Raw genomic sequence first — 45,474 nt, forward strand, 5'->3', positions numbered from 1 at the left:
CTCGCCTCGGTCGCGGGCATCGGTCTGCTGGGCGGCCTGGTCGGCGTACCGGCCGGATTCGCGCTGCACGCCTATGTGGTGCCGGTGATGGGGCACGCGGCGGGGACCAACCTGCCGCCGAGCATCCTCGAGGTGTACGACGCGTGGCAACTGGTCCTGCTCGGTCTCGCGGGCGTGCTGATCGCGGTCCTGGGCGCGGCCCTGCCCGCGAGTTGGGCGGCCAAGGCGCGCACGGCGACGGCGCTGCGGACGGAGTAGGGCGCGCCGCCGATCCGGGCGGGCGGAGCCGGGCGGGCGGGCGGGCCGAGCGAGCCGGGCGGGGCTGGGGCCGCCCCCGGGTTTCGCCGCGGCGTGCGGCTCAGGCCTGGGACCTGACCTCCCACAGGTCGGGGAAGACCGGCGAGAACAACGTCGCGCGCAGGTACTCGGCGCCGGCGGAGCCGCCCGTGCCGATCTTGGCACCGATGGTGCGCTCGACCATCTTCATGTGCCGGTAGCGCCATTCCTGGAGGCCCTCGTCGATGTCGACGAGGGCCTCGCAGACCTGTGCCGCGTGCGCGGTCTCGTCGCGGTACACGGCCGTGAGGACCTCCTGGACCTCCGGGTCCGGTCGCCACGCCAGGCTCGTGTCCCGTTCCAGGGCCCGTTCGGGGACCGCGTAGCCCAGGCCGGCGAGGTGGCGCAGCAGCGAGTCGAACACCGACGGGCGGTGCGCGGCGGCCTTGAGCCGCTCTTCGTGACCGGTCTCGAAGGACCCGAACTCCCGGCGTCCGAGCACGGCTTCCAACTCGCGGAACTGCGCCGACTGGAACCCGCTGGAGGTGCCGAGCGCGTCGCGGAAGGACGCGAACTGCCGCGGCGTCATGGTCTCGAGGATGTCGAGTTGGCCGACGACCGTCTTCAGGATCTTGGCGACCCGACGTGCGGTGTGCAGGGCGCCGGCGCTGTTGCCGCCCTCCAACTGGCGCTGGAGCAGCGCGACCTCGTGCAGGATCTGCTTGAACCACAGTTCGTAGACCTGGTGGATGACCACGAACAACATCTCGTCGTGCGCTTCGGTCCGCGGCTCCTGACAGGACAGCAGCGCGTCCAGGCGCAGATAGCTTCCGTACGTGACGACCGGGGCGTCGCTCATCGTCGTTTCCTCTCCTTGCGGGCTTTTCCACCGTTCCGACCAGCCGGAAACGACGGGCACCATCCTGTGCCGGTCGAGGCCTTTCGGGAATGGTCGACACACGGAAGCAGGCCGGGTGGATGTGATGATCGCAAGGCGTTTTTGATGATGAGTTTATGGTCGTAAACCCCGACCGGGTGACCGCCTCGGGCCCGTCGTCCGTGGTGCGCTACGCGCCGGGCGGGGGAGCGTCGGGAGGCATGCCCGGGAGGTCGTCCGGATCCGGGTCGAGGTCGGGAACGACGTCGCCGGCCGATCCACCCGACTGCCTGCGCAGGCCGACCCGGACCGCGCCCAGGATGACTCGTGCGATCACGCCCAGCGCGACCAGGTCCACCAGCATCTGGATCGTCGCCACCACCCGCGCGGTCTCGGTCTGCGGCGCGATGTCGCCGAAGCCGACGGTCGAGAAGACGGTGACGGTGAAGTACAGCGCGTCGGTACGGGTCATCGGCTCGGTGAAGGAGTCCGCCTGGTCCGAGTCGATCAGGAAGTACGTCGCGGCGAAGAGCACCAGCAGGAAGGGCAGCGAGACGGCGACGGCCTCGAAGGCACGCAGGCGCGGCCGCTCGGAGCGCGCGATGGCGTCGACCTGCCAGACCACGATCGCGACGAACGCGACGAGTCCGACGACGAGTCCGATGGCGGCCTCGATGTCGAGCCGACGATCCAGGGGGATGAAGTAGTACATCACCAGCATCAGGGCCGACATCAGCGCGCCGCGGAGCAGGCCCCACAACACCATCCGCCGACCGGCCGGGTCCGTGCCGACCGACAGCGTGGGCTTCATGGCGTGTCCGACGTCAAGATCCGCCTCCTCGGAGGTCAATGTAGCCGAGGGTGCGACATGTCGGGATGAATCAGTCGGCGTGGCGCGTGGGTTCACACCCGCGCGGGTCCCGATGCCTTCGCGCACAGGCACGTCGCCGCCCGGACCGCCGATCGCCCGCCCGCGGTCCCGACGGTTGCCTCGATCCGGCCCGGGCACTAACGTCGGTCGGGTGACTGCCGGGTCGGCCATGGGCCATACACGAGTAGGGCACCCGGCCTCGGCGTGAGTCCGAGGCGGGCCAGAGCCCCGCCTTCTCCTCTCCTTCTCTTCCCCTCCGGTGCCCGCGCGGCGCCGAATCCCAGCGGAAATCGAGACCTGGAGAGGCTCCACGGATGTCGCACGACCGGCAGCGAGAGCAGCAAGTAGAGCAACAGCCGCAGCAACGGGAACACGGACAGGACCGGGACGGACTTCCGGTGGACACGGTCCTGTTGAACCACACCGCCGTCTACGCCAAGGATCGGCAACAGGCGGCCGAGTTCCTCGCCTCGATCCTGGGCCTGGAAGTCGGTACCCCCCTCGGGCCGTTCCTGCCCGTCGACCTCGGCAACGGCGTGACGCTCGACTACTACGAGAAGAACGACGAACCGATCCAGTCCCAGCACTACGCGTTCCTGGTCCCCGACGACCGGTTCGACGCCATGATCGCGCGGCTGGAGGCACTCGGGGTCACCTACTACGCCGACCCCAGTCACACCCGACCCGGCGGAACCAACGACTGGTTCGGCGGGCGCGGCGCGTACTTCGCGGACCCGAACGGCCACAACATGGAGATCCTGACCCGGCCGTACACCCGTCCGTAACCGGCAGCCGGGGGCGGGTTTCGCACCCGCCCCCGGCTGTCCGTCACCTCCGGAGCGTCCGCTCCCCGGCACCCGCGCCCCGCTGCGCGCGCTCCCGTGTTCGCGTTTCGGCATTCGGTTTCGGGTCTCCGCGTCTCGGCGCTCGGCCTGCGGCGTCCGTTCCCCGGCGTTCCTTGCCCGGCGTTCGCGTTTCGGCGTTCGCGTTTCGGCTACAGGACCTTCAGCAGCCCGCCGTCGATGACGTAGTCGCTACCGGTGACGTAGGAGGCGGCCGGGGAGCTCAGGAAGGCGATCACGTTGGCGACCTCCTGCGGGGTGCCCCAACGTCCCAGCGTGACGTTGATCTTGTCGGGCAGGTCCGTCATCAGTTCCCGGTAGTCGCCGCCGGCGGCCACGCGCGGACCGTACTCGTCCCACAGCGGGGTACGGATGAGCGCCGGCGAGACCGTGTTGACGCGGATCCCGCGAGGGCCCAGCTCGTCGGCGAGACCCTTGCCGAAGGCCGTCAACGCGGCCTTGGACGACGCGTACCAATACGGTCCCGACGCGGGCCAATGCGCCACGCTCGTGGAGATGTTGACCACCGACTCCCGCAACATCGGCGCCAGCGCCCGGGTGATCCGCACCGTCCCGAAGAAGTTCAACTCGAACGCCCGGTACCAGGTCTCGTCGTCGAGATCCGGCAGCCCGCCCAGATCCAGACCCGCCAGCCCGCCCACACCGTTCACGAGCAGGTCCACACCGCCGAGTTCGCTCTCCGCGACCCGGCGCAGTTCCTCGACACCCTCGGGGGTGAGCAGATCCGCCTCCACCGTGACGGCACCCGTCTCCTTCAGCGCGGCCGACACCGTTCGGTCCGCGCCGAGTACGGTGACCCCCTCGGCGAGCAGGGTACGCACCACCGCGCCCCCGATCCCGCCACTGGCGGCCGTCACGACAGCGGTCCTGCCCGCAAGCTGCAGATCCATGATCTCTCCTCGTATTCTCTGAAATCGGTGTATCGACATGGCGATGGCCATGGCGAGGTAGGGGACGCCGGACCGGACCTCACCGAGGCAGGTCGCGTGGCGAATCGGGCGGTACCGGCCGCCAGGGAATGCTCACGGGCCGCTCCGGACCCGGGACGTCGGACACTCGACTGTTCGCGTGTCGGGGTGCTCGGGACCTCGGGACCTCCGGGTTCCGGTACTTCGGGACCCCGTCCCATGGGCCGCAGCCCTCGGACGCGCTCAAGCGGCGGCGTCGAGCGTCGGGTAATCGGTGTAGCCGCGGTGGTCGCCGCCGAGGAAGGTGGCCTTGTCGAGCACGTTGTACGGACCGCCCGCGCGGATGCGCGCCGGCAAGTCCGGGTTGGCCACCCACAGTTCCCCGAACGCGACCGCGTCGGCGACTCCCTCGCGCAGCGCCTCCGCCGCGACCTCCGGCGTGCTCGGGAAGGACTCCGGCGTGGGATGCGCACACAGGATCAGCGTCCCCGGCCACTCGGCGCGAATCAGCCGGGTCGTCCCGCGCGTCAGGATCTCCAGCACGTGCAGATACGCCAACGGCAACGGCGCGAGCCCGCGCACGAGTTCCCGGTACAGGTCGGCCGTGTCGGTCTCCGCGATCCCGTTGTACGTGGTTCCCGGCGAGATCCTGACGCCCACCCGCCGCGGCCCGATCGCCTCGGCCACCGCCTCGACGACCTCCAGGGTGAAGCGGATCCGCCGCGCGATGGACCCGCCGTAGGCGTCGGTCCGACGATTGGCGCCGTCCGCGAGGAACTGGTGCAGCAGGAGCCCGTTGGCCGCGTGCACCTCCACGCCGTCGAACCCCGCCTCGACCGCGTTCCGTGCGGCGGTCGCGAACTGCGCGACCGTCTCGCGGATGTCGTCCAGGGTCATCTCCCGGGGCGTCGGATGCTCGAACACTCCTTCGGAGGCCACAAGTTGCCCGCCGGACGCGATCGCCGACGGCGCCATCGGCAGGGCACCGTCCGCGTTCAGCAACGGATGGCCGACCCGGCCGCCGTGCGCCAACTGCGCGACGATGCGCCCACCGGCCGCGTGCACCGCGTCGGTCACCCTTCGCCAGGCCGCCACCTGCTCCGCCGTGTGCAGACCCGGCGTCAGGGCGTACCCCCGCCCGAGCTCGCTGACCTGCGCCGCCTCGCCGATGAGCAGGCCCGCCCCGGCCCGCTGCGCGTAGAACTCGGCGGCCGGCTCCGAGAGCACGCCCGCGGGGTCGGCGCGGCTGCGCATCATCGGCGCCATGACCAGACGATTCGGCACGTCCAGGGCACCGATGGTCATGGGTTCGAAGAATTCGGTCACGTGTCACTCCTCCGTGGGGACCCCACCCCGCGAGCGCGAGGGAGGCACCACCAACACTCGTCCAACGGCAGAGCCGGAACAACGACGGATTCGGCGAGGATCGTGCACCACCACTAAACGATCCGAACCCCGTGGCCGGCGTCCCGACGCCGTCGGGGCACGAAGTCGGGTTCACCGGATCGAGTGAACTCACCTACCGGATGGTTGCCATCGGAGAGGTGCGTCGTTGTACTCGTCGTGCGTCGCAATCGGGTGACGCGGGTGGGTGATACGGAGAATGCAGTGAACACGTTCAAGAAGGCCGGCGTGATGGTCGCGGGCAGTGCCGCACTCGTGATGGCCGGAGCCGGCGCGGCGAGCGCGGGCTCCGAGGCGGACGGCGCCGCGGTCGGTTCCCCCGGCGTCCTGTCCGGCAACAACCTCCAGGTGCCGATCCACATCCCGGTGAACCTGTGCGGAAACAGCCTCGACATCGTCGGCATCCTGAACCCCACGTTCGGGAACTTCTGCGCCAACATCGACGGTGACGACGACAAGCACGGTGGCGCGCACCACGAGGCGCCCCAGCACCAGGCTCCGCAGCACGGTGGTGGCGGCCACAACGGCTGACCGAACACGCTCACCGATCTCGGCCGCTCCTCCGCGTCCGACACCCGGGGCCCCGCGAGTGCACCTGCACTCACGGGGCCCCGGCCTTTGCCCGCCGGGTCCCGCCGACGGGCGCTTCGCGGCCGAGGCACCCTTGGGCGGTCGGTGCCCGCGGACGATGCCCACCGAGCAGTCGGCAACGGTGGGTGTTCGCGCGGTGACCAATGGTGTGCGCGCCGGGTGAACCCGTGGTTGCGGAAGGTCGGCACCGGCCGGCGGACCGGGACACCGGCGCCGATCCCGGGCGCCGCTCGGCGTGCCGCGCGTCGTCGGGTCCGGGGACACGATCGGCGGACTTAGGGCCGTTCGGCCCTGTTTCCGATCGTGCCCGGATTCCAGGGTTGAGCAATGAGCGAACACGCCGGGACGCGACGTCCCCTCGGCCGCCGCGAGGCGCTGGAGCTGATGGCGAGTGCGCCCCTGGGGCGCGTCGTCGTCAGCGAGGGCGCCCTTCCCGCCGTCTACCTCGTGCCCTTCGCGCTGGACCGCGACCACGTCGTCTTCCGGGCCCCGCTCGACTCGCGGCTGGCCAAGGCGGCGCGCGACGCCGTGGTCGCGTTCCAGGCCGACCGCGTGGACCCGTCCGCCCGAACCGGCTGGACCGCGACCGTCACCGGTCAGGCCTCCCTGGTCCGCGACCCGGCGGCCGTCGCCCGCTTGGACGGCCTGGTGCCGACCAGCGGTGCGCGGGAGGAGGGGCAGGCGTGGTTCCGCGTCACCACCGAGCTGGTCACCGGGCACCTCATCCCGGAGCCCCCGGGCCCGCGTACCCACGCGGAGGCCGACGCGGCGCCGCGGTCGGCCCCGCCGTCGGCCCGGTCATCGCCTCCGCCGCCGCGACGCGAAGCGTGACCCGTACGCCCCATCCCCTTCGCGACCCCGCGCACCCTGTCGGCGGCCGGCGGGCGTACGCCCGCGGCAACCCGCGTCACCCGCTCGGCGGCACCGATGCCTCCGCGACCCGTCGGTGGCCTCGTGCCCGGCTCGCGCCGGCGCGCCGCCCGATGGATCGTGGCACTTGGCGCGCCCGGCGGACGACCACCCGCCGCCGAGCGGCGTCCGCAGGGCCCACCGGCTCACCCGAGACGGGACCTCCGGCCCTGTGTTCCATCCCCTCGACACCCGAGACTGGGCCCAGGTCGGCCCACCCGGGCCCACCCGCGCGTACCGAAGGGATCCGCCGTGAACCAGGCTCCGACATCAACCGGTTCGACTTCCGCCGCCACTCCCTTGCACGGGCATGTCGTCGTCGGCTTCGACGGCTCGCCCGGCGCGGAACGCGCCGTCGACCTGGCTGCCGACGAGGCCGTCCGCCGGAACACCACCCTGGAAGTGCTGTACGCGCTCGAATGGGTCGAACTCGGCGGCGCCGACGACCACTTCGGGCAGCAGTTGCGCGCGGACGCCCGCGCCGTCGTCGACCGGGGCGCGGAACGCGCCCGCCTGCGCCGGCCCGGCCTGTCCGTCCTGGCCACCGTGGAACTCGCCAACGCCATCGACGCGTTGGAGGCCGCGAGCGACCGGGCCGCCCTGCTCGCCGTCGGCAGCCGGGGCCTGGGCGGCTTCGCCGGCCTGCTGATGGGCTCGGTCAGCCTCCCGGTGTCCGCCACCACCCGCTGCCCGCTCCTGGTCGTGCACCCCGACCAGGACACGGCCGGCGGCGATACCCCCAAGCCCGTCCTGGTCGGCGTCTCCGACGTCGACTGCGCCCCCGCCCTGGATGCCGCCTTCCGCCAGGCGCAGGCCCGGGCCCTCCCGCTGCACGCCCTGCACGTGTGGCGCTACCCGGCGATGGCGGCCGGCAGCGCGGGCTACGCCCCGGCCATGTACGACTGGCGCGAGGTCGCGCAGACCACCCTGACCGCCGCGCTGGAGCCCGTGCGCGCGAAGTACCCCGACGTCGTCGTGACCGAGGAGGTCGTGATCGACAGCCCCGCGCACGCCCTGACCAAGGCGAGCTCCGACGCCGAGCTGGTGGTACTGGCCGCCCATCGCAACACCGGCCGCTTCGGCCCCAACCTGGGCCGGGTCACCCACGCCGTGCTCCACCACGCCAAGGCCCCCGTTCTCCTGGTGCCCGTCGGCAAGTAGCCGCTCCGTCGGCCCGCCCCCGCGCCCGCCGGGCGAAGGCGCGGTGGGCGAACCCCGGACGCGCCGAGCCGTGCCGCCGGCGCGCGTGGGCGATGCCGAGGTCGACGCCGTGGGCGTGTCAGGCCGGTTCCGCCCACGGGCTCGGCGGTCCCGAGGCGAAGAAGCGCAGGAGGCCCAGCAGCCGACCGGCCGGAGGCACGGTCCAGTGGCGTCGACCCGGTTGTGGTGTGCGATCCGGCACGCGGTACAGGGCCCAGGTGAGGTGCACCGGGAGCACCCGAGCCTCCCAGGACCGCGAGCCGGAGTCCGCCGGCGTCTCCTCGCCGGTCTCCTCGTCCATGACCGAGCATCATGACATCGCCGCGCGTGGACGTCCGCTGCTTTCGACCTGCCCCGCTGCGGCGCGCGGACCAGGGTGAATGCCGCGAAGACAGTTTTCCGAAGCCGTCCCGGCTGTGTGCGGAACCGGTAACAGCGAGACGGATGACGGCCGATGACGGCTAGCTTCCAGTGACGACGGGCCGCCACAGGGCGTTTCGTACGTGGACCGCTCCGGGGGGACGGGGTCCGCGGCTCGTCTTCGCCACGACACCGAATCCGGGGGGAACACGGTGCGAAACTCCGTCATGTCCAAGCACGCGGTGCGTCGACGCGTTCGTCGGGCCGCACTGCCGCTGTCCGCGCTCGTCTTGGTCGCGGGCCTCAGCGCCTGCGAGTTCGGGTCCGAGGACGCCAAGACAGCCGAGCCGAAAGCGACTTCGGCACAGCCGGGCAAGCCCGGCGACACCACACCCAGTGCCGGCGGCTCCTCCGATCCCAAGCCGGTCGACGACAAGTCCACCGCTCCGAAGCCACCGCGGTCCGGGACACCCGCGGGCGATACGCCGGCGACCAAGGCCCAACTGGCGGCCGCGCTCCTGACCGCCCAGGAGCTCCCGGCGGGCATGAGCGTCAAGGACACGACCGAACCGCGGAACCGCGACGTGCCGACCGTCTCGGACCCCAAGTGCCAACCGCTGCTGGGCCAGGGCAAGACCAGCGTCGCCACGATCGAACACAAGCTCATCGGTGGCACCGGTCCGCGGGGAGTCGTGTACCCCGACACCGACATCGTGCTGAGCAGCTACCCGACCGAGCAGCTCGACCGTCAGTGGTCCGCCTACCTCACCGCCGCCAAGACCTGTAAGCGGTTCACCTTCCGGGTCGACGGCGGCACGGCCGAGTACTCGGTGCTCGGCGCGCGGCCGGACGCCTACGGCCCGGGCAGCATCGAGATCTCCTCGATGTTGCGGCTCGGGCAGGACACCGCGCCGATGACCCAGGCCGTCGCCCGGGTCGGCACGACCGTGGTGCAACTGCGCGCGACCGGCGAGGACAACACCACGACCGTGCCGACGTTCGCCGATCACCTCGTCCAGGGCCAGATCGACAAGGTCCGGTCCGAACTCCGCGGCTGATCCGCCCGCGGCCACGCCGTACGACCACCTCCCGCGTCACCGCGCCCGCACGGCCGACGCGCGGGGGTGGTCGTACGCGCGCCCGTCGCCCGCTCCCACCGGCGCCCAACCTGCTCTCCCAGGCGCCTGATTCGACGACCGACCAGGGACGGCACCACCCACCCGCGGCCCTCGAACATCTGCCCCATCCGTCGCACCAAAGAGTGACCGAGGCTGGGCCGTTCGAGTGACCCACGACCGAATGGCTGGTTGACGGCCGGATCGGCGGTGGGAGGCTGGGCCATCAAGGGCGGCGGTCCGTGCCGGATCGACGAAAGCCCTTCCGTGGCAGCCCGATCGAGAGCTGGTGGAAGCCCGTGGGGTCGAGGGTCAACAGGCATCTGGGTTCCGTACTGCCGGAACTCTTCACCGCGGAACCGCCCGCCACGATCGCCCTGTCGGTGGCCGGGACACTGCCTCTGGGCGAACGCGCGGAAGGCGGTGTCGAGTACGCGGCGGGCGGACGGCCGGTGCTGCCACCCGAGTTCAATTGGCGCGACTACACCGTCATGCTCCTGCACACGGCCGCCGAGATCGAGCACTCGCTCATGGTCCAGTACCTGTTCGCCGCCTACTCGCTCGGCGGACCCGATGTGCCGACGAACCTGCGTGAACCGGTGCGGCGTTGGCAGGAGATCATCCTGGGCATCGCGAAGGAGGAGATGGGCCACCTCGTCACCGTGCAGAACCTGCTGACCGCACTCGGCGCGCCGCTGAACCTCGACCGCGAGGACTACCCGTGGGGTTCGGCGTTCTACCCCTTCCCGTTCGCCCTGCGCCGCCTCACCGCGGGATCCCTGGCCGGCTACATCTGCGCGGAGAGCCCGGCCGACTGGGCGGGCGAGGAGGCCGACGCGATCCGCGAGGCGGCCGCCGCCCAGTCCCCCGACGGCACCCCGGTGAACCGGGTCGGCGCGCTCTACGAACGACTGGACGCGATCCTGGCCGACCGGGACCGGATGCCGGACGCCCTCTTCCAGGAGCGGACGTTGCCGTACCAGGCGTCCTGGGACGAGTGGGGCCGCGGCTACACCCGCGGCGAACGCGGTCGGGACGCGGGCAACGTACCCGCCGTCGCGTCGCCGCAACTGCTCGTGCGCGGCGTCTTCTCCCGCGACTCGGCCCGCAAGGCCCTGCACGACATCGGCGAACAGGGCGAGGCGTTCGGGGTCGGACCGCTCGACACCACCTCCCTGATCCCCACCCCGCACGACGTCTCGCACTTCGAGCGCTTCCTGGCCGTCTACCGGGAGTTGCGCACGCTCACCGGCGGCGACACCACCCGGGTGGTGCGCCCGGTGGCCGACAATCCCCGATCCGGCCTGCATCTGAACGAGAACGAAGCCGCGACCCTGGGCATGACGGGCACCCAAGCGAACGTGATCACCCACCCCGTGGCATCGCTGTGGGGCCACCTGTTCAACCTGCGCTACCGCATGCTCCTGGTCGACCTGGCACACGCCTTCCGGCTGGCCGGCCCGCTCGACGACGGCACCACCCTCACCGCCCGCGGCGCGCTCATCCACCGCGCCTTCGCCGAGATGTACAACCTGCGCGCCGTCGCCGGAAAACTGGTCGGCCTCCCGTTGACCGCGGACGACCCGACCGGCCCGGAACGCACGCACGCGGGACCGCCGTTCGAGATGCCGTACACGCTCGACCTGCCGGCCCGCGAGTACGACCGATGGCTGCTGCAACGCGACCTCGTGGAGGCCTCGCAACTGCTCGTGGCCCAACTGCGGCACAGCGGCGCCGTCCCCACCGATCCCTATCTGGTGGCACTGGAACAGACCGACGAGCTGGCCCTCGATCTGATCCAGGGCATCCTGTCGACCAACCGGGAGTGAGCATGGAGATCCGAGAACTGCGCATCCTGCCACCGCTCGCCATCGGGCGCCTGGGTGCCGCCGCCTCGCCGATGGACAACTACTCGATCTCTATCGACCCGCAACACCCGCTCGCACCACGCACGTTGCGGCCCGCACCGACCGTGGCCGTGGACCCGGGCAGCGGCGAACTCGTCGACGCCGGCACACCGGACACGCTGCACTTCACCCACGACGGCAGCGTGCGTCCGGTCGCACCCTTCCTGGAGGTCTGGGCGCTGACGGACAACGGCCTCGAACCGCTGACCCCCGCGCTGCTCAGCCGAAACGGCGGCCGCACCCCCACGGACGTGCATTGGCGGGTCCGGGTGGCCAACCACAAGATCTACCGGCGCACCGGCGACGTGAAGGACCGGATCGAGGCCGACACGGGCACCGTCTTCGACCACCGACCGGTCACCCTCGACGGCGAATGCGAACACTTCTGGCCGGGCAAACTGCTGCCCCTGGGCACCGTGCGCTACATCCGGCCGAACGCCGCCTACCCCGGGATCAGGCTGCGCTTCACCCCGGCGGCGGGCCACGTGTACGGGTCCGGCGACACGCTGACCCCCACCCGGCCGGACGAGAACATCCGCGAGATCCTCTACGACGCGCGCGTGGGCAGTTGGCAGGGGTACGTCGACCGGCCCGGCCCCAGACTGACCGTGCCCGCCGAGATCTACGCCGGTCGGCAAGCCCCGGACGGCAGTTGGGTCAGCCTCGGCTACCTCGACGACGAGTGCGACGGCCTCGTGTACGTGGACCTGGCCCTACCCGACCGCCACCTCTCCGCCTACGCCCGGATCGGCGCCGGGCCGCCCACATACGCACCCGACAGCTTCCCGGTCCGCACCGTCGCCGACGAACTCGAACAGGCCATGTTCGGCCCGCGCCCGCGGCCCGGCGAGGGCACCATGGAGCACGCGGAGGAGATCGTCCGCCGGGCCGCGGAATCGGTACGCCTGATGAACACGGCCGTGATGAACGGCAATACCACCGACGGCCGGATCGACGCGGCGAGCACGATGGTGCGCCAGGACACCGCCGACACCGGCCGCCTGTTCGAGCCGATCATGGCGCCGTCCCTGGTGGACCGCACCGCGCTGTTGCACCTGCACCAGAACGTGCTGACCGCGCTGCGCGGGGGCACCGCGCCGTGGTTCGCGGACGTGTTGCGCGACCACGACGAGATCGGCGACCTCTCCGCGAAGGGACGCCGCAAGATGCCGGCGCTGATGCGCGGGGCGGACAGCCGGGCCCTGGCGCTGACCCGCCGTCAGGTGGCCCTGCTGCGGCAGGTCGCGCAACGGGACATCTTCGCCCCGGACGAACCACCGCCCGCGGAGGGCGTGATCGGCGACGGCACCGGATCCGGCGACGCCGACACCGCTCCCCGGCACGAGCGACAGGAGCAGGAATGAGCAGCGGCTCGGAGTACATCGACCCGATGAACCTCTCCGCCCAGTTGCGCCACCAGGCCGTGGGCAATCCGCCCAGTACACTGCCGGATTCGGCCAGTTCCAATTCCGCGCCCGGGCTGGAATTCGACATCCGGAACCTGTGGCGGCGGCTGTTCGAGGGCATCGAACTGCACGAGGCGGACAACTACGTGACCGGCGCCGACGCCGAACACCGGGAGTTGATCGGTCACCGCCTGTTGAAGGTGGCCGGCGCACCCGTGATCACGTCGCTGATCGGTCCGCAGCGACCGGGCGCCAAGCCCACGCTGTTGACCACCGGCGCCAATCCGGACGGCGTGACCATGCTGGAGTGGTCCAACTCCCTGGCCGACGTGCTGGACCGCCATGCCGGGTCGCCCGTGGAGTGCGTCTTCACCGCGGCCGAGGCGCCCAACCCCGTGGGCCTTCCCGCGGACCCGATCGACCCGAGCCAGGTCAAGATCGTGTTGCTGACCGTACGGCCGCTGTTCGCCAAGCACCCGGAGTCCGGCGTCCGGCTTCCGGTGATCGAGGAATCCATGGTGGAGCCGGGCGAGTTGACGTGGGGCCTGTGCTCGCCCTGGCAGAACGACTACCGCGAATGCGCGTGCTACTACTGGGCCGCCAGCCGTCCGGACTACGTCAACGTCGAAGAGGACGAACGCGGCGTCAGCACGGGCAACCACTGGTTCGCCGTGCGCCGCGAACCGAGGGAGTACGTCCTGGACGACCGCGACGACAGCCGACTGCTCTCCTACACCGACCTGTTCCGCGACTGGCAGGGCACCCTGCGCTTCGTCGTCGGCGGCAACGACTACGAGCCCCGGTGACCCCGGGCACCGGCGCGGGTCCGCGGACCACCGATTCCCCGGGCGGCTGCGCTCCGACCGGTCGGGCCGAGCGCCTCTTCGAACTGTCCGCGCCCGTACACCCCGACATCCACCTCCTGGAGACCTCCGCCGGCCGGCACGTCCTGCTGGTCAACGGGAACCGCATGTTCACCGTCGGCCCCGAGACGCACCGTCGACTCGATCTGGCCCGGCGTGCCGCCGACCCCACCGCGCTGCGCGAACTCCTGGACGGACTGCATCTGTCGGCCCCGCCGTTCGTCGACGACACCCCACTGGAGGCGCCCCCGGTCCGGGCCCTGTCGCTGGCCGTGGCACAAAAGTGCAACCTCGGCTGTACCTACTGCTACGCGCAGCAGGGCAGTTTCGGCGGGCTCGCCAAGAACATGCCCGCGGACACCGCCCTGGCCGCCGTGGATCTGCTCTTTCGCGAGGCAGCGCCCGGCGAGCGGGTGAACCTGTCCTTCCTCGGCGGCGAGCCGCTGATGAACCGGCCGGTCATCCACGCCGCCACCGAACGGGCCGTGGAGTTGTCGGCGCGCGAGGGCGTACCGGTCACCTTCTCCATCACCACCAACGGCACCATGGTCACCCCCGACGACGGCGCGTTCTTCGAGCGGCACGGATTCGCGGTCACCGTCAGCCTCGACGGCGAACAGGAGACACACGACCTGCTGCGGCCCTACCGAAGCGGGCGGGGCAGCTTCGCGAAGGTGCTCGCCAACGTGACACCGCTGCTGGCCGCACAACGTGCGATGCAGGTGTCCGCGCGGGTGACCGTCACCCCGAACAACCTCGACCTCAGGGCCACCCTGGACGCCTTCGTCGACCTCGGGTTCCACGGTGTCGGCTTCTCGCCGCTGCTCAACTCCCCCACCGGGAAAGGCGAGATGGCCGCCGCCGACCTGGAGCTGATGCTCGACCGCATGGTCGCGTGCGGGGCCGAGTTCGAGCGCCGGGTCGCAACCGGTGGGCGCTACCCGTTCACCAACCTGGTCAACTCGCTGCGCGAGATCCACAAGGGCACCCATCGGCCCTACCCGTGCGGCGCCGGCGCCGGCTACCTCGGCGTCTCCGCCGACGGCGAACTCGCCGCGTGCCACCGCTTCGTGGGCGACGACGAGGGCGCCATGGGCGACCTGACCCGCGGCATCGACCCCGCGCGTCGGCTGCGATGGTTGTCCGACCGGCACGTGCACCGCCAGGAGCCGTGCCGGGACTGCTGGGCGCGCTACATGTGCGCCGGCGGCTGCCACCACGAGGTGATCGAACGCGGCCGACCGGCCTGCGGCTACATCCGGGGCTGGCTGCACTACTGTCTGGGCGCCTACGCCCGGCTGCTCGCCGAACGACCGGACTGGTTCGGTGCCGTACCGGCCGCCCGGGGTCGCACGTGAACGGCGCCACCCTCGACACCGAGGTCTGCGTCGTGGGCGGCGGGCCGGCGGGAGCGGTGTGTGCCAAGCGGCTCGCCGAACTCGGCCACGACGTCCTGGTCGTCGAGCGCGACGTGTTCCCGCGCCCGCACGTGGGCGAGGCGCTCACCCCCGCCGTGTGGCCACTGCTCGACGCCCTCGGAATGCGCGAGGCGGTCGAGGCGGCGGGCTTCCCGCAGCCCGTCGAGGCCCGGGTGCGCTGGATCGACGCGCGGGAGAACCGGGTCCGGCTGCGGCCGGAGGCACCCGGACTGACGGTCGACCGGGGGCACTTCGACCACCTGCTCCTGGCCGCGGCCCGGATCGCCGGCGCGCGCGTGTTGCAACCCGCCCGGGCCGGCCGACCCAGGCGGACCGCGCCGGGATGGGAGATCCCGCTCACCGACGCCGGACTGCCCGGACGCCGCGCCGAACGCGTTCGGGCCCGGTTCGTGGTCGACGCCGGCGGCCGCGCCTCCGCCTCGGGCGGGCGCAAGATGCCCACCGGTGCCCGCACCCTGGCACTGCACGCCACCTGGCGGGCGGCATCGCCCCTCGACCCGAACCCACGCGTGGAGGCGGGACCCGACGGCTGGTTCTGGGGCGCGCCGCTGGCCGACGGCACGTTCCGCGCGATGGCGTTCATCGACCCCGACCTGCTGCGCCGACACGCGGTGCGGCGGGCCGGGCTGGGCCGCTTCTACCGCGAGCTCCTGGCCGCGTCGACCCTGTCGACGCACCTCGCGGACGCCCGCCTCACCGGCGAGGTCGCGGTGTGCGACGCGGGCAGCTACGCCGATCCGCTGCCGGTCGCCGAGGATCTGATCAGGCTCGGCGAGGCCGCCTTCGCGATCGATCCGCTCTCCTCCTGCGGTGTGGACACCGCGATGCAGACCGCCATGGCCGGCGCCGTCACCGTGCACACCCTGTTGTCCGCACATGGTGATCGCACGGCGGCGCTCGCGTTCTACCGGGACAACCAACAGCGCGCCGTGGACCGGCACGCCACCTGGGCGGCCAACCACTACCACGACCACCGCACACATCGCGAGCGCCCGTTCTGGCAGCGCCGTGCGCGACCCACGGTCTCGGTCCCGGCCCCGCGGACCGGCCCCGACCTGTCCGAACTCCTGACCCGCCGGGTCCGGTTGAGCACCGACGCCGCACTGGTGGAGACGCCGTGCGTGGTCGGCGACCGGGTGGAACCGCGTCGCGCGCTGGCCCACCCCGACCTGCCGCGCCCGGCGGTGTACGTGGGCGACGTCGAACTCGCCCCGCTGCTGGACGTCCTGGCCACCCCGGACCGGGGCTGCCTGGTGGACGTCGTCCGGACCTGGAGCCGACACCTCCCGAGCGACCACGCCCGCGCGGTCGCCGCCTGGCTGCATCGCCGGGGGCTCCTGGAGTTCGACTGAAGGATCGGCCCGGGCCCGGGCCCGGGCCTCCCGGTCGGGGGCGATCGTCGGCGGTGGCCTTGTCCGCCCCCGTGGTGGACAGGGCCACCGCCGACGTCGCGTACGCGGACGGGCTATCGCTCGTCCCGTTCCGCCGTCTCGGCGATCCGCTTGATGGTCGCCAGGCGCCGATCCCAGTCGGCCGCGAGCGAGGCCATCCAGCGCGCCGTCGCGTCCAACGCCTGGGGCCGTACCGCGTACCGCACCTCGCGGCCCACTCGGCCGCCGGAGACCAGCCCGGCCGCGTCCAGCACGGCCAGGTGCTTGACCACCGCCTGCCGCGAAACGGGCAGTCCTTCGGCGAGCGTGGTCGCGGTGGCCTCGCCCCGCGCCGCGAGCAGGTCGAGCAACAGGCGGCGGGTCGGATCGGCCAGCGCGACCAGGACGCCGTCCACCGCCCGGTCGTCGCCGTGCCGTTCCTCGGTCACGCGGATGGCTGTTCGGCGCGCGTCTTGAGGGCGTCGAGCTCCTGGGGCCAGCCGCCGCTGTTGTCCCGCAGCGCCTTGCCGCGCAGTTCCTCGGAACCGCCCAGGGACGCGAACCCGCTCTCGACCACGCGCAGCCGCGTCTTGTCGCCCTCCGTGCTCAGCGTGAACTCCACGAGGGTGCTGTTGTCCTCGCGCAGTTCCTCGCCGGGGAAGGCACTTGCCCACCGATACGCAAGATAGGTCGGCGGGCGGACCTTCTCCACCCGCACCGGGAAGTCGCCGTACTCGGGGTTCTTCGCCACCATCGACTCGCCCTCCCTGGCCACCGTCCCGGGCAGACTCGCCTTGTCCGCCACCCAGAACCCGGGCTCGGCCACCAGCGCCCAGACCCGCTCCAGGGACGCCTCGATCAGGGTCTCGCGCTCGATCCGGTCCTCGCTCATGAGGTACTCCTTCATCGTTGATCACCGCAGTTCAATGCAACCCCAGAGTTGCACCTCATCGTACGAGACGCAACCCGTGAATTGCACATCGCGTCCACGAGGAGACGACACCGAGACCGCCCCGGCGGGGCTCGGCCCGCCGTTGCCGATCCGGTTGGGGTGTCGCATCGGGCCGATGGCGCGGGCCCGGTTCCCGCGCACTCGTCGGTCATCGTCGGTGAGAGCCGCGTCCCCGTCGGGCGTCGTCGGGCCGGCAGGGCATTCGATGCGCCTATCCCCGTGGGCGCGCGCGCATCGCGCGGGCGTGGGCCTGTTCGAAGTAGACGCGGCCTCCGCCGTAGGACCATGGCAGGTGGGAGCCCTGATGGGCGGTTGCCTCGAAGCGCACGCCCAGTTCGGACCAGCGTTGCGCCTTGTCCAGGGCATAGGCGAGCGCGCTGTGGTCGGAGAGGGCGCTCGGATGGCGCGGCGAGGCGTCGACGGGGTAGCGGTCCAGGGCGGTGTCCAGGTCCGTCTGCTGTGCGGCGGCGAGCCAGAAGGCGGTGTCCTCGGTGTCGCCGGTCCAATTCATCCGCAGCGCGTACTCGATGTGCGCCTCGACGACCAACACCACCAGCGGTGAGCCGTCCGGAGCGTCGGCCGCCGCCTTGCGGGCGAAGGCGTACATGTCGTCGTGTGATCCGTGCCATTTCTCGCACAGGTACTGCAAGGCCGCGTCGTGCCCGGCGCGGTGTTGCGGGTCGCGCTCGCACAGCGCCTGCCAACGGGCCTCGAACACGTCCCGGGGAACGCCGAGTCCACGGCACACGCGCAGCCAGGACACCCATGGGGTGGGATCGTCCCGAGCGGCCTCGGTCGCGAGCAGACACGCGTGGTCCGCCTCGACCAGCAGCTCCCGGAAGTCGGCGAACTGTTGGCCACTCGTGAGAGTGGCCCGGGCCGCGCCGCGCGCGTCCCACGCGGCGCGCACCATCGCCGCGGCCGTGACCACCAGCGGGTCCGCCGACTCGGGTTGTTCGGCCTGCCAGGTCCGCAACCACTCGGGCCGCGCGGCGGCGACGTCCCCCAGCGCGGTCACCGCGACCGCGCGCCGGGCCCAGTCCGGCCCTATTCGACTCAGCAATTCCGCCGCGGGTGCGAAGTCACCGCCGAGGGTGAGGTTTTGCCCGATCTCGCGAATCTCGACGTCGTCGAGCGCGGCATCGGTCACGAGCACGGGCGTGGGCAAGCGCGAAGACGTGAAACGACCCCAAAGCGACATGGTCCACGATCCTAGAGCCTGGGCTTCGAGTCGTCTCGGCTCGCCGGGTGGGCAGCCGCCGAGGCGTCGGCGGACCGACCGGCCGGGCGAGCCGAATCCGCCGGCTCGCCCCACGACCGGCCCGGCCCGCGCTTCCGTCCGCCGTGCGGCCGGGCCGCCGCACCGCCGTCGCCGCGCGGCCGGGCCGTCGGCCGGTCCGTGCTACGGCTTCGAGGGGCGGCGCGGTCGCGCGCGGCCGGAGCGTTTGATGTCCAGGGCCAGGAAGGAACTCAACGGCGTGCCCTTCTGCCAGAACCCCAGCAGGTCGCGGTCGATCAGGGTCAGCGCGTGCTTCGCGGCGAACTCGCGGGCGGGCGTGGTGAACACGGTCGCGGTCACGATCACCGGCACGTCGGCGCCGTGTTCGAGACGGGCGGTGCCGTTGAAGCGCTGCACGTCGCCGCTGCCGACGGATCGATGCGTCGCGTACCGCTTGCACTGGATCACCAGGCGGCGGCCGTCCGGCAGACGGCCCACCACATCGGCGCCCAAGTCCCCGCCGCCGCCCACCCGGGCCACCTCGGTACAACCGTCGCGCCGACACAGGGCCGCGACGTGGTCCTCGAACCCGGTCCCGCTCATCGCGTCCACCGACGTCAACGACCGCTCCCGGTCCAGCCGTTGCTCGTCGGCCACCCGCGCCCGTTCGCCGTCGCGCTCGCGGCGTCCGGCCTTGACCACCGCGGCTCCCACCACGCCCAGCGCCACCACCGACACCACGAGCGCCGCCACGATCAACCCCGTACCCATCCCGTCACCCCCGTCCGCCCGACCGCCACGCCCGAACCGTTCCCCACCACGCGCCGCGCCATCGATTCCCTTCCGCGACGGTCCGCCCCGAACGGACCATCCGGCCAGTGTGGGAAACCCGCTCCGGGCCCGGCAACCCGAACGCCGATTCCGACCCGAAATCGCCCCTGGAACGCACCGACCGGCCACCGCCGCCGTACCCGCCCCCGACTCGAACTCGCCCGATCCACCGCCCTGTTACCCCGCCTGGCAGTGGGTTTCGACGAGCCGACCACCGGCTTCGCCGCGCGCGCGAAAGCCCCGGCCGTCGCCTCCGCCGCGCCCGAACGCGCCGGGCCCGACACCTCGACGACCCCCGCGCCGGGCCCGATGGGCCGGATCCGGACCGGCCGGTGATCGCCGCGCAGGTCACCGAACGACGCGACCACGGCCTCGACCTCGATCGATTCCATGCAATCGCAAGTCGGCGCGGGTACAGTCGCAACCCACGCGTCGGCCGACCGAATCACTCGTGGGATGGGTTCGGGGGTACGACGGGCGGCAGAGTCGCATGCGACGATCCGGTGCCGACGGAAAGAGGTGCGGGTGAGCGGGAGAGTGGATGGCGGACGCGGCCGGAGACATGTGCGTCGACGCAGCTCGGCGCCGGCCGCGGGCACTCGCACCCGCGCCACCCGCGATCAGCTCAACTGGCTCAACGAGGCGGGACTTCGGATCGGTACCACGCTGGACCTGAAGACCACCGCCCAGGAGTTCGCCGACTTCGCCGTCCCCCGATTGGCCGACGGTGCCGCCGTGGATCTCCTGGAATCGGTGATCCAGGGTGAGGAGGGACTCCGCCCCAGCGGGCGAGGCCGACCTGTCCGGCGGGCGATGGCCGTGGCGGCGATAGACCGACTGGCCGATCTGGAACCCGACGAAGTGGGCGAGTTGTCCACGTCCTCCCCGGACCGGGACTCGCGCTTCACCCGGGCCCTGGCCGACGGCCGGCCGCTGCTGATCTCCAGCTTCGGGCCGGACGACTACGAGGAGTTGGCGCCCACCCCCAGCGCCGCCGCCAAGCTCCGCCAGGCGGGCGTGCACACCTACATGATGGTGCCGCTGATCGCCCGCGGCGTGCTTTTGGGCTCGGCCGACTTCATCCGCGCGGGCGGTCGGCCCGGCTTCTCCGAGGCCGACCTCGCGCTGGCCCTGCAACTCGCCTCCAAGGCCGCGGTGGACGTGGACAACGCGCGGCTGTACAGCCGCGAGCGCGAGCACGTGGCCCGACTCCAGCGCAACCTGCTCCCCCGAGTCACCCCGCGCACCCCTGGACTGGCGGCGACCTCCCGGTACATCCCGACCGCCGACCCGCTCGGCGTCGGCGGCGACTGGTACGACGTGGCCCCGCTGCCGGGCGGGCGCACCGCCCTCGTGGTCGGCGACGTGATGAGCCACGGCCTGTCCGCCGCGGCCACCACCGGTGTGCTGCGCGCCGTCGCCCGCACCCTGATGGCCCTGGACCTGACGCCGGAGCGCATGCTCGCCCGGCTGGACCTGGCCGCCCGCGACCTGGAGGACGACCAGGTCGCCACCTGCCTGTGTGCCGTCTACGATCCGGCCGAATCGACCTACACCCTGGTCAGCGCCGGACACCCGCCACCTCTGCTGGTCGCCCCGGACGGCAAGGCGTCCTTCGTGGACGTGCCGATCGGCGCGCCGATCGGCTCCGGGGTGATCCCGTACGACCCGCTCCGGCTGACCGTCCCGCCGGGCAGTCGGCTGGTGCTCTACACCGACGGGCTGGTCAAGTCCCGCACCGAGGACATCGACGTGCAACTGGCCCGGCTGCGGACCCGGGCCGCCTCGATGAGCCCGGCCGAACTGGACTCGGGCGCGCTCGGCGACCTCACCACCGGCGGCGCCCGCTTCGACGAGGCCGTCGTCCTCGTCGCGGCGACCCAACCGCCGCTGCTGGGCACGGACTTGTACACGTGGGACCTGCCCGGCAACGGCTCGGCCGCGGGTGTGGCCCGCAAGCTGGTCCGGGAGAAGCTCGCGGCCTGGCGGCTCGACGACCTCTCGGACGTCACCGAGTTGGTGGTCAGCGAGCTGGTCGGCAACGCCCTGCGCTACGGGATCGCCCCGGGCCAACTACGGCTGCTGCGCCACGATCGGCTGGTGGTGGAGGTGTCCGACACCGGGCCGGACCTGCCGCAGATCCAGCACTCCTCGCTCAGCGACGAGGGAGGCCGGGGCCTGCAACTGATCAACATGCTCTGCCGAGGCTGGGGTTCGTGTCGGACCCCGGAGGGCAAGATCGTCTGGGCCGAGCAGGACATCCCGTAGCGCCTCGACCGTCGGCGCACCGCCCGACGGTCGAGACCCGCGTCCTCCCCTCCGCGCGATCAGGCGGAGTCCGCCGCGGCCCCCCGCTCGGCGCCGGTGTCCCGGACCCGGCGCATCGCCCGGCCGACGTGCAGGAACTCGGCCTGGGCGCCGTCCCCGAGGAAGACGTACATCGGGTGTCGGCCGCCTTCGCACTCGGCCGTGACCAGGGTGCGCGCGTCCGCGGCCACCACTCGCGAGGTGCCGGAATCCTCGCCGACGATCTCGGCGATGGGCCCGTGCGCGCGCGAGGTCACGGTCAGGCCGTCCTCGGTCTCGGCGACGTCGACGATCAGCGCCGGCGACGCGTAGGTGCCGACGACGTAGCCGGCGTCGATCGGCACCGGTTCGGCGGGCGGCGTGGGCAGGTCCGGCACCTCGACGCCGCCGAGCGAACCGAGCAGTTCGCGGACCAGGTCGTAGGCGAGATACAGGGCACCGCCGTTGGTCAGCAACGCGATGGAGAACTCGCGCGAGGGCACCACCCGCAACATCGCGCCGTGGCCGATCGTGCCGCCGTCGTGGCCGACGACCGCCTCGCCCGGCCAGTCGTAGAGGTTCCAGCCCAGCCCCCACGACCTGCCGAGCCGGCCGTCGCCGATGATCTCGACCTGCGGCTCGCGCATCGCCAGCGCGGACGCCTCCGACAGCAGGCGCGTCCCGTCCGGGAGCAGCCCTCGGCGGATGTGCGCGGCGGCGAACTCCAACAGGTCGCTCGCGCTCATCGCGAGCATGCCCCCGGAGGGGCCGCCGGAGCGGGACATGTGGTGGATCGGCGCCTTGACCGGGCCGTCGGGTCCGCCCAGGTGGCCGATCGCGGTACGGTGCAGGATCGATTCGGCCGCGTCGTTGGCCACCTGGGCGAGTCCCAGCGGTGCCACGACGCGCTCGCGCAGCGCCGTCTCCCAGGTTCGGCCCGTCAGCACCTCGACGACCCGACCGAGCAGGTCGAAACCGCTGTTGCAGTAGGAGAACGTCGAACCCGGCGGGAACAACTGGTCGGCCCGGGTCGCCAGGCCGGCGGCCATCAGTTCGAGCGCGTCGTGGCCGGGACCGAAGTCGTCGTACAGCTCCCCCTCGAAACCGCCGGTGTGACACAGGAGATGACGGATCGTCACCAGAGCGCTCGCCTCCTCGTCGACCAGGCGCAGGTCGGGGAGGTAGGTGCGCACGGGCGCGTCCAGGTCGATCAGTCCCTCGTCGACGAGCTGCATCACCAGGGTCGTGGTCCACACCTTGGTGATCGAGCCGACCTGGAACAGCGAGTCGGTGGTCGCGGGCCGGCCGAACTCGGTGTCGAGCACGCCCACCGCCGCCGCTACGGTCCGATCGCCCACCCGAACGGCGATGCTCGCGCCGGGAATTCCCGCCTTCTCGGCGAGTTCCGCGAGGCGGGCCCGGAGGTATTCGGGTGTCGGCATGGAATCGGGCGGGCTCGGTACGTCCGACCGGCCGGACGCCGGGGTCGCGGCGGCCTGCGGCGGGGTGGATCGTGCCATGAACGGGCACCTCCTCGAGGGGCGGCGGGTGTACCGCGGTGGTCGATCACGGTAGGCAGCGGCCGAGACCCCTGACTCGTCGTCGTCGACGAAGAACCGTGGCCGACCCTGTTCGAATCGCCAACGACCGGCGGGGGGACCGTGCGTGATGCTCGGCAGGGCATCGCACGCCGCGCGGGACCGGCCGAACAGGGCGACGAACGGGAGCACACCCATGGACGTATACATCTCGATCGACCTGGAAGGTGTGGCGGGCATCGCCACCATCGACCAGATCGTGCCCGGAGGCGGCGGCTACGCCAACGCGCAGGAGATGATGACCGGCGAGGCAAACGCGGCCATCGAAGGCGCGTTCGCGGCGGGTGCGGACAACGTCCTGATCAACGACAGTCACGGCACCATGGACAACCTGCTCGCGCGCAGCCTGGACCGGCGCGCACGGGTGATCCAGGGCAGCCCCAAGGCGCAGTGCATGGCGCACGGGCTCGGCCCGAACCACGGCGTCGCGCTGTTCGTCGGCTACCACGCGGCGGCGGCCACCCCGGGCGTGCTCGCGCACACCTTCTCGTCCGACTTCGCGACGGTACGGCTCAACGGCAGCCCCGTGACCGAGGCTGAGGTCAACGGGCTGCTCGCGGCTCAACACGGGGTCCCGGTGGGGCTGGTCACCGGCGACAACGAGGTCTGCTCCGCGACGGCCGCGGCGTTTCCGGGCGTGATCACGGTCCCGGTCAAGACGGCCGAGGGCATCACCGCGGCGAACAGCGTGCACCCCTCCGTGGCCCAGGACCTGATCCGGGCCGGCGCGGCGGCGGCCGTGGAGAAGGCCGGGAATCTGGCGCCGTTGCCCCTGCCGGACACGTTCGTCTTCGAGGTCGGCTTCCAGATCCCGCTGGCCGCCGAGGTCGCGGCGGCGGTGCCGGGCGCGGAGCGGGTGGACCAGCTCACCGTGCGCTGCGAGGTGGCCGACCCGGGCCGGGTCGTGGACCTGGTCCAGATCTGGTACACCATCGCCGCGCACTCGGCCCGCTCGCGCCTGCCGATGCTGAGCCGTCGCTGACCCGGACGCCCGCCCGGCTCCCGGTGCCCGAAGCCGGGCACCGGGAGCCGCCGTCCGGTAGCCGGTGCCGGCCCGGGACGCCGGCGGGCGTCGCTCGGTTCAGGGGCAGAGCGGCTCGCCCGCCGCGGGTGGGACGGTGACCGCGTCCCAGGCGGCCTTGGTCTTCCTGAAGACGTCGCAGGTGGGGTCCAGGGCCTTGGCCGCGTACAGGGTCTGGCGGCGTTCCTGGCGGTAGTCGGTGCCGCCGGCGCGGGACATCAGGGCGTAGTAGACGACCTTGGCGGCCGTCTTGATGCCCACGCCGGTGACCGGCGTCGGGACGCAGGTCGGGCTGGCGGGTTTGCCGCCGCCCGGGTTGGAGCCCTCGGCGAGCAGATAGAACCAGTGGTTGAACACGCCCGCCGCCCGGTAGGGGTCCATGCTCGGGATCGCCGACGTGTAGCAGTTCGCGTCACCGCGGATCGACGGGTTGTACATGAACCGCAGCGGGCCGCCGCCGAACGGGTTGGCCATCTCGCCGATCGTGTAGTCCGGGGTGTCGAACGGCGCCGGCTCGTTGGCGTACGCCTCGGTCAGCGTGCCCATGATGTCCGCGAGTCCCTCGGCCAGGCCCGGTTCGGCGAACGGGAAGCCCTGGGTCATCCGATCGATGGCGTGCCCGTATTCGTGGCCCACCAGGTCCATCGCCGACATCCACTGGTTCTGGGTGTTGCGACCGATCACGACCTTGCTTCCGTCCCAGTACAGGTTGTAGTCGTTCAGGCCGACCTGGAGCGGCCAGGCCCCGCCGTTGCCGTTGTGCCCGTTGCGGCTCAGCCAGTTCCGGAACATGTCGAACTGCTTCTGCGCCGCCCACAGGGCGTCCACGCACCCGGTCTCGATGGTGGCGGGGTTGCCGTTGCCCCACTCGTCGACGGGCTTGGCGAACACCGCGCCGCCGTACTTCGCGCAGCTCAGATTGGCCCGGATCGGGTCGCGCAGCGTGTACGTGCTGCCGGCGCGCGTCGTGTCGATGGTGATCGGGTCCGGGCCGTTCCACTGGCTGTGGCCGATCCCGGCGCGCACCTCGTCGACGGAGTCGAGCACCGTGCCGGTCCCGGCGTCGACGAAGACGTGCAACCTGCTCGGCGCGGTGTCGGTCCGGCCGACCACGATGGTTTCCCAGGCCAGGTGCGCGGCGCCCGCGCCCACCCGCACCACCAGGCGGCTCGTGTCGACCCGGTCCACCACCGGCAGTCGGGTGCGCGCGGTGTCCTCGGCCGTCGGCCGGCCCACGCTCGGCGTGGTCGCGACGTCGATGCGCACGTCGCCGGCCGTCTGCACGGCGTGCACCCGTCCCCGGCCGTCCGCCAGCACGGCGGCGTCCGCGCCGACCACGGGCAGGCCGCGGTAGGTGCGTCCGTACGAGATCGAGTAGATGTCGCCGACCCAGGGCAGCACCGACCGGCGCAGGTAGCGCTCGCCGGGCGTCCCGGTCGAGGCACCGGTGTCGGCCATCGCCCGGTCGGCCGCGGCGATCGCCGCGGCCCGGGCGTCGGGGGCGAGAACGGGCCGTGCTCGTTCCGTGGTCGACTGCGCCGTCGTGCCGACCACCAGGCCGACCGCCAGGGCCAGGACCGACCCGAACGTCAACGTGCTGCGATGCATCGAGGCTCCTCGGGTAGAAGGCACGCCCCGACCACGAATCCGACCGCCGCCGCCCCCGCTTCCGCTTCCGCTTCCGCTTCCGCTTCCGCTTCCAGGACGAACGGACCACCCCACGCGCCGGGTTCGTCGCCCGAGCGAACAAAACGCTCACAGCGCGCCCGAACCGCCGTCAACACTCGCCCGACCATCGGCACACTCCGGCAAAGTCCCGCGCCGCGCGCGCCGTCCATGCCGCGCCGCCCGTCCCCACGCGGCGGACTCGCGGGGGGTGTGGTTTTCCGCAGGTGGGGTCGGTGCCGCGCCCCATGGTCCGGGCGTCGGCGATCTTGGAGGCTGCTCCTACCGGTGATTCGAGGCCCGTTCCGACCGGAACGAGGCCCCATCGGGTGAGCGAGGAGGTCGGCGGATGCCGAGGAGCAGGACGCGGACGGCGACAACCGCCGAGGGCGCGCGGGACACGTCGCCGTTCGCCGCGCGGGCCAGGGGACTGGTCAAGGAGTACGGGTCGGGTGCGACCCGAGTCGTGGCCCTGGCGGGGGTGGACCTGGACCTCGTCCGCGGCGGCTTCACCGCGATCATGGGGCCGTCCGGCTCCGGCAAGTCGACGCTCATGCAGTGCCTGGCCGGGCTGGACACCGCCGGCGAGGGCAGTGTGGCCGTCGGCGGTACCGAGTTGGCCGGGCTCGACGACACCGCGTTGACGCAACTGCGGCGCGACCGACTGGGGTTCGTCTTCCAGGCGTTCAACCTGCTGCCCACGCTGACCGCCCTGGAGAACATCACGCTGCCGGTCGAGATCGCCGGGCGCCGGGTGGACCGGGTCCATCTGGATCGCATCGTCGCGGCCACCGGTCTGACCGGCCGGCTGGCTCACCGACCCGCCGAGCTGTCCGGTGGTCAGCAGCAACGCGTCGCGGTGGCAAGGGCGTTGGCATCCCGGCCGGAGATCGTGTTCGCCGACGAACCGACCGGGAACCTGGACTCCCGGGCCGGGACCGAGGTGCTCGAACTGCTCCGCCGCGGTGTGCGCGAATGGGGCCAGACCGTACTCATGGTCACCCACGACCCGAACGCGGCGGCCTACGCCGATCGGGTCGTCTTCCTGGCCGACGGCCGGATCGTGGACGACCTGGCCGAACCGACGGCGGACGCCGTGTTCGCGCGGATGAGACGGTTCGACGGTCCCGGGCGAACGTATCGACCCGCGCCCGTCCCCGGGTCGGCGCATCCGATGGGCATGTCCGCCACGATCGGGAACGACGCGGACGGGGTACGACGGTGACGCTCACTCGGATCGCGCTGCGCGGCGTGGTGGCACACAAGGCGCGGATGCTTCTGGCCCTGGTGGCCATCGCGTTGGGTACCGCGTTCGTCGCCGGAACCCTGGTCTTCCGCGACTCGGTCGCGGCCTCCGCGCGCGCGTCGTTCTCGGGCTCCGCCGCGGACGTGACGGTGACGCCCCGTCAGGGCGGCGATCGGCAGGACGGCACCGGCCTGCCCGCGACCGTGCCCGGCGCGGTGCTCGACACGGTGGCCCGGACCGAGGGTGTGCGCGCCGCGTACGGCCGGGTGCACGTTCCGGACATCGTGGTCCTGGACGGCCGGGGCGAACCGCTGAGTACGCGCGGCGGCACCGTCGCCGACTGGCCGGCCGATCCCCGGTCCGCGCCGCGGGTGAGCCGAGGACGTGCCCCCGGCGGTCCGGCCGAGGTGGTCGTGGCGGCGAACACCGCCAAGGCGCACGGGATTCGGATCGGCGACCGGTTGCGGATCATGGCGATACCCGGCACCTTCGAGGCGACCGTGGTGGGCCTGGGGCAGGCGCGGGCGGATCGGGCCCACGAAGCGGACGTGTTCGTGGACTCGGCGACCGCGCAACGCCGACTCCTGGGGGCGACGGCACGGTTCACCTCCGTCGCGGTCACCGCCGCGCCCGGGGTCGCCGACGCGCGGTTGCGGCAGCAGGTGTCGGCCGCGCTGGCCGATCCCGCCCCGTTCACCGTGCGCACCCGCGATCAGGAGGCCGCCGCCCGGGGCGATGCCGCCGGCTCCTCGCTGGACGTGGTCACCTACCTGATGCTCGGCTTCGCCGGGATCTCGGTGCTCGTCGGCGTGTTCCTGATCGGCAACACGTTCTCCATGCTGGTCGCCGCGCGGACCCGACAGAGCGGGCTGCTGCGCGCCGTCGGCGCCCGGCGGGGTCAGGTCAACCGGTTGATCCTGGGCGAGGCCGGGTTGTTGGGCGTGGCCGGATCGACGCTGGGACTGGCCCTGGGCGTCGGACTCGCGGCCGGGCTGATCCGGATCGTGGGACAGGTCGGCGACGCCCCGGCGGCGAGCGGGCCGACGGTGCGCTGGTCGACGCCGGTGGCCGCGTACGCGGTGGGCGTGCTGATCACCCTGGTGGCCGCGTACCTGCCCGCGCGCCGGGCCGGCCGGGTCTCCCCCATGGCGGCGCTGCTGCGCGTGGCCGGACCCGCGACCGGGCGCTCGCTGCGGGTCCGCAACCTGGTGGCCGGCGCCGGCGGACTGCTGGGCGCCGGCGCGCTGTTGCTCGCGGTACGTGCCGACGACCTCGCGGCGGCCGGGCCGTTGCTCGCGGCCGGCGTCCTGCTCACCCTGGTCGGCACCGTCGCCGGCGCGCCGATCCTGAGCGTGTGGGCCGTCCGCGGCCTGAACCGACTGATCGCGCGCCGGTCCGGACCGATCGGTCGGCTCGCGCGCGGCAACGCGATTCGCGACCCGCGACGTACCGGGGCCACCGCGTCGGCCCTGATGGTGGGCATCGCGCTGGTGAGCTTCCTGTCCCTGGTCGCCGCGTCGCTGGTGACCTCGGTCGACGGCCAACTCGAACGCACCGTGAAGGCCGACTACTTCGTGCTCTCGTCGAGCCCGATGACCGAACAGGTGGCCCGCGTGGTGCGGGAGACGCCGGGACTGGACCACGTCACCGCGCAACAGACCGTGCGCGCCGACCTGATCACCGCGCACGGCACCGACCGCGATCACGATCTCACCGCCACCACCGAGCGGTTCACCGACGACTTCCGGCTGACCTTCACCGCCGGCGACGCCCGCTCGACGCTGGCCCCGGGCGGCGACGGGATCACCGTGCCCCAGGCGTTCGCCGACGAACACCGGCTGCGGCTCGGCGATCCGGTGCGGGTGCGCTTCCACGGCGGTGGCACCGCGCGGCTCACCGTCGGCGGCATCGTCCGCGACGGCGACGTGTTCGCCTCCGGCGCGACCTACATCGGCACCCATGTCGCCCGGGCGAACCTGCCGGCGGAGCAAATGCCGTTGGACGACGTGTACTTCGCGACCACGGCGGCGGGAGCGGATCGGGACCGGGTGTACGCGGCCCTGGCCGAGCGCCTGGCCGGCTTCCCGCAGACCAAGGTGCGCGACCGGGACAGCTACCGCGAGGCGCTGCACGACACGGTCGCCCTCGCCCTGGACCTGGTGTACGCCCTGCTCGCGCTGGCGATCCTGGTGGCCGTACTGGGCGTGGTCAACACACTCGCGCTGTCCGTGGTCGAACGCACCCGGGAGATCGCGCTGTTGCGGGCCCTGGGGCTGACCCGCCGGCGGGTGCGCCGGATGATCCGCACGGAGGCGGTGCTGATCGCCGTGGTCGGCGCGGTCCTGGGTCTGCTGCCCGGCCTGGCCTGGGGCGCGGCCACCCGGCGCGTGCTGGCCACGAAGGGCCTCGACACGCTCGCCGTCCCGTGGACCACATGCGGGGCCGTCCTGGTCGGCGCGGTCGTCGTCGGCACCCTCGCGGCGTGGCTCCCCTCCCGCCGGGCGGCCCGGGTCGACCTGCGCGAGGCGATGGCGAGCGGCGGGTGAGCGGACGGCCGACCGGGGTGGGGGTCGCCCGGCCCGGCGGCGCCGAGCGAAGGCCGCCGGACGGATCGGAGCCGGGCGACCCTGGCGGTTCGGTCGGAGCCGGGCGACCCGGGCGGTTCGGCCCGAGCCGGGCGACCCGGGCGGTTCGGTCGGAGCCGAGCGACCCACCCGGGTCGGCCGGAGCCGAGCGACCCACGCGGTTCGGCCGGAGCCTAGCGACCCACCCGGGTCGGCCGGGGAACCGGATGAGAGGCTCGGGTCATCGCCGTGACGTGCGCGAACGGGGACGGGATCGAGGACGGGACAGGACGGAGCAGGAGCATTGGACGGTTCGGGTCCGGTCGACGACACACGGCGCCCGCGTGGGTTCGGGACGGTGGTGCGTACCGGGGCGACGGCTGCCCTGCGCGCCGTGCGGGTGGTCTTCGTGGGCGCCGCGACCGCGCTGCCGGAAGTGCTCTTCCTGGCCGGCACCGGGCTGTTGTACGCGGTCGTCCCCCGCTCCCGGACGCGCCCGCGCCGGGGCGTGCCGCGCCTGATCACGCGCTGCGCCCGCGCCCTGACCGACCTGGAGCGCGCACGCCTGGCCCGCCCCGGGGACCCGCTCCACCCCACCCCCACCGAGCCGAGGCGCCTGGTCCGCTACCTGGCGGCGCGGGTGCCGGTCGGACTGCTCGGCGGCGCGCTCCTGGTGCTCACCGTCGGCGGCGTGGGGTTCGCCGCGGTGATGGTGGGCGCGTGGGCGACGGGCAGTCCGAACACCACCACCTCCGATGTGGCCATCCTGCTCCCGTCCGGACTGGCCCTGCTCGCCCTGGCGTTGTACGGCCTGGTCGGGCTCGCGGACACCGAACGGGCGCTGGCCCGGCGCCTGCTCGAACCGGACCCGAGCGAGCTGCTGCGGCTTCGGGTGGACGAGTTGGCGGCGAGCCGGGCGGGCGTGGTCGAGGCGGTGCACGAGGAGCGCCGGCGGATCGAACGCGACCTGCACGACGGGGTGCAGCAGCGCCTGGTCGCCCTGGGCATGCTGATCGGCCGGGCCCGCCGCGGCAACGATCCCGCGCGCACCGACGAGTTGTTGCGTCAGGCACACGAGCAGGCCCAGCAGGCGCTGACCGATCTGCGGGACGTGGCCTGGCGGATCCATCCCACGGGGTTGGACGACGGCGGGTTGCGCGCGGTCCTGGAGACGATCGCCGAGCGGGCGCCGGTACGGGTCGGGTTGACGTACGACGTGGCGGCGGAACCCGCGCCGATCGTGGCCACCGCGGTCTACTTCGTGGTCGCCGAGGCCGTCACCAACACGGTCAAGCACGCGGGCGCCGACGCCGTCACGGTGTGCGTCTCGGGCGCCGGCGACACGGTGCGGGTACGTATCGTCGACGACGGCGTCGGCGGCGCGAATCCCGCCGGCGGCGGACTGTCCGGGCTGGCCCGTCGGGTCGCCGCCCTGGACGGAACCCTTCGGGTGGACAGCCCGCCCGGAGGTCCCACCACGATCACCGCGGAGGTACCGTGCGCATAGTCCTGGCCGACGATTCGGCCCTGCTGCGCGAGGGGTTGGCCCGACTGCTCGCCGACGAGGGGCACGAGGTGGTCGCGGGCGTCGGTGACGGCGACGCCATGGTCGAGGCGGTCCTCGAGCACGTCCCGGACGTGGTGGTGGCCGACGTGCGGATGCCGCCCACGCACACCGACGAGGGCCTGCGGGCCGCCCTGGAGGTGCGCCGCCGGTTGCCGGGGGTGGGTGTGCTGGTGCTGTCCCAGTACATCGAGAAGCGGTACGCGGTCGAGCTGTTGACCCACGACGGCGCGGCGGTGGGCTATCTGCTCAAGGACCGCGTCGCGCACGTGGACGACTTCCTGGACGCGCTGAACCGGGTCGCCGCCGGCGGCGCCGCGTTCGACCCCGAGGTGGTGCGCCAGCTCCTGGCCCGCACCAGCCACGTCGACCCGCTGGACCGGCTCACCCCGCGCGAGCGCGAGGTGTTGGCGCACATGGCCGAGGGCCGCACCAACGCCGCCATCGCACAGGCCCTGCACGTGTCGCAGAGCGCGGTGGAGAAGCACGTCAACGCGATCTTCGACCGCCTCGACCTGGCCCACGCCGCCGGCCCGGGCTACAGCCGCCGAGTCCTGGCCATCCTCCGCTACCTGGGCTCCTGACCGCCCGCTCCCACCACGAGGCCGCCTCGAACGCGGGCACGGCATCGCCGCACGGATCGGCGGCATCCACCGACTTCACCTCCCGCCCCGCGCAACTGCTCTACCCCCGCGGCCTGTTCGCCTTCGGGACACACCGCGTCACCGAGCGCCGACATACCCGGAACGGCGTGTCCGCGGCGCCGGTTCCGGGTGAACGGGGCAAATGAGTACCCGTACTCATCCCGTGCCGCCCCCCCGGTGATGAGCTGACCACATGACACACCACAAGGCTTCGCTCCGCTCCGTGCCCCACGCCGGCACGCCCGCGTCCCGGCGTGGCTCGCCGGCCGCCCCCGTCATCGCCACCGTCTTGACCGTCCCATTCGCGGGTGCGCACCTCTTCCTCTTCGGGCTGAGTGCGATGGCGTTCGACTCCTGCGACTCCGCCGCCGACTGTCCGGAGGCCACCGCGGCGGTGAACCGGGCCGCGTGGCTCGCGGTGGCGTCCGTGCCCGTCGCGTTGACATCGTGGTTGTGGCCCCATAAGCCCGGGTTCGACCGGTATCGCGCGGCGCACCTGGGCGTCTACCTGGCGCTCGCCGGAACGGCCGGGGCATTGTTCGTCACCGTGCCCGTGGGCCGCTGACGCAATCCCGCCGGAGCGTCCCCGGCCGAAGCCGCGAACGGATCAATCGGCGGACGGCCTGGTCTCGCGGTTCAGCGGCGGCAGGGCCACCGTGGCCGCCGCCGGTGGGGCGGTGATCTCCACCGGCTTGCCGGGATCGGACCAGTCGACGGTGGAGGGGCCCGGGGCGAGGAGCCGCACCGGGACCGGACTTCCGGTGGCGGGTACGTACAGGCTGATGTCGCCGTCGTCCGGGTCGGCGACGGTCAGCACGAGCATCCGCCGGCCGTCGAGCATCTCCTCCGAGCGGCGCTTCGGCGTGGATCCCCAGTCCATGACGACCGTCGCGACGCTGCCGTAGTCGGCGATCTCGGTGACGTCCTCGAATCGCGGGTTGTCGGCCTCGATCCTGACGTACTTCTCGTGCAGTCGCCCGGCGTCGCTCGGGTCGGCGAGCTTGCCGGCGGCCGTCCAGTAGTCCGCGCCGGCCTTCAGGTACAGGTCCGCGCCGATCCGACGCAGTTCGATCGTTCGCCCACCCACCGTCATCGAGCCGATGTAGCTCCTCCGGGACTGGTCGAAGCGCAGGTCGTAGCCGATCCTTCGGCGCCCGTCGGGTGATCGCACGTCGCCGATGGCACGCACGGTCGAGACACCGCGGCCCGCCGCCTGAATGCTCTTCTTCAGCGCGGCGTCGTCCAGCCTGGTGTTGTCCTCGCCGGTCTCGGCGACGACCGGGCTCGAGGCACCGAGCGTCGGCGTGGGCGTGGGCGTCCCGATCCCCACCGGCGTCGAGTCCGCCCCGCAGCCGGCCAGGAGCAGCGTGCCGGCAAGCGTCGTGGCGGCCAGGATGTGGTTGTAGGCGCGCAAGTGCGGCTCCCATTCGACCCGAATCGGCTTCGGCCCGACCGGTGTTCGGGCCCGGCACTGCGACGCACGCCGCCGGTCCGGGGTTCCGCGTCCCACGCGGATGAAATCGGCACTGCTAATTTGACCGGTCGACGGCGGTCGACGGAGGCCCCGAAGGCGCCGAGGCCGCACGCGGCTGAGGCCCATCCGGCGCCGCGTCGCCCGGCCGAGTCGCGACCACCCGATTCCGAGGATCAGGAGAGCCGGCCCATGAACCTGGAGTTGACCGACGAACAAAACGCCGTGCGGGATCTGGCCGCACGGTTCGCCGACCGCGAACTCGTCCCGCACGCCACCGAGTGGGACCGCGCCGAGTCCGTCGACCCGGGCATCGTCGCGAAGTTGGGCTGGCTGGGCTTCCTCGGCCTGACCATTCCCGAGGAGTACGGCGGATCGGCCGGCGACCACCTGGCCTACTGTCTCGTGCTGGAGGAACTGGGGCGCGGCGACTCGGCCGTGCGCGGCATCGTGTCGGTCTCGCTCGGCCTGGTCGCCAAGTCGATCGCCGCGTACGGGAGCGAGGAGCAAAGGCACGCGTGGCTGCCTCGGCTGTGCGCGGGCGAGGCGCTGGGCTGCTTCGCGCTCACCGAGCCGAACACCGGTTCCGACGCGGCTAACCTGGCCACCCGCGCGGTGTGCGACGGCGGCGACTGGCTGCTGACCGGCGCCAAGATGTTCATCACCAACGGCACCTGGGCCGACGTGGCGCTGGTGTTCGCCCGGACCGGCGAGGCGGGCCACAAGGGCGTGACCGCGTTCCTCGTGCCGACCGACGCCCCCGGTCTGCAACGCCGGGAAGTGCACGGCAAGTTGGGGCTGCGCGGACAGGCGACCGCCGAACTGGTCCTGGACGCCGTCCGAGTGCCGGACTCCGCCCGGCTGGGCGAACTCGGCAAGGGCTTCTCGGTCGCGATGGCCGCACTCGCCAAGGGCCGCATGTCGGTCGCGGCAGGCTGTGTGGGAATCGGGCAGGCGTGTCTGGACGCGGCGGTGCGCCACGCGGGCGAGCGCGAGCAGTTCGGCAAACCCATCGCCGGCCACCAGTTGGTCCAGGAACTGCTCAGCGACATCGCCGTGGACGTACGCGCGGCCCGCCTGCTGACCTGGCAGGTCGCCGACCACATCGATCGCGGCCTGCCGTTCGCCACCGAGTCCTCGGTGGCCAAGCTGTTCGCCTCCGAGGCCGCGGTGCGCGCGGCCGACAACGCGCTCCAGGTGTTCGGCGGATACGGCTACATCGACGAGTATCCGGTCGGCAAGTATCTGCGCGACGCCCGCGTGATGACGCTCTACGAAGGCACCAGCCAGATCCACAAGCTCCTCATCGGCCGCGCCCTGACCGGCGTGAACGCCTTCGCCTGAGCCCATGGGCCCGCGAGCCGCGAGCCGCGAGCCCCCGGGCCGTGAACCCCCGGCCCGGCCCCCGATTCCCGGCCCCGGCCCGACGCGCGCGGCAGGAGGCGAGCGTACGTCCGCCCGCCTCCGGCCGATCCCGAGCACGATGGAGTCCCCGCCCGTCCCCGTCGGACGGGGCCGAGATCCGGGCACGACCACCACTCGGGTCCCGACGACGTCTTCTCTCGGCCCGCGCTTCCGCCCCGTGTCGGATCTCCGGCCGAGCCCGCCGCCTCCACCCCCGTGGTCTCGCGCCCGGGCCCCTCCACCCCGGCTCGCATTCCCCGGCGGGCGGACGACGTTGTCCGCTCGCCCCGTCCCCGAAGCCTGGCCGATCGGCCGTTGTCCGGAAACGCCTTTCAGCCTGGACCGAAACCCGCTGGTCGCGGCGTCGCCGAGGACGCACACTGTCGTGGTCCTCCCGAGGACGTACGTGTACGGGAGAGCGATAGAAGGCACATTTCGGACCAAACATCCCCGACCATCCACTCGACCCCCGGAGTGCACGAGTGCTGCGAATCCACTTCACCGCGGAGGACCTGGCCAGGACCCGATTGGCCGCGACGGTCGGTGCGGCGGCCGAGACGTACCACAGCCTGGAACTGCTGCACGGTCCGCGCAGACCGCTGCCCTTCCGGGCCTGGCGCACCGAGGTGGCCGCGCGACCGGAGTCGGCGCCCGGTCCGCTCACCGCGCTGATGCCCATCCGCGGTCCGGGTCTGGATCTGCGCACGCTGGTCGGGGACTCCCCCTCCCTCGACGAAAGCATCGAGAACCTGCTCGCGGTACCCGGCGCGCGATTACGCGCGGAACTGGCGCACCTGACCTTCGCCCCCGCCTACTCGACCTGGGTGCGCGACTTCCTGGACGGTGCCCTCGAACCGCGCCGCGAGTTCGCCGAGGCGCTGCGCGCCTGCCACGACGTGACGGTCGCGCCCTTCCACGACCGGGTGCGCTCGCACCTGGAGGCGGCCCGCGGCCGCTACACCCACACGCTGCTCGACAGCGGTGTCGAGGGCCTGTTGGCCGGGCTGTGCGTACCGCTCATCCGCTGGAATCCGCCGGTCCTGGAAGTGCGGCATCGCAAGGACCACGACATCCTGCTCAATGGCCGGGGCCTGGTGATCGCACCGACGCTCTTCGTCTGGCGCGAGTCGGTGGTGCTCTGGGACGTCCAGGACGAAGCCGCGCCATACGTGTTGGCCGTCCCCACCGTGCGCGACCTCCAGGACGGCGTCGCGCTGTGGCAACCCGGCGTGGGCGACGACCGCGCGCTCGGCGCGCTCCTGGGCCGGACCCGGGCCGCCGCGCTGACCGTGATCAACGACGGTTGCACGACCACGGAGTTGGCCCGTCGCTTGAACGTCTCGGCGGCGTCGGCGAGCCAACACGCGACCGTGCTGCGGAACGCCCGGCTGATCACCACGACCCGGCGAGGTGGCGCGGTCCTGCACTCGCTGACCTCACTGGGCCTGGAACTCCTCGGCGAGAGCCCGCTACGCGCACGCCATCCGGTCCGGACCTGACCCGAGGGCACGACCGCCCGTCGAAACAACGCCGGTTGCCGAACGCCCGGGCGCGGACCGCCCGGGCGTGCCGCCGATCACGCTCCGGCGGCGGCCCGCGATCGCTCCCGCCACCACGGCGTCGTGCCGCTCGGGTCGCGCAGCGCGTTCGTCGCGCAGTGCACTTCGCCGCCGCCGACGTGGGCCCAGGAGAAGTTCTCCACCCATCGGGTACGCACCCCCTGTGCGCCGAGCGCCCGTTCGGTCTCGGCGCGAAACACGTCGACACCCGCGACCCGTGGACCGTGCGGATCCGGTGCCGCGAAGTCCCGTGCGGTCAAAGACAGTCCGTTGACGATGCCGGGAGAGAACGCGATGGCGCGTTGTGGACCGTCGGGGGTCAGCCGGCCCGGCGCGAACAGCACCGGAACCCGTACGAGTTCATCCCATCGCAGGCCCGTCTCACGCAGCAGCACCGCGAGTTGGCCGTCGATGTGACCGGCCGCCGACTCGTTCGTCCGGGCGAACCAGTCGGCGGCGAGCAGTTCGTCGACGGTGGGCCGGTTCGGCGAGGCCGTGTCGGCGAACAGGCGTTCCCCGCCCGAACCCGCCGCCCGCGCCCGGCGCAACAGGTCGACCGCGAGCCGCGGGTCGGCGACCATCAGGGTCCAGCCGCGCGCGTTGTCCGCGCGCACCACGTGCACGGTCTCGTCGGCGTGCCCGACCACCAGCCACGACGTGTCGATCGCGATCGGCGGTTGTTGCCCCTGGGCGGCGAGCATCCGGACGAACGACTGGTCCGGCATCCGGGAGGGGGCCGACCCGTAGACGATGCGGCCCTGCGGTGATCCCGGGAACGCCGGTACGGACTCGAAGTTGCCGGTGAAGTTCAGCATGTCGTCGACGGCCGCGCCGCGGTCGCTCGTGTACTGCTGTACCACCGCGACATCGGGGCCGCGCAGGTCGCGGAAGATCAACCGGCCCGCCCGGCGCAGCGATTCGGCGTCCCCGGTGGGCGAGCTCCAGTGGTTGGGCGAGCGCAGCAGGACGCGCATGACCTGGGCCTCGCCTCCCGGGGCGGGCATGCTCACCGTGCCGGCTTCGAAGATGTCCTGCCGCCAGATGTCCCGCCACCACTGGTCGGTGCCTTCGGTGAAGCGCACCGCGTCCGGTCCCAGACCGGCGCGGACGACCGCGTCCGTCAGGGACTTCGCGAACGGCTCCCAGTCGGCGGGCCACCCCGGGTCCGGGTTGGTGGGGATCTCGACCGGGGTGCCCGCGCCGGGCCCGGGTTTCGCGGCGATGATCCGCTCGGCGCGTTGCAGGTCGTTGTGCACCAGGACCGGCGCCACCCGCATCGGTACCGTGTCCGTGGCGGTCCGGCCGGCCTCGGACACCGTGAGCGTGATCGCGACGCGCCCGTCCCACCGCGCCGGGTCCCGCGGCACGTCCCGTCCCTCGACGGCGAGTTCGACGCCCGACCGCAACTCGCGCGCGGTCAGCGGCACGTTGCCCAACGGTACGAGGGAGCCGTCGCGGCGGATGAACAACCGCACCAGCTCGCGCTGTGCCGCGGGTACCTCCACCCGGCCGATCGCGCCGTGTCCCACCCGCGTGGGCGGCACCCGCAGCGGCGCGAGGTCGCCCTCGTCCGCGGGCCCGTCGACCACCTCGTTCGCCGCGTCGTTGCAGGCCGCCAGTCGTTCGTCGACCGCGATGTCGAGCCGGTCGAGGTCGCCGGGCTCGAGTCGACATCGACGACCGTCGTCGTCCAGGTTGGGCAGGAACACCGCCTCGCGGCCCGCCCGCTCGGCGGCCTCGTCGCCCGATCCGCGCAGCGCGACCCGACCGTCCCGGTCGCTGTCGGCCCGCAGGTCGGCCGTCAGGGCGGGACCGGTCGCACCGGCCGGGGCCACGCCGGTCCCGGCTCCGACCACCGCCGCCAGAGCCACCGCTCCCACTCGCCACTTCGCGCCGCGCATGTGCCCGTCCCTTCGTGAACGCCTCCTACCTCGTCCACTCTCGGGAAACCGGTCCGCCCCGGCGTCCTGCGCACGACCGAACCGTGGCTGCACCGTTCGATGTACGCCCGGCCCGGGACGGTCGCGGTGCCACCCGGGCATGTCGGGTCCCGGGCGCTGCCGTAGCGGGACAACCGCCCGGGCACAGCCACCCGCACGGCCGCGCCGGCGCTTTCACCCGATCATGTCGGCGCCGCGCGTCGACGCCGGCGCCGACTCGTCCGTCGCGCCGGCTTACGGCGCCGACTCGGTCCGTCGGCGCCGGCGCACGGCGTCGGCTCAGTCCGTCGGCGGCAGTGCCTCGATCAGGGCGATCGCCGCGGAGCAGCACAGGATCAGGCCCAGTTCGGCGACCGTGGAGGCCTCCGCTTCGGGTTCCCCGGGCCGCGTCGGCGGCGCCGGTACCACAACCACCGGTTCCCCGAGCAGTTCGCGGTTGCGCAGCAGGGCTTGGAGGGCGTCGAGCAGCCCCCACGCGCCCCAGGCCGGCTCGTGTCGACGGGCGTGGTCCGAGGCGTCGACGAGGGCGAGCGAGCGAATCGTTTCGGCATGACCGGCCGCGAGTTCCTTCGCGGTGTCCGCACCGACGCGTGCGGCGATGTGGCCGTGCACCAGCATCCGGCCGGTCATCAGGGCCGCGCTCAGCTTCAGCGCTCCGGGCCCGGTCCGGGTCAACGCACCCGGGTCCTTGGGCCGGCGCAGCGCGGCGCGGCGGCGGCGCAGTTCGTAGGCGACGGTGGGGAGCAGGTGCGGGTGGAACGCGGCCGCGGCGGCCTGTTCGTCGTCGAGTCCGGGCACCATGTCCCGTAGCAGTGCCGGTGCGGCGGATCCGATCACGGTCCGGGTCGCGTCCAACCAGCGCGGCGCGGCGCCGAGTTCGATCCGCGGCAGATCCCGCAGCACGAGCTCGGTCACCGGGCCCCGGAGCGTCGCGGAGAGTTCCACCGTGCGGTCGGCGGTCAGCCCGAGTGCTTCGAGCGCCTCGGTGGGATCTCCCGCCGGTTCGTCGGCCGGGCCGTCCGGTGCACCTCGTCGGTTCCACAGCCCCACGTCGACCTCCACCCGGTTCACGTCGCTTCGTCGCCATCGTCGCACGCCCCGTTGTCGTGCCGGCGGGCGTCCACGAGGATCCACGCACCCGTCCGCCCCTCCGCCCGACCGCCCGCGCGGGTCGCGCCGGGCGGGCCGGGTCTTCGAACGCCGCGCGTCGGCAATGTGTGGCGCCCGGCGCACACACGCCGAAGCCCCCACGCGCGGTTCGGCACGTGGGGGCTCGGGTGCCGGTTCCGATCGGAGCCGGCCTTCGGGTCGCGCGGGTCGGATGCGCGCCTCGATGCCGGCGCGGCCCGCGTACGGTCAGGACAGGCGCGTCGTGCCGTCGGCGTCGGCCGTCCGCGCCCGGCGGCGCGAGGAGGCGAGCAGCGGGACGATGTTGAGCAGCAGACCCACGATCGCCACTCCGGTGACCAGGTTGGCCCCGGGCCGGTAGGCGCCGAAGTCGGTGTCCCCGGCGGTGGCGCCGGTGGTGACGGCGGTGACCACGGCGAGCACGAGGGCCGCGCCGACCTGGCCGGAGGTCTGCACCAGGCCGGAGGCGAGGCCCTGTTCGGAGTCCTCGATGCCCTCGGTGGCCTGGGACATGATCGCGCTGAAGCCGAAGGCGAAGCCGCCGCCCAGGAGCAGCATGGTGGGCAGCACGGTGAAGGCGTAGTTCGGGGTGCTGCCCGCGGTGGCGAGGAACCATCCGTAGCCCAGGCTCATCGAGGCCATCGACGCGATCAGCAGCGGCGCGGTGCCGTAGCGGTTGATCAGGCGTCCGGTGAACGGCGATCCGAAGGCGACGACCAGACCGGCCGGCAGCAGCGCGAGCGCCATCCGCAGCGCGGACCAGCCGAGGCCGTCCTGGAGATAGAGCGTCATCATGAACTGGAAGCTCATGTAGGAGCCCATCAGCGCGACGATGCTCAGGTTGGCCCGCACCACCGTGCCGATCCGCAGGATGCCGAAGCGCACGAGCGGGTGGGCGATGCGCTTCTCGACGAACACGAACGCGGTGAGCAGTACGGCGGCCAGCACGACCGAGCCGAGCGTGAGCGGCGCGGTCCAGCCTCGTTCGGGTGCGGAGACAACGGTGTAGACGGCGAGCAGCATGCCGCCGCTGAGGGTGACGGCGCCGACCAGATCGTGGCCGCCGGAGTCGGCGGGGCGGTCCCGCGGGATCAGGAAGTACCCGGCCACCAGGGCGAGAACGGCCAGCGGTACGGGGGTCAGGAAGGTCCAGCGCCAGCCGAACTCGGTGAGCAGTCCGCCCAGGATCAGGCCGGACGAGTAGCCGCTCGCACCGAAGACGGAGAAGACGGAGAGCGCTCGGTTGCGGGCCGGGCCCTCGGGGAAGGTCGTGGTCAGGATGGACAGTGCGGTCGGCGCGGTGAAGGCCGCGGCCAGACCCTTGATGAAGCGGCTGGCGATGAGCAGGCCGCCGCTGTCGACGAGCCCGCCCAGGAGTGAGGCGGCGGCGAACACCGCGAGTGCGATCAGGAAGACCCGGCGCCGGCCGAGCAGGTCGGCGGTGCGGCCGCCGAGCATCATCAGCCCGCCGTACCCGAGCACGTAGCCGTTGACGATCCACTGCAACGAGGTCGCGGACATGCCCAGTTCGTGGCCGATCGAGGGCAGCGCGACGCCGACCATGGAGACGTCGAGGCCGTCCAGGAACAGGACGAGGCACAGCACGGCCAGGACGCCCCAGAGTCTGGGGGTCCAGTGCGAGGCGGACGGTGTTGAGTCGGACGCGGCGGACGAGGGGACGGACTTCTCGCGGGAGGGCGGTCCCGCGTAGGTCTCGACTGTTGGGGCCATGGCGACGAACATATATGCGCACGCATTGAATGTCTACGCATTAAATGTGGGTGCAATAAATTTGCTTGCATGTTATGACGGGTGGCGTTACCGTGACGCGATGAAGACCGAGGAGCCGCTGATCGAGAGTTGGCGCACCCTTTTGTCGCGATACAGCCGGGTCGCCCACGAGCTCGATCGCGCCCTCCAGGCCCGACACGACATCGCCATGAGCGACTTCGAGGTACTGGACCGGCTGATCGCCGCCGAGGGATGCAAGTCCCGGATCCACGACCTGGTCAGCGACCTGCACCTGAGTCAGAGCGCCTCCTCGCGGGCCGTCGCCCGGCTGGAGAAGTGCGGTCTGGTCCAGCGCGCGATGTGCGACACCGATCGCCGCGGCGTCTTCGTCACCGCCACCGACAAGGGCCGCGCCCTGCACGCCCGGGCCCGGCTGACCCAGCTCGAGGTCCTGCGCGAGCAACTGGCCTGACCGACAAGGCCCCGGTGTCCCGGCCGGGACGGCGCGGTGTCGCCGCCCGAGGGGCCGACGACACCGGTGCACTTCATGCGCAAGCCCGGCCGCGGCCCTCGCCCGATCCCGTTGATCCTTACCCACGGCCGGCCGTGGACGTTCTGGCACTGGTCGAAGGTGATCGACCCGCTCGCCGACCCGGCCGCGTTCGGCGGTGATCCCGCCGACGCGTTCGACGTCATCGTGCCGTCCCTGCCCGGCTTCGGCTTCCCCGGGCCGCTCACCGGCTTTCCGGACGTCAACTTCTGGAAGGTCGCCGACCTCTGGCACACCCTGATGACCGAGACCCTGGGGTATGGGAAGTACGCCGCCGGGGGCTGCGACATCGGCGGGATCGTCTCCAGTCAACTCGGCCACAAGTACGCCGACGAGTCGTACGGCATCCGCATCGGCTCCGGGCTGCCGCTCGACTTCTTCACCGGCCACCGCGCCTGGGACTTCGCCCGGAACCGGCCCCTCACCGACGACCAGCCCGCCGACGTCCGCGCCCGCGTCGTCGAACCGGACCGCCGCTGGGCACCCCACCTCGCCGTGCACATGCTCGACGGCGCCACCCTGGCCCACGGGCCGAGCGACTCCCCCGCCGGCCTGCTCGCCTGGCTGCTGGAGCGCTGGAACGCCTGGAGCGACAACGGCGGCGACGTCGAGTCCGTCTTCACCAGGGACGACCTGCTCACCCACGCCACCATCTACTGGGTGAACAACTCCATCGCCACGTCGATGCGTTACTACGCCAACGCCAACCGCTACCCCTGGGCCCCCGCCCACGACCGAACCCCGGTCGTGCGGGCCCCGGTCGGCCTCACCTTCGTCACCTACGAGAACCCGCCCGGCGTCCACACCGCCGACGAGCGCGTCCGGGCGTTCGAGACCGGCCCGCAAGCCGATTGGTTCAACCACGTCAACGTCAACGCCCACGACCACGGCGGCCACTTCATCCCGTGGGAGAACCCCGACGCCTGGGTGAGCGACCTGCGCCGCACCTTTCACGGCCGCAGGCCCTGAACGACCGGCGGCCGGCGCCCTCCCGTCCGCCGCGCCCGCCGGCGGGCCTCGTTCGTCCCCGACTCCCGGGCGGTGCGACGGCATCCCGCGCCCGATGGACGCGGGATGCCCGCAATGGACGCGGGATGCCCGCACCGGCCACTCCAGGCGCCCTACCCCGGTGAGCGTCGGCTGCTCACCGCCTGTCGGGTTTCCTCGGCGATCAGATCCGCGTTGACGGCCGCCGCCGCGCGCATTCCGGAGTCGGCGGAGCCGACCACGGTGGCGGTGAGGTCGGTGACGTTGCCCGCCGCCCACACGCCGGGTGCCCCGGTCGCACCGGAAGCGTCGGCGGGCACGTAGGTACCCAGCACGTGTCCGCCCATCTCCGCCTCGCGGGTCTCCAGGCCCAGATCGCTCAGCAGCGCGGCGCGGGCGGTGAAACGCGGAGCGACCACCAGGGCCCGCACCGGCACGGTGGTCCCGCCGGCCAGGACCACACCGGTCAACCCGTCCCGGTCGTCCACCCGCAGCGCCCGCACCTCGCCGTCGACCACGCCGACGTCGCGCGCGGCGAGCCGCTCGTACGCCTCGTCGTCCGGCTCCGGACCGGTGTGCAGGAACAACGTCACCCGCCTGCTCCACTGGCTCCACATCAGCGCCTGCTCGACGCCCATCGGTCCGGTGGCCAGGACGCCGATCGGCTGGTCCCGCACCTCCCAGCCGTGGCAGTACGGGCAGTGCAACACCTCGCGCCCCCACCGCTCGGCCAGCCCGGGCACCGCCGGCAGCTCGTCGACCAGCCCCGTCGTCACCACCAGCCGCCGGGCCCGGACCGAGCGGCCGTCCACCAGCCCCACCCGGAAGTCGCCGTCCGCCGCGCGTCGTACCCCCGCCACCGTGCCCCGGGTGAGCTCTCCGCCGTAACCGGCCACCTCCCGGCGGCCGTTCGCGAGCAGCTCGGCCGGCGCGATGCCCTCGCTGCCCAGGAAGTTGTGCACCCCGTGGGCCGGCGCGTTGCGCGGCTGTCCGGCGTCCACCACCAGCACCGACCGCCGGGCCCGCCCCAGGGTGAGCGCCGCGCTCAATCCGGCGGCGCCGCCGCCGACCACGACGACGTCGTAGCGCCGCTCCCGGTCACCCGGACCCGCGGCATCCACCACGTCCGCCCGGTCCGCGTCGGCCGCGAAATCCTGTCCGTTTTCCCTCATGCCGTACACCTCCCTTTCGGTGTGCAGCATCCGCGCCCCTCGACGCTCCGGCAACATTCCTTGCCGTAATGGCAAAGGCTGTTTGACACGAGCTTCGCCGACCCCTCGCCGGGCGGCGCGGTTCGGCCCGGCACCGCCGCTGCCCGGCCGGAGCGCCGTCGGCGCCGCCAGGACGCGGCGGCCGGACTTGCCGTTGCCGCCCGGCACGAGAATGCGATGCGAAGTCGTGAATGTCATGGGCCCGGTCAAGGCCCGGCCGAACCGACGCCATGGCCGCACGGCTCGCCTCGATGTCCGTGCGTCCACGGTGGGGCGGTGGACGTACTCGCCGAACTGCCGGACGGAGTGCGCGCACACGGGGCCCTGTTCTGCCGAACGGCGATGAAGCCGCCGTCCCGGTCGGGAGGAACCCCTTGACGCGGGCGCGCGCTCTGGTCTCGCGCGTGGCCGGGAAAACGTTCCTGCCGGCCCTGGCCGTGATCGTGGTCGCGGTGGTGGCCGTCTGGGTGGTCTTCAACGCGGCGCTCACCGCGGCCGTTGCCCGGGACATCGTGCTGGGCGGGCCGAACGGGCGGTGGATCGACATCCCGCTCGGCGTCTGCGGGACGTTGTTCTTCGCCGCGATGGCGGGCGTCCCGGTCGGGTCCGTGCTGGGCATCGCGGGGTCCTTCCACGAGCGAGCGGGCCGGGTGGGGTTCGTACTCGGCGTCGTCCTCGGCGGAGAGCGGCGACTGAACGCGAACGGCCGGGGCTCCCGGAGCCGTTCGCGCCGGCGCAAGCGGCCGGGGCCCGGCGCCCGGCTGCCCGGAGACACTCCACCCCGGACCCTCCCCGCGGGGATCCGCACCCCTGTCGGCGCGGGCGCGGCGTCGGTTGACCGGCGGTGCGGCGTCGGGCACGGAACGCCCGGCCGAGCGTCGACCGCCGGGTGGGATACCGTCGCGCGCATGGCCCAAACTCCGAGAATCCGGCCCTATCGCCCCGTCGACGAGGACGCCGCGGTCGACGTCTGGTCGCGCGCGGGCCGCGCCGCGCACCCCTTCGTCCCGGGCGAGGGCGAAGGCGAGCGCGAACGCAAGATGCGCGAGATCCACCTGGTCCACGCCGACAACCGGGTGGCCGAGGCCGACGGCGAAGTGGTCGCGCTCCTGGGCCTGCTCGACGCCGAGATCGAAGGCGGGGCCGGCGGCGAGATCGGCGGCCTGTTCGTCGCTCCCGAGGCACAGGGCACCGGCGTGGGCCGACTGCTCGTCGAGCACGCGGCGGCGCTGCGCGGCGCGCTGACGCTGGAGGTGTACGAGAAGAACACCCGGGCCCGCGGGTTCTACGCCCGGCTCGGGTTCGCCGAGGAGGGTCGTCGCAGCGACGAGGACAACGACGAGAGCCTCCTCAGGCTCACCCGCCCGGCCCCGCGAGCCTGACCCCGGGGGCCGGCCCGCCCGGTCGGGGAGGTCCCCGGCCGAGCCGGCCGGCGGGCCGATCCCCGGTCTAGCGGCAATACCGGTGTTTTAGGTCTTTCTGCGGCGGGTTGGGGTGGTGCGGGTCGGTCCGACGAGCGTGACGTCGGGTGGGTTCGGTGGGGG

At 72.6% G+C, this 45,474-nt stretch carries 38 protein-coding genes and 1 pseudogene (1 of these 39 running past the window's edge); 23 read left to right on the forward strand and 16 right to left on the reverse strand.

Annotated features, from left to right (window positions below):
• On the forward strand, nt 1-258 hold the 3' portion of the coding sequence (locus ACWCPW_RS18770) for an ABC transporter permease (protein WP_449762686.1). 2,115 nt of this gene lie to the left of the window's left edge; only the last 258 of its 2,373 coding nucleotides appear in the window; the start codon falls outside the window, past its left edge; the stop codon is at nt 256-258.
• 100 nt (nt 259-358) lie between these two features.
• Here ACWCPW_RS18770 and ACWCPW_RS18775 read toward each other — a convergent pair whose 3' ends face one another.
• A complete protein-coding gene (locus tag ACWCPW_RS18775) occupies nt 359-1,135 on the reverse strand; it encodes a tryptophan 2,3-dioxygenase (RefSeq protein ID WP_449762687.1) in 777 nt (258 codons plus the stop codon).
• A gap of 208 nt (nt 1,136-1,343) precedes the next feature.
• Entirely contained in the window at nt 1,344-1,964 is a 621-nt protein-coding gene (locus ACWCPW_RS18780; RefSeq protein ID WP_449762688.1) for a potassium channel family protein, read from the reverse strand.
• Between the two features lie 374 nt (nt 1,965-2,338).
• Between ACWCPW_RS18780 and ACWCPW_RS18785 the strand changes: the two genes are divergently transcribed.
• A complete protein-coding gene (locus ACWCPW_RS18785) occupies nt 2,339-2,809 on the forward strand; it encodes a VOC family protein (RefSeq protein ID WP_449762689.1) in 471 nt (156 codons plus the stop codon).
• A gap of 209 nt (nt 2,810-3,018) precedes the next feature.
• Here the strand turns inward: ACWCPW_RS18785 and ACWCPW_RS18790 are convergent, their stop codons facing one another.
• Together ACWCPW_RS18790 and ACWCPW_RS18795 are read right to left on the reverse strand one after the other, a co-directional pair.
• The gene (locus ACWCPW_RS18790; protein WP_449762690.1) at nt 3,019-3,777 is read right to left on the reverse strand and encodes an SDR family NAD(P)-dependent oxidoreductase; all 759 of its coding nucleotides are present in this window, start codon (nt 3,775-3,777) and stop codon (nt 3,019-3,021) included.
• Nucleotides 3,778-4,038: 261 nt separating this feature from the next.
• Nucleotides 4,039-5,121, reverse strand: coding sequence for an alkene reductase (locus ACWCPW_RS18795; protein ID WP_449762691.1), 1,083 nt, complete (start codon nt 5,119-5,121; stop codon nt 4,039-4,041).
• 282 nt (nt 5,122-5,403) lie between these two features.
• Here ACWCPW_RS18795 and ACWCPW_RS18800 point away from each other — a divergent pair, with 282 nt between their 5' ends.
• The 3 genes from ACWCPW_RS18800 (at nt 5,404) to ACWCPW_RS18810 (ending at nt 7,860) form a co-directional block, all read left to right on the forward strand.
• A complete protein-coding gene (locus ACWCPW_RS18800) occupies nt 5,404-5,730 on the forward strand; it encodes a chaplin (protein ID WP_449762692.1) in 327 nt (108 codons plus the stop codon).
• Nucleotides 5,731-6,117: 387 nt separating this feature from the next.
• Nucleotides 6,118-6,621, forward strand: coding sequence for a pyridoxamine 5'-phosphate oxidase family protein (locus tag ACWCPW_RS18805; RefSeq protein WP_449762693.1), 504 nt, complete (start codon nt 6,118-6,120; stop codon nt 6,619-6,621).
• Between the two features lie 330 nt (nt 6,622-6,951).
• Complete coding sequence (locus tag ACWCPW_RS18810; protein WP_449762694.1) at nt 6,952-7,860, forward strand: universal stress protein; 909 nt, start codon at nt 6,952-6,954, stop codon at nt 7,858-7,860.
• A gap of 118 nt (nt 7,861-7,978) precedes the next feature.
• Here the strand turns inward: ACWCPW_RS18810 and ACWCPW_RS18815 are convergent, their stop codons facing one another.
• Complete coding sequence (locus tag ACWCPW_RS18815; protein ID WP_449762695.1) at nt 7,979-8,200, reverse strand: hypothetical protein; 222 nt, start codon at nt 8,198-8,200, stop codon at nt 7,979-7,981.
• Nucleotides 8,201-8,486: 286 nt separating this feature from the next.
• On the opposite strand from ACWCPW_RS18815, the gene ACWCPW_RS18820 reads away from it, so the two are divergent.
• The 6 genes from ACWCPW_RS18820 to qhpG all read left to right on the forward strand — a co-directional run bounded on the left by ACWCPW_RS18820 (nt 8,487) and on the right by qhpG (nt 16,341).
• Nucleotides 8,487-9,317, forward strand: coding sequence for a hypothetical protein (locus ACWCPW_RS18820; RefSeq protein ID WP_449762696.1), 831 nt, complete (start codon nt 8,487-8,489; stop codon nt 9,315-9,317).
• Between the two features lie 356 nt (nt 9,318-9,673).
• Entirely contained in the window at nt 9,674-11,203 is a 1,530-nt protein-coding gene (locus ACWCPW_RS18825; protein WP_449762697.1) for a ferritin-like domain-containing protein, read from the forward strand.
• Nucleotides 11,204-11,205: 2 nt separating this feature from the next.
• Nucleotides 11,206-12,645: a hypothetical protein gene (locus ACWCPW_RS18830; RefSeq protein WP_449762698.1), complete on the forward strand. Its 1,440-nt coding sequence runs from the start codon at nt 11,206-11,208 to the stop codon at nt 12,643-12,645.
• Entirely contained in the window at nt 12,642-13,493 is an 852-nt protein-coding gene (locus ACWCPW_RS18835) for a hypothetical protein (protein ID WP_449762699.1), read from the forward strand. Before ACWCPW_RS18830 ends, ACWCPW_RS18835 begins: the two co-directional genes overlap by 4 nt.
• On the forward strand, nt 13,490-14,908 hold the full coding sequence (locus ACWCPW_RS18840; protein ID WP_449762700.1) for a radical SAM protein: 1,419 nt from the start codon (nt 13,490-13,492) through the stop codon (nt 14,906-14,908). Before ACWCPW_RS18835 ends, ACWCPW_RS18840 begins: the two co-directional genes overlap by 4 nt.
• A complete protein-coding gene (gene qhpG, locus ACWCPW_RS18845) occupies nt 14,905-16,341 on the forward strand; it encodes a flavin-dependent monooxygenase QhpG (protein ID WP_449762701.1) in 1,437 nt (478 codons plus the stop codon). Before ACWCPW_RS18840 ends, qhpG begins: the two co-directional genes overlap by 4 nt.
• A 113-nt stretch (nt 16,342-16,454) precedes the next feature.
• Here qhpG and ACWCPW_RS18850 read toward each other — a convergent pair whose 3' ends face one another.
• The 4 genes from ACWCPW_RS18850 to ACWCPW_RS18865 all read right to left on the reverse strand — a co-directional run bounded on the left by ACWCPW_RS18850 (nt 16,455) and on the right by ACWCPW_RS18865 (nt 19,301).
• Nucleotides 16,455-16,808 carry an ArsR/SmtB family transcription factor gene (locus ACWCPW_RS18850; RefSeq protein WP_449762702.1) on the reverse strand — a complete coding sequence of 118 codons (354 nt, stop codon included), beginning with the start codon at nt 16,806-16,808 and terminating at the stop codon, nt 16,455-16,457.
• Nucleotides 16,805-17,251: an SRPBCC domain-containing protein gene (locus ACWCPW_RS18855; RefSeq protein ID WP_449762703.1), complete on the reverse strand. Its 447-nt coding sequence runs from the start codon at nt 17,249-17,251 to the stop codon at nt 16,805-16,807. The genes ACWCPW_RS18850 and ACWCPW_RS18855 overlap by 4 nt, the downstream gene beginning before the upstream one ends.
• A 271-nt stretch (nt 17,252-17,522) precedes the next feature.
• Nucleotides 17,523-18,461, reverse strand: a complete 939-nt coding sequence (locus ACWCPW_RS18860) for a hypothetical protein (protein ID WP_449762704.1) — start codon at nt 18,459-18,461, stop codon at nt 17,523-17,525.
• Nucleotides 18,462-18,713: 252 nt separating this feature from the next.
• The gene (locus ACWCPW_RS18865) at nt 18,714-19,301 is read right to left on the reverse strand and encodes a restriction endonuclease (protein ID WP_449762705.1); all 588 of its coding nucleotides are present in this window, start codon (nt 19,299-19,301) and stop codon (nt 18,714-18,716) included.
• Between the two features lie 624 nt (nt 19,302-19,925).
• Between ACWCPW_RS18865 and ACWCPW_RS18870 the strand changes: the two genes are divergently transcribed.
• A complete protein-coding gene (locus ACWCPW_RS18870) occupies nt 19,926-21,629 on the forward strand; it encodes an ATP-binding SpoIIE family protein phosphatase (RefSeq protein WP_449762706.1) in 1,704 nt (567 codons plus the stop codon).
• Between the two features lie 59 nt (nt 21,630-21,688).
• Here ACWCPW_RS18870 and ACWCPW_RS18875 read toward each other — a convergent pair whose 3' ends face one another.
• Nucleotides 21,689-23,167 (reverse strand): serine hydrolase domain-containing protein, encoded by a 1,479-nt coding sequence (locus tag ACWCPW_RS18875; protein WP_449762707.1) that lies wholly within the window; start codon nt 23,165-23,167, stop codon nt 21,689-21,691.
• Between the two features lie 214 nt (nt 23,168-23,381).
• On the opposite strand from ACWCPW_RS18875, the gene ACWCPW_RS18880 reads away from it, so the two are divergent.
• A complete protein-coding gene (locus ACWCPW_RS18880; protein ID WP_449762708.1) occupies nt 23,382-24,227 on the forward strand; it encodes a M55 family metallopeptidase in 846 nt (281 codons plus the stop codon).
• A gap of 99 nt (nt 24,228-24,326) precedes the next feature.
• Here ACWCPW_RS18880 and ACWCPW_RS18885 read toward each other — a convergent pair whose 3' ends face one another.
• On the reverse strand, nt 24,327-25,874 hold the full coding sequence (locus ACWCPW_RS18885) for a M4 family metallopeptidase (RefSeq protein ID WP_449762709.1): 1,548 nt from the start codon (nt 25,872-25,874) through the stop codon (nt 24,327-24,329).
• Nucleotides 25,875-26,280: 406 nt separating this feature from the next.
• On the opposite strand from ACWCPW_RS18885, the gene ACWCPW_RS18890 reads away from it, so the two are divergent.
• The 5 genes from ACWCPW_RS18890 (at nt 26,281) to ACWCPW_RS18910 (ending at nt 32,514) form a co-directional block, all read left to right on the forward strand.
• A complete protein-coding gene (locus ACWCPW_RS18890; RefSeq protein WP_449762710.1) occupies nt 26,281-27,156 on the forward strand; it encodes an ABC transporter ATP-binding protein in 876 nt (291 codons plus the stop codon).
• The gene (locus tag ACWCPW_RS18895; protein WP_449762711.1) at nt 27,153-29,723 is read left to right on the forward strand and encodes an ABC transporter permease; all 2,571 of its coding nucleotides are present in this window, start codon (nt 27,153-27,155) and stop codon (nt 29,721-29,723) included. The genes ACWCPW_RS18890 and ACWCPW_RS18895 overlap by 4 nt, the downstream gene beginning before the upstream one ends.
• Before the next feature lie 376 nt (nt 29,724-30,099).
• Nucleotides 30,100-31,248 carry a sensor histidine kinase gene (locus tag ACWCPW_RS18900; protein ID WP_449762712.1) on the forward strand — a complete coding sequence of 383 codons (1,149 nt, stop codon included), beginning with the start codon at nt 30,100-30,102 and terminating at the stop codon, nt 31,246-31,248.
• Entirely contained in the window at nt 31,239-31,889 is a 651-nt protein-coding gene (locus ACWCPW_RS18905) for a response regulator (RefSeq protein WP_395865244.1), read from the forward strand. Before ACWCPW_RS18900 ends, ACWCPW_RS18905 begins: the two co-directional genes overlap by 10 nt.
• 349 nt (nt 31,890-32,238) lie before the next feature.
• The gene (locus tag ACWCPW_RS18910) at nt 32,239-32,514 is read left to right on the forward strand and encodes a hypothetical protein (RefSeq protein WP_449762713.1); all 276 of its coding nucleotides are present in this window, start codon (nt 32,239-32,241) and stop codon (nt 32,512-32,514) included.
• 42 nt (nt 32,515-32,556) lie between these two features.
• Here ACWCPW_RS18910 and ACWCPW_RS18915 read toward each other — a convergent pair whose 3' ends face one another.
• Nucleotides 32,557-33,363, reverse strand: coding sequence for a hypothetical protein (locus ACWCPW_RS18915; protein WP_449762714.1), 807 nt, complete (start codon nt 33,361-33,363; stop codon nt 32,557-32,559).
• A 249-nt stretch (nt 33,364-33,612) separates the two neighbouring features.
• On the opposite strand from ACWCPW_RS18915, the gene ACWCPW_RS18920 reads away from it, so the two are divergent.
• Together ACWCPW_RS18920 and ACWCPW_RS18925 are read left to right on the forward strand one after the other, a co-directional pair.
• Nucleotides 33,613-34,764: an acyl-CoA dehydrogenase family protein gene (locus ACWCPW_RS18920; RefSeq protein WP_449762715.1), complete on the forward strand. Its 1,152-nt coding sequence runs from the start codon at nt 33,613-33,615 to the stop codon at nt 34,762-34,764.
• 542 nt (nt 34,765-35,306) lie between these two features.
• Nucleotides 35,307-36,323, forward strand: a complete 1,017-nt coding sequence (locus ACWCPW_RS18925; RefSeq protein ID WP_449762716.1) for an ArsR/SmtB family transcription factor — start codon at nt 35,307-35,309, stop codon at nt 36,321-36,323.
• A 77-nt stretch (nt 36,324-36,400) separates the two neighbouring features.
• On the opposite strand, the gene ACWCPW_RS18930 is transcribed toward ACWCPW_RS18925, so the two are convergent.
• From ACWCPW_RS18930 to ACWCPW_RS18940, 3 genes are all read right to left on the reverse strand, one after another.
• Nucleotides 36,401-38,284 carry a protein-arginine deiminase family protein gene (locus ACWCPW_RS18930; protein ID WP_449762717.1) on the reverse strand — a complete coding sequence of 628 codons (1,884 nt, stop codon included), beginning with the start codon at nt 38,282-38,284 and terminating at the stop codon, nt 36,401-36,403.
• Nucleotides 38,285-38,602: 318 nt separating this feature from the next.
• A complete protein-coding gene (locus ACWCPW_RS18935; protein WP_449762718.1) occupies nt 38,603-39,394 on the reverse strand; it encodes a hypothetical protein in 792 nt (263 codons plus the stop codon).
• Nucleotides 39,395-39,679: 285 nt separating this feature from the next.
• Nucleotides 39,680-41,182, reverse strand: a complete 1,503-nt coding sequence (locus ACWCPW_RS18940) for an MFS transporter (protein WP_449762719.1) — start codon at nt 41,180-41,182, stop codon at nt 39,680-39,682.
• A 100-nt stretch (nt 41,183-41,282) separates the two neighbouring features.
• Between ACWCPW_RS18940 and ACWCPW_RS18945 the strand changes: the two genes are divergently transcribed.
• Nucleotides 41,283-41,654 (forward strand): MarR family winged helix-turn-helix transcriptional regulator, encoded by a 372-nt coding sequence (locus ACWCPW_RS18945; RefSeq protein WP_449762720.1) that lies wholly within the window; start codon nt 41,283-41,285, stop codon nt 41,652-41,654.
• 63 nt (nt 41,655-41,717) lie between these two features.
• A pseudogene (locus ACWCPW_RS18950) lies at nt 41,718-42,701 on the forward strand (alpha/beta fold hydrolase); the annotation flags it as partial.
• Nucleotides 42,702-42,853: 152 nt separating this feature from the next.
• Here the strand turns inward: ACWCPW_RS18950 and ACWCPW_RS18955 are convergent.
• Nucleotides 42,854-43,891 (reverse strand): NAD(P)/FAD-dependent oxidoreductase, encoded by a 1,038-nt coding sequence (locus ACWCPW_RS18955; RefSeq protein WP_449762721.1) that lies wholly within the window; start codon nt 43,889-43,891, stop codon nt 42,854-42,856.
• Nucleotides 43,892-44,838: 947 nt separating this feature from the next.
• Between ACWCPW_RS18955 and ACWCPW_RS18960 the strand changes: the two genes are divergently transcribed.
• Complete coding sequence (locus ACWCPW_RS18960) at nt 44,839-45,312, forward strand: GNAT family N-acetyltransferase (protein WP_449762726.1); 474 nt, start codon at nt 44,839-44,841, stop codon at nt 45,310-45,312.
• The last annotated feature ends 162 nt before the right edge of the window (nt 45,313-45,474 follow it).

This window comes from Embleya sp. NPDC001921 (genome assembly GCF_053594475.1).

Excerpts from the sequence above, each read along its gene's own strand:
- ACWCPW_RS18775 (WP_449762687.1), bottom strand. The coding sequence starts at position 1,135 with ATGAGCGACGCCCCGGTCGTCACGTACGGAAGCTATCTGCGCCTGGAC.
- ACWCPW_RS18780 (WP_449762688.1), bottom strand. The coding sequence starts at position 1,964 with ATGAAGCCCACGCTGTCGGTCGGCACGGACCCGGCCGGTCGGCGGATG.
- ACWCPW_RS18785 (WP_449762689.1), top strand. The coding sequence starts at position 2,339 with ATGTCGCACGACCGGCAGCGAGAGCAGCAAGTAGAGCAACAGCCGCAG.
- ACWCPW_RS18790 (WP_449762690.1), bottom strand. The coding sequence starts at position 3,777 with ATGGATCTGCAGCTTGCGGGCAGGACCGCTGTCGTGACGGCCGCCAGT.
- ACWCPW_RS18805 (WP_449762693.1), top strand. The coding sequence starts at position 6,118 with ATGAGCGAACACGCCGGGACGCGACGTCCCCTCGGCCGCCGCGAGGCG.
- ACWCPW_RS18815 (WP_449762695.1), bottom strand. The coding sequence starts at position 8,200 with ATGGACGAGGAGACCGGCGAGGAGACGCCGGCGGACTCCGGCTCGCGG.
- ACWCPW_RS18820 (WP_449762696.1), top strand. The coding sequence starts at position 8,487 with ATGTCCAAGCACGCGGTGCGTCGACGCGTTCGTCGGGCCGCACTGCCG.
- ACWCPW_RS18830 (WP_449762698.1), top strand. The coding sequence starts at position 11,206 with ATGGAGATCCGAGAACTGCGCATCCTGCCACCGCTCGCCATCGGGCGC.
- ACWCPW_RS18835 (WP_449762699.1), top strand. The coding sequence starts at position 12,642 with ATGAGCAGCGGCTCGGAGTACATCGACCCGATGAACCTCTCCGCCCAG.
- ACWCPW_RS18855 (WP_449762703.1), bottom strand. The coding sequence starts at position 17,251 with ATGAGCGAGGACCGGATCGAGCGCGAGACCCTGATCGAGGCGTCCCTG.
- ACWCPW_RS18865 (WP_449762705.1), bottom strand. The coding sequence starts at position 19,301 with ATGGGTACGGGGTTGATCGTGGCGGCGCTCGTGGTGTCGGTGGTGGCG.
- ACWCPW_RS18875 (WP_449762707.1), bottom strand. The coding sequence starts at position 23,167 with ATGGCACGATCCACCCCGCCGCAGGCCGCCGCGACCCCGGCGTCCGGC.
- ACWCPW_RS18880 (WP_449762708.1), top strand. The coding sequence starts at position 23,382 with ATGGACGTATACATCTCGATCGACCTGGAAGGTGTGGCGGGCATCGCC.
- ACWCPW_RS18885 (WP_449762709.1), bottom strand. The coding sequence starts at position 25,874 with ATGCATCGCAGCACGTTGACGTTCGGGTCGGTCCTGGCCCTGGCGGTC.
- ACWCPW_RS18890 (WP_449762710.1), top strand. The coding sequence starts at position 26,281 with ATGCCGAGGAGCAGGACGCGGACGGCGACAACCGCCGAGGGCGCGCGG.
- ACWCPW_RS18920 (WP_449762715.1), top strand. The coding sequence starts at position 33,613 with ATGAACCTGGAGTTGACCGACGAACAAAACGCCGTGCGGGATCTGGCC.
- ACWCPW_RS18930 (WP_449762717.1), bottom strand. The coding sequence starts at position 38,284 with ATGCGCGGCGCGAAGTGGCGAGTGGGAGCGGTGGCTCTGGCGGCGGTG.
- ACWCPW_RS18940 (WP_449762719.1), bottom strand. The coding sequence starts at position 41,182 with ATGGCCCCAACAGTCGAGACCTACGCGGGACCGCCCTCCCGCGAGAAG.
- ACWCPW_RS18945 (WP_449762720.1), top strand. The coding sequence starts at position 41,283 with ATGAAGACCGAGGAGCCGCTGATCGAGAGTTGGCGCACCCTTTTGTCG.
- ACWCPW_RS18955 (WP_449762721.1), bottom strand. The coding sequence starts at position 43,891 with ATGAGGGAAAACGGACAGGATTTCGCGGCCGACGCGGACCGGGCGGAC.
- ACWCPW_RS18960 (WP_449762726.1), top strand. The coding sequence starts at position 44,839 with ATGGCCCAAACTCCGAGAATCCGGCCCTATCGCCCCGTCGACGAGGAC.